The 57,671-nt window shown below is 71.0% G+C and carries 47 protein-coding genes (2 of these 47 running past the window's edge); 27 read left to right on the top strand and 20 right to left on the bottom strand.

Going from position 1 to position 57,671, the window contains the following annotated elements; genetic code table 11:
• Window positions 1-75, bottom strand: the beginning of a protein-coding gene (locus AB0H21_RS10870; protein WP_358514451.1) for an aminoglycoside phosphotransferase family protein. It extends 912 nt beyond the left edge of the window; the window shows 75 of its 987 coding nt (coding positions 1-75); it begins with the start codon at window positions 73-75; its stop codon lies beyond the left edge, outside the window.
• Window positions 76-116: 41 nt separating this feature from the next.
• On the opposite strand from AB0H21_RS10870, the gene AB0H21_RS10875 reads away from it, so the two are divergent.
• Window positions 117-1,019, top strand: coding sequence for a TIGR03619 family F420-dependent LLM class oxidoreductase (locus AB0H21_RS10875; protein ID WP_358514453.1), 903 nt, complete (start codon window positions 117-119; stop codon window positions 1,017-1,019).
• A 58-nt stretch (window positions 1,020-1,077) separates the two neighbouring features.
• Here the strand turns inward: AB0H21_RS10875 and AB0H21_RS10880 are convergent, their stop codons facing one another.
• A complete protein-coding gene (locus AB0H21_RS10880) occupies window positions 1,078-1,863 on the bottom strand; it encodes an aminotransferase class IV family protein (protein WP_358514455.1) in 786 nt (261 codons plus the stop codon).
• A 158-nt stretch (window positions 1,864-2,021) separates the two neighbouring features.
• Between AB0H21_RS10880 and AB0H21_RS10885 the strand changes: the two genes are divergently transcribed.
• Window positions 2,022-2,804: an HAD-IIA family hydrolase gene (locus AB0H21_RS10885; protein WP_358514457.1), complete on the top strand. Its 783-nt coding sequence runs from the start codon at window positions 2,022-2,024 to the stop codon at window positions 2,802-2,804.
• A gap of 39 nt (window positions 2,805-2,843) precedes the next feature.
• Entirely contained in the window at window positions 2,844-3,479 is a 636-nt protein-coding gene (locus tag AB0H21_RS10890; RefSeq protein WP_358514459.1) for a hypothetical protein, read from the top strand.
• Between the two features lie 96 nt (window positions 3,480-3,575).
• Here the strand turns inward: AB0H21_RS10890 and arfB are convergent, their stop codons facing one another.
• Window positions 3,576-4,001, bottom strand: a complete 426-nt coding sequence (gene arfB, locus AB0H21_RS10895; RefSeq protein WP_358514461.1) for an alternative ribosome rescue aminoacyl-tRNA hydrolase ArfB — start codon at window positions 3,999-4,001, stop codon at window positions 3,576-3,578.
• 244 nt (window positions 4,002-4,245) lie between these two features.
• Here arfB and AB0H21_RS10900 point away from each other — a divergent pair, with 244 nt between their 5' ends.
• From AB0H21_RS10900 to AB0H21_RS10915, 4 genes are all read left to right on the top strand, one after another.
• Entirely contained in the window at window positions 4,246-5,097 is an 852-nt protein-coding gene (locus AB0H21_RS10900) for a hypothetical protein (RefSeq protein WP_358514463.1), read from the top strand.
• Between the two features lie 20 nt (window positions 5,098-5,117).
• Window positions 5,118-5,723, top strand: coding sequence for an HAD family phosphatase (locus AB0H21_RS10905; RefSeq protein ID WP_358514465.1), 606 nt, complete (start codon window positions 5,118-5,120; stop codon window positions 5,721-5,723).
• A gap of 329 nt (window positions 5,724-6,052) precedes the next feature.
• Complete coding sequence (locus AB0H21_RS10910; RefSeq protein WP_358514467.1) at window positions 6,053-6,331, top strand: GlsB/YeaQ/YmgE family stress response membrane protein; 279 nt, start codon at window positions 6,053-6,055, stop codon at window positions 6,329-6,331.
• Between the two features lie 169 nt (window positions 6,332-6,500).
• Window positions 6,501-8,090 carry an alkaline phosphatase D family protein gene (locus AB0H21_RS10915; RefSeq protein WP_358514469.1) on the top strand — a complete coding sequence of 530 codons (1,590 nt, stop codon included), beginning with the start codon at window positions 6,501-6,503 and terminating at the stop codon, window positions 8,088-8,090.
• Between the two features lie 69 nt (window positions 8,091-8,159).
• On the opposite strand, the gene AB0H21_RS10920 is transcribed toward AB0H21_RS10915, so the two are convergent.
• Window positions 8,160-9,683 (bottom strand): FG-GAP repeat protein, encoded by a 1,524-nt coding sequence (locus tag AB0H21_RS10920; protein WP_358514471.1) that lies wholly within the window; start codon window positions 9,681-9,683, stop codon window positions 8,160-8,162.
• Between the two features lie 159 nt (window positions 9,684-9,842).
• Window positions 9,843-10,388: an ATP-binding protein gene (locus AB0H21_RS10925; protein ID WP_358514473.1), complete on the bottom strand. Its 546-nt coding sequence runs from the start codon at window positions 10,386-10,388 to the stop codon at window positions 9,843-9,845.
• Between the two features lie 255 nt (window positions 10,389-10,643).
• On the opposite strand from AB0H21_RS10925, the gene AB0H21_RS10930 reads away from it, so the two are divergent.
• From AB0H21_RS10930 to AB0H21_RS10945, 4 genes are all read left to right on the top strand, one after another.
• A complete protein-coding gene (locus tag AB0H21_RS10930) occupies window positions 10,644-12,011 on the top strand; it encodes a helix-turn-helix transcriptional regulator (protein ID WP_358514475.1) in 1,368 nt (455 codons plus the stop codon).
• Window positions 12,008-12,919 (top strand): phosphotransferase, encoded by a 912-nt coding sequence (locus AB0H21_RS10935; RefSeq protein WP_358514477.1) that lies wholly within the window; start codon window positions 12,008-12,010, stop codon window positions 12,917-12,919. Before AB0H21_RS10930 ends, AB0H21_RS10935 begins: the two co-directional genes overlap by 4 nt.
• Window positions 12,920-12,995: 76 nt before the next feature.
• On the top strand, window positions 12,996-14,243 hold the full coding sequence (locus AB0H21_RS10940; RefSeq protein ID WP_358514479.1) for a cytochrome P450: 1,248 nt from the start codon (window positions 12,996-12,998) through the stop codon (window positions 14,241-14,243).
• A gap of 54 nt (window positions 14,244-14,297) precedes the next feature.
• Window positions 14,298-15,434, top strand: coding sequence for an aminotransferase class V-fold PLP-dependent enzyme (locus tag AB0H21_RS10945; protein WP_358514481.1), 1,137 nt, complete (start codon window positions 14,298-14,300; stop codon window positions 15,432-15,434).
• Window positions 15,435-15,532: 98 nt separating this feature from the next.
• On the opposite strand, the gene AB0H21_RS10950 is transcribed toward AB0H21_RS10945, so the two are convergent.
• Window positions 15,533-16,234, bottom strand: coding sequence for an RraA family protein (locus tag AB0H21_RS10950; protein ID WP_358514483.1), 702 nt, complete (start codon window positions 16,232-16,234; stop codon window positions 15,533-15,535).
• Window positions 16,235-16,327: 93 nt separating this feature from the next.
• The gene (locus AB0H21_RS10955) at window positions 16,328-16,969 is read right to left on the bottom strand and encodes a maleylpyruvate isomerase N-terminal domain-containing protein (RefSeq protein WP_358514485.1); all 642 of its coding nucleotides are present in this window, start codon (window positions 16,967-16,969) and stop codon (window positions 16,328-16,330) included.
• Between the two features lie 311 nt (window positions 16,970-17,280).
• Here AB0H21_RS10955 and AB0H21_RS10960 point away from each other — a divergent pair, with 311 nt between their 5' ends.
• Window positions 17,281-17,856 carry a MarR family transcriptional regulator gene (locus tag AB0H21_RS10960; protein ID WP_358514487.1) on the top strand — a complete coding sequence of 192 codons (576 nt, stop codon included), beginning with the start codon at window positions 17,281-17,283 and terminating at the stop codon, window positions 17,854-17,856.
• Between the two features lie 108 nt (window positions 17,857-17,964).
• Here the strand turns inward: AB0H21_RS10960 and AB0H21_RS10965 are convergent, their stop codons facing one another.
• Window positions 17,965-19,320 carry a transaminase gene (locus AB0H21_RS10965; RefSeq protein ID WP_358514489.1) on the bottom strand — a complete coding sequence of 452 codons (1,356 nt, stop codon included), beginning with the start codon at window positions 19,318-19,320 and terminating at the stop codon, window positions 17,965-17,967.
• A gap of 143 nt (window positions 19,321-19,463) precedes the next feature.
• Entirely contained in the window at window positions 19,464-21,005 is a 1,542-nt protein-coding gene (locus AB0H21_RS10970; protein ID WP_358514491.1) for an MFS transporter, read from the bottom strand.
• Between the two features lie 458 nt (window positions 21,006-21,463).
• On the opposite strand from AB0H21_RS10970, the gene lon reads away from it, so the two are divergent.
• Entirely contained in the window at window positions 21,464-23,842 is a 2,379-nt protein-coding gene (lon, locus tag AB0H21_RS10975; protein ID WP_358514493.1) for an endopeptidase La, read from the top strand.
• 142 nt (window positions 23,843-23,984) lie between these two features.
• Here the strand turns inward: lon and AB0H21_RS10980 are convergent, their stop codons facing one another.
• The gene (locus AB0H21_RS10980; RefSeq protein WP_358514495.1) at window positions 23,985-24,944 is read right to left on the bottom strand and encodes a M12 family metallopeptidase; all 960 of its coding nucleotides are present in this window, start codon (window positions 24,942-24,944) and stop codon (window positions 23,985-23,987) included.
• A 434-nt stretch (window positions 24,945-25,378) separates the two neighbouring features.
• On the opposite strand from AB0H21_RS10980, the gene AB0H21_RS10985 reads away from it, so the two are divergent.
• Window positions 25,379-26,677: a trypsin-like peptidase domain-containing protein gene (locus AB0H21_RS10985; protein WP_358514497.1), complete on the top strand. Its 1,299-nt coding sequence runs from the start codon at window positions 25,379-25,381 to the stop codon at window positions 26,675-26,677.
• Between the two features lie 169 nt (window positions 26,678-26,846).
• Here AB0H21_RS10985 and cydC read toward each other — a convergent pair whose 3' ends face one another.
• From cydC to AB0H21_RS11005, 4 genes are read right to left on the bottom strand one after another with little or no spacing between them, the layout of a single operon-like run.
• Window positions 26,847-28,607, bottom strand: a complete 1,761-nt coding sequence (gene cydC / locus AB0H21_RS10990; protein WP_358514499.1) for a thiol reductant ABC exporter subunit CydC — start codon at window positions 28,605-28,607, stop codon at window positions 26,847-26,849.
• A gap of 8 nt (window positions 28,608-28,615) precedes the next feature.
• Window positions 28,616-30,391, bottom strand: coding sequence for a thiol reductant ABC exporter subunit CydD (gene cydD / locus AB0H21_RS10995; RefSeq protein WP_358514501.1), 1,776 nt, complete (start codon window positions 30,389-30,391; stop codon window positions 28,616-28,618).
• Window positions 30,392-30,398: 7 nt separating this feature from the next.
• Window positions 30,399-31,202, bottom strand: a complete 804-nt coding sequence (locus AB0H21_RS11000; RefSeq protein ID WP_358514503.1) for a cytochrome d ubiquinol oxidase subunit II — start codon at window positions 31,200-31,202, stop codon at window positions 30,399-30,401.
• 40 nt (window positions 31,203-31,242) lie between these two features.
• A complete protein-coding gene (locus AB0H21_RS11005; protein WP_358514505.1) occupies window positions 31,243-32,427 on the bottom strand; it encodes a cytochrome ubiquinol oxidase subunit I in 1,185 nt (394 codons plus the stop codon).
• Window positions 32,428-32,513: 86 nt separating this feature from the next.
• Here AB0H21_RS11005 and AB0H21_RS11010 point away from each other — a divergent pair, with 86 nt between their 5' ends.
• Complete coding sequence (locus AB0H21_RS11010; protein ID WP_358514507.1) at window positions 32,514-32,855, top strand: helix-turn-helix transcriptional regulator; 342 nt, start codon at window positions 32,514-32,516, stop codon at window positions 32,853-32,855.
• 15 nt (window positions 32,856-32,870) lie between these two features.
• Here the strand turns inward: AB0H21_RS11010 and AB0H21_RS11015 are convergent, their stop codons facing one another.
• Window positions 32,871-33,572: a permease prefix domain 1-containing protein gene (locus AB0H21_RS11015; protein WP_358514509.1), complete on the bottom strand. Its 702-nt coding sequence runs from the start codon at window positions 33,570-33,572 to the stop codon at window positions 32,871-32,873.
• Window positions 33,573-33,699: 127 nt separating this feature from the next.
• Window positions 33,700-35,202, bottom strand: coding sequence for a pentapeptide repeat-containing protein (locus AB0H21_RS11020; RefSeq protein WP_358514511.1), 1,503 nt, complete (start codon window positions 35,200-35,202; stop codon window positions 33,700-33,702).
• Window positions 35,203-35,418: 216 nt separating this feature from the next.
• Between AB0H21_RS11020 and AB0H21_RS11025 the strand changes: the two genes are divergently transcribed.
• The 5 genes from AB0H21_RS11025 (at window position 35,419) to AB0H21_RS11045 (ending at window position 43,874) form a co-directional block, all read left to right on the top strand.
• Window positions 35,419-37,827, top strand: coding sequence for an ExeM/NucH family extracellular endonuclease (locus AB0H21_RS11025; protein WP_358514513.1), 2,409 nt, complete (start codon window positions 35,419-35,421; stop codon window positions 37,825-37,827).
• Between the two features lie 604 nt (window positions 37,828-38,431).
• The gene (locus AB0H21_RS11030) at window positions 38,432-39,241 is read left to right on the top strand and encodes an SAM-dependent methyltransferase (RefSeq protein ID WP_358514515.1); all 810 of its coding nucleotides are present in this window, start codon (window positions 38,432-38,434) and stop codon (window positions 39,239-39,241) included.
• A 732-nt stretch (window positions 39,242-39,973) separates the two neighbouring features.
• On the top strand, window positions 39,974-40,927 hold the full coding sequence (locus AB0H21_RS11035) for a membrane dipeptidase (protein ID WP_358514517.1): 954 nt from the start codon (window positions 39,974-39,976) through the stop codon (window positions 40,925-40,927).
• Between the two features lie 44 nt (window positions 40,928-40,971).
• Entirely contained in the window at window positions 40,972-42,453 is a 1,482-nt protein-coding gene (locus tag AB0H21_RS11040; protein ID WP_358514519.1) for a peptidase S10, read from the top strand.
• Entirely contained in the window at window positions 42,450-43,874 is a 1,425-nt protein-coding gene (locus AB0H21_RS11045) for an aldehyde dehydrogenase family protein (RefSeq protein WP_358514521.1), read from the top strand. Before AB0H21_RS11040 ends, AB0H21_RS11045 begins: the two co-directional genes overlap by 4 nt.
• On the opposite strand, the gene AB0H21_RS11050 is transcribed toward AB0H21_RS11045, so the two are convergent.
• Window positions 43,833-44,774 carry a LysR family transcriptional regulator gene (locus AB0H21_RS11050; RefSeq protein ID WP_358514523.1) on the bottom strand — a complete coding sequence of 314 codons (942 nt, stop codon included), beginning with the start codon at window positions 44,772-44,774 and terminating at the stop codon, window positions 43,833-43,835. The two genes, AB0H21_RS11045 and AB0H21_RS11050, sit on opposite strands and share 42 nt — an antisense overlap.
• A gap of 53 nt (window positions 44,775-44,827) precedes the next feature.
• Here AB0H21_RS11050 and AB0H21_RS11055 point away from each other — a divergent pair, with 53 nt between their 5' ends.
• The 6 genes from AB0H21_RS11055 (at window position 44,828) to AB0H21_RS11080 (ending at window position 51,202) form a co-directional block, all read left to right on the top strand.
• Window positions 44,828-44,986: a hypothetical protein gene (locus AB0H21_RS11055; protein WP_358514525.1), complete on the top strand. Its 159-nt coding sequence runs from the start codon at window positions 44,828-44,830 to the stop codon at window positions 44,984-44,986.
• Between the two features lie 98 nt (window positions 44,987-45,084).
• Window positions 45,085-46,077 carry a membrane dipeptidase gene (locus AB0H21_RS11060; RefSeq protein ID WP_358514527.1) on the top strand — a complete coding sequence of 331 codons (993 nt, stop codon included), beginning with the start codon at window positions 45,085-45,087 and terminating at the stop codon, window positions 46,075-46,077.
• Window positions 46,074-47,117 carry a serine hydrolase domain-containing protein gene (locus tag AB0H21_RS11065; RefSeq protein WP_358514529.1) on the top strand — a complete coding sequence of 348 codons (1,044 nt, stop codon included), beginning with the start codon at window positions 46,074-46,076 and terminating at the stop codon, window positions 47,115-47,117. Before AB0H21_RS11060 ends, AB0H21_RS11065 begins: the two co-directional genes overlap by 4 nt.
• Window positions 47,114-48,709: an AMP-binding protein gene (locus AB0H21_RS11070; RefSeq protein ID WP_358514531.1), complete on the top strand. Its 1,596-nt coding sequence runs from the start codon at window positions 47,114-47,116 to the stop codon at window positions 48,707-48,709. The genes AB0H21_RS11065 and AB0H21_RS11070 overlap by 4 nt, the downstream gene beginning before the upstream one ends.
• Window positions 48,706-48,954 carry a hypothetical protein gene (locus AB0H21_RS11075; RefSeq protein WP_358514533.1) on the top strand — a complete coding sequence of 83 codons (249 nt, stop codon included), beginning with the start codon at window positions 48,706-48,708 and terminating at the stop codon, window positions 48,952-48,954. The genes AB0H21_RS11070 and AB0H21_RS11075 overlap by 4 nt, the downstream gene beginning before the upstream one ends.
• Entirely contained in the window at window positions 48,947-51,202 is a 2,256-nt protein-coding gene (locus AB0H21_RS11080; RefSeq protein ID WP_358514535.1) for a DPP IV N-terminal domain-containing protein, read from the top strand. Before AB0H21_RS11075 ends, AB0H21_RS11080 begins: the two co-directional genes overlap by 8 nt.
• A gap of 754 nt (window positions 51,203-51,956) precedes the next feature.
• Here the strand turns inward: AB0H21_RS11080 and AB0H21_RS11085 are convergent.
• The 3 genes from AB0H21_RS11085 to AB0H21_RS11095 form a co-directional block, all read right to left on the bottom strand.
• Window positions 51,957-52,436: a prolyl oligopeptidase family serine peptidase gene (locus tag AB0H21_RS11085; protein ID WP_358514537.1), complete on the bottom strand. Its 480-nt coding sequence runs from the start codon at window positions 52,434-52,436 to the stop codon at window positions 51,957-51,959.
• A 21-nt stretch (window positions 52,437-52,457) separates the two neighbouring features.
• The gene (locus tag AB0H21_RS11090) at window positions 52,458-54,719 is read right to left on the bottom strand and encodes a DPP IV N-terminal domain-containing protein (RefSeq protein WP_358514539.1); all 2,262 of its coding nucleotides are present in this window, start codon (window positions 54,717-54,719) and stop codon (window positions 52,458-52,460) included.
• A 372-nt stretch (window positions 54,720-55,091) separates the two neighbouring features.
• Window positions 55,092-56,885: a thiamine pyrophosphate-binding protein gene (locus AB0H21_RS11095; RefSeq protein ID WP_358514540.1), complete on the bottom strand. Its 1,794-nt coding sequence runs from the start codon at window positions 56,883-56,885 to the stop codon at window positions 55,092-55,094.
• A 153-nt stretch (window positions 56,886-57,038) separates the two neighbouring features.
• Between AB0H21_RS11095 and AB0H21_RS11100 the strand changes: the two genes are divergently transcribed.
• Window positions 57,039-57,671, top strand: partial view of a methylmalonyl-CoA mutase family protein gene (locus tag AB0H21_RS11100; protein ID WP_358514542.1) — the 5' end (the start) only. 1,056 nt of this gene lie beyond the right edge of the window; 633 of the gene's 1,689 nt are visible here — the first part of the coding sequence; it begins with the start codon at window positions 57,039-57,041; the stop codon falls past the right edge of the window.

Here is a 57,671-nt window from a genome sequence, read left to right on the forward strand (position 1 = left end):
CGACCCCTCGCCGGCGACGCGCGCGAGGCGCCGCGCCAGAGTGGAGGCCGACGCGTCCTCGTCCCGCACCGTCACCGGTCCAATCTACGGCGACGTCCGGGTCGTAAGGTGATCTCATGGAGATCGGCTTCGGGGTGCCCGTGTCGGGCCCGTGGGCGACGCCCGCGAACATGGCCCGCGTCGCGCACCGGGCGCAGGAGCTGGGCTACGCCTCGCTGTGGACGTTCCAGCGACTGCTCTACCCGGTGGGCCACCCGATCGGCCCGGTCTACCGCGCCGTGCAGGATCCGATCGTCACCCTGTCGTACCTCGCGGGCGTCACCGAGGGCATCCGGCTCGGGCTCGCGATCGTCAACCTGCCGTTCTACTCGCCGGCCCTGCTCGCCAAGCAGCTCGCGACGTTGCAGACCGTCTCGGGAGGGCGCCTGGACGCCGGGCTCGGGCTCGGGTGGCTGCCGGAGGAGTTCGCGGCCTCGGGCGTCCCCATGGAGGGCCGGGGGCGCAGGGCGGTGGAGTACCTGCAGGTGCTGCGGCGGCTCTGGACCGACGAGGTCATCTCGCACAGGGGGGAGTTCTACGAGATCCCGCCGTCCCACCAGGACCCGAAGCCGCGCCCCGGCCCGCCGCCGGTGCTGCTCGGGGGGACGGCCGAGGTGGCGCTGCGCCGCGCGGGGGAGCTGGCAGACGGCTGGATCAGCTCCAGCCGCGCCGACCTGGCCACCATCCACGAGCAGATCTACATTGTAAAGGACGCGGCTCGCAAGGCCGGGCGCGATCCGGAGTCGCTGAGGTTCATCTGCCGGGGCGTCACCAAGGTGCGCGAGGCGGGTCTGCCCGACCGGCCGCGGCTGACCGGCTCGCCGCAGGAGATCCGCGCGGACGTCGAGGCGCTGGCGTCCACGGGCCTCACCGAGCTGTTCCACGACCTCAACTTCGACCCCGAGATCTCCGCCCTCGACACAGACCCCGACGCGTCCATGCGCCACGCCGAGGAGGCCCTGACGGCCCTGGCGCCCTAGCGTCCGGTCCGCTCGGTGCGGCGTGGCCGCCGTCGGCCGTGGACGGGCTTCCCGGCGTTCAGATCAGGTCCCAGGGGTTCCTCTCGTAGGCGTCCTGGAGGGTCTTCATCAGCGGATAGTCGACGGTGAGACGCTGCCGGCCCACTCGCTGGACCGACATGATGCCCCAGGAGTTGGTGAGGAACGCCGACCGCAGCGCGGGCAGGTCCGCCAGGCGCAGGACCTGGCGGCGGGCAGGGACGCCCATCTCGGCCAGCCCCCGCTCGACCAGCGCCATCGTGATCCCGCGCAGCATGGGCGCCTCCGGCCAGACGATCGACTCGCCGTCCGAGAAGCCGATGTTGGTGATCGCGCCCTCGGCGATGGTGCCGTCGGGCGCGACCAGCAGGGCCTCGTCGTATCCGGCGCGCTCGGCCATGCGCAGGTAGTACGTCTGGCCGAAGCCGCCGACGTGCTTGATGTGCGGCACCGGGCGCTGGTAGGGGGCGGGCCAGACGTTGCGCGGCGGGTTCGGCGGGTCCTGCGGCGGCCGGACGGTGACCATGACGCACGGCTCGACCTCGCCCCAGGTTGGCTGGTCGCGGCCGAAGATGTAGACGCGCACGGAGGCGTCGTGGACGTCGCCCCTCAGCGCGTGCCGGACGCGGGCGCGCACGAGCTCGCCGTCGAGCTCGCGGCCGAACAGCTCCTTGGTGGCGGCGTCCAGCCGGTCCAGGTGCAGGCCCAGGCCCCTGACCCTGCGGTCGCGCACCTGCATGGCGCTGAAGTGCCCGTAATTGCGCAGGGCCGGATGCCGAAGATCCTCGACGGTGGCGGGGGCCCCGTTGATCTCGATTCGCTCCACCTTCAGGGACTCTAGCCGCAGGGGCCGGAATCCGGCAGTGCGCCCTGGTCACGACGGTCGCGGCAGGGTGCGGCGTGGGTGACGGACCGGGCCGGGCACCTGTCATTCTGGATTCGCATGGAAAGTGGTGAAAGTTGCCCCCGACACTCAGGAGAACGGTGAACGAGCGCAGGCCGATAGAGAGCTGGTTGTCCGATATGGACGGCGTGCTCGTCCATGAGGGAAACCCGGTACCGGGCGCGGATGAGTTCATCAGGAAGCTGCGCGACTCCGGCAAGCGGTTCCTCGTCCTGACGAACAACTCCATCTACACGCCCCGCGACCTTTCGGTGCGGCTGCGAAGCGCCGGGCTGGAGGTGCCCCCGGAGTCGATCTGGACGTCGGCGCTGGCCACGGCGAAGTTCATCGGCGACCAGCGGCCGGGGGGTTCGGCGTACGTGATCGGCGAGGCGGGGCTGACCACGGCGCTGCACGAGGTCGGGTACGTCCTCACCGACACCACCCCGGACTACGTGGTCCTCGGTGAGACCCGCACCTACAGTTTCACGGCGATCACGCGGGCGATCCGGCTCATCGACGCGGGCGCCCGCTTCATCGCGACCAACCCCGACCCGATCGGGCCGTCCGCCGAGGGATCGCTGCCGGCCTGCGGCGCCGTCGCCGCGATGATCACCAAGGCCACGGGGGTCGAGCCGTATTTCGTGGGCAAGCCGAACCCGATGATGATGCGCAGCGCGCTGAACGCGATCGACGGGCACAGCGAGACGACGGCGATGATCGGCGACCGCATGGACACCGACGTCGTCGCGGGCATGGAGGCCGGCCTGCACACGATCCTGGTGCTGACCGGGGTGACCTCCAAGGAGCAGGTCGACCGCTACCCGTTCCGGCCCTCGCGCGTGGTGGACTCGGTGGCCGACCTCATCGATCTGGTCGAATAACTGACCTGGCCTGACAGGTTCGGAGAGGAACATGGCGATATGACCGACCTATATCTTGAAATCGGCCCCAAGAAGGTCTTCGCCTGCTCCTACGACTGGCCGGGGTGGTGCCGCATCGGCAGGAGCGAGGAAGAGGCGCTGGAGGTCCTGGCGCGGTACGTGCCGCGCTACCGGGTGATCGCCGAGCGGGCCCGCATGCCGTTCGAGCCCGACTCCTTCGTCGTGATCGAACGGACGCCCGGCGACACGACCACCGACTTCGGGGCCCCCGCGGCGATCTCGGGCATCGACCGGCGGCCGGTGGACGCGGCGGTGGCCGAGCGCGACGTGGCGCTGATCCGGGCGTCCTGGGAGCTCTTCGACGAGGTCACCGCGAGCTCGCCCGAGGAACTGCGCAAGGGGCCCCGCGGCGGCGGCAGGGACCGCGACAAGATGGCATCCCACGTGGTCGAGGCCGAGCGGGCGTACGCGCGGAAGATCGGCGTCCGGCACCGCCCGTTCGGCCTCCTCGACCGGGCCGCGCGGGCGGCGATGCGCGACGAGATCGCCGAGGTCCTGAGCAAGCCGTCCGACGGCTCCCCGATCGTCGACGGCGGCTGGCCCGCCCGCTACGCCGCCCGCCGCATCGCCTGGCACGTGATCGACCACCTCTGGGAAATGGAAGACCGTGTCTGACGGCCGCGCTGTGCCTATTGCCGAGCCTCCGGCTCGGCGGTTCGGGGCGCCCCGAACAGTGCCTATGGCCGCGCTTCCGGCACGGCGGGTTCGGGATCAGGGATCTTCGGTGCGGCGGAGGCGTTTCAGGGCGGAGCGGTGGCGTTTGGCGGTCAGGCGGCGTTCCTCGGCGCCCCGGGATGGCTTGGTGGCGCGGCGGGTCTTCGGCGGGGGAGCTATGGCCTGGGCGATCACGTGCGCCAGGCGGGCCCTGGCCGCCTCGCGGTTGCGCAGCTGCGAGCGGTACTCCGAGGCGCTGATCGTGAGCACCCCGCCGACGAGCCGGGGCGCGAGCCGCTCCAGGGCGCGGGCCTTCAGCGGCGGGGGCAGGGCCGTGGTGGCCGCCACGTCGAAGCTCAGCTCGACGCGGCTGTCGGTGGTGTTGACGCCCTGGCCGCCGGGCCCGGACGAACGCGAGAAACGCCAGCCGAGCTCGGCCTCCGGGATGGCGACCGAGCTGCCGACGAGGAGCGGACCAGGCATTGCACCAGCGTAACCGGACACTCCCGCCACTGATCAACCCATTTGTCCGCGAGCTCCGCGAGCTCCGCGACGCCCCGCGACTGCTGCCGGACGCGCCGGAGGCTTCCCTGCAGGCGACTGTGTCCTGCCGAAGTCGCGCACCGGCTTGTGGTGATCACGACGGTCGGGCACAGTGTGCATGTTCCTGAGCAGGCGTCAGCCGTACCCGGCGAGGGCGGGCGACCAACCGTGGGAGGACCGTGCGGTGGCGGCGATCGTGGGGGTTCACGGCATCGGCAAGTACAAGTACTTCCAGGCGGCGGGCACGGCCAAGGGCGCGGCCGACACGATGCGCGCCAAATGGAACCGCTACCTGCACACCGGCCTGACGGGCGGCGCCCCCTACACCGGGCAGTCCTACGTCAGCGAGGTCGCCTACTACGCGCACCTGCTGCGCAAGGAGACCCCGGCCGCCACCAGGAGCGACCTGCGGAAGATGGACGCGGAGTCCCAGCTCGTGCTGGCCGCGTGGATGAAGCAGATGGGTCAGGTCGGTGATTTCGCGGGGGAGAAGCTGACCGGGCTGATCCACCGTCTCGCCGAGTGGCTGCTGGCGCGGCTCGGCCCCCACGCGAAGGACTTCGCCGAGGACTTCTGCCCCGAGGTCGCCGCCTACCTCGCGAGCGCGGACGCCGCCGCCCGGGTGCGGGCGCGGGACGCCGTCGCCGAGACGATCCGCCGGAACCGCCCCAAGGTGGTCATCGCCCACTCGCTGGGCAGCGTCGTGACGTACGAGGCGCTGTGGGCGCACCCGGACCTCTCCGTCGAGCTCCTGATCACGCTCGGCAGCCCGCTCGGCATGCGCGGGGTGATCTTCGAGCGGCTCCAGCCCCTGCCGCAGGGCGGGCGCGGCCGGTGCCCCCGGGGTGTGCGCCGCTGGGTCAACATCGCCGACAAGGACGACATCGCCGCCATCCCTGGCGCGCTCAAGGGCACGTTCGACGGCGTCACCCTGGACGAACGGGTGAACATCGACTGGGCGGACTTCCACACCGTGCGCAACTATCTCGGCTGCGGCGCGGTGAACGAGCACCTGGAGCCGTACCTCAAGGGCTGACGTTCGGTAATATCGCGATCATGAAATGGGTGCTCTTCGACTACGGGGAAGTGCTGAGCCACGCTCAGCCCGAGGACGACCGCGTGCGGCTGGCCGAGGCGGCGGGCGTCGACTCCGACCGTTTCTGGCGGGGGTACTGGGAGCACCGGCTGGAGTTCGACCGGGGCGTGCTCTCGCCCAGCGCGTACTGGTCGGAGGTCCTCGGCCGCCGGATGCGCGACCCCGAGGTCGAGCGCCTGGTGCGGCTCGATGTCGAGAGCTGGAGCCACATCAACGAGGACACCGTGGCGATCATCGAGGAGCTGCGTACGTCGGGCACGCGCGTCGCGCTGCTGTCCAACGCGCCCGTGTGCCTGGCCGACCGCATCGAGCTGATGCCCTGGGCCTCGACCATGAACGCGCGCTTCTACAGCGGCCACCTGGGCCTGGTGAAACCGGACGCCGAGATCTACCTGCGCGTGGCGGCGGAGCTCGGCGCGCGCCCGTCGGACTTCGTCTTCGTCGACGACCGCCTGGTGAACGTCTCCGGCGCCGAGTCGGCGGGCATGTCCGCCATCCACTTCCGCGGCGCGACCCAACTCCGCGACGCCCTCAAACCCACGAACGGCACCCCCAAGACCCCCTGACCCCCTGTTCGGGGCGCGGCGGTGTTCTGGAGGAGGAGGGAGGAAGGGTGAGGGACGAGCCCCTTCCGAGTGACGACGGAAGAACGCCGCCTAAAGGAGCGCCTCGAACCGCCGTGCCGGAGGCGCGGCCATGGGCACTGTTCGGGGCGCGGCGGTGTTCTGGAGGAGGAGGGAGGAAGGGCGTGGAACGAGCCCTTCCGAGTGACGACGGAAGAACGCCGCCCAAAGGGCGCCCCGAACACGCCGTGCCGGAGGCTCGGCCATGGGCTCTGTATCGGCCATCCCCTTCTTGGGCATATGGATGATGACCGGAACTACGGAGGCGGCCCATGACAATCACCGGTATCTTCAGCGCGATCATCATCGGTCTGGTGATCGGTGCGATCGCGCGGCTTCTCATCCCAGGGCGGCAGAACATCCCGATCTGGCTGACGATCGTGATCGGTATCATCGCGGCGCTCATCGGCACCGCCATCGCCGGCGCGATCGGCGTCGTCCCGTCGAGGGGCATCCACTGGCTGGAGTTGCTCCTGCAGATCGTCCTCGCCATCATCGGAGTCCTGCTCGCCAGCAGCGTGTACGGCAAGGGCCGCAGCAAAGTGACGTGACGGGCGCCCGCCCGCGAGGGAAACTTCGCCCGGGATCCGGGAAGTGGTCGCCTCGGCGTCGGCGGGCGTTCAATCACGGTGGGTAACTCGTCCGCCTGTGCGGCAGGTGTTCACGTCAGCGACATCGGACACTTGCCCGCAGGTCGGGCGTAGGGTCTGCACTTAGGGCGTGGAGCAGAACCCGTCACGAAGAGTATTCCTGATCGCCGCGGCGGTGGGGGCCGGTGGCCTTCTGACGCCCGCGTCCGCCGCCGCGTCCGGTACGCGTCAGGCCGCCTCGTGGACCGCCTCCACCCGGCCCGGCCGCCTCGCGCCGGACCCGTTCACGCTCGGCATCGCCTCCGGCGACCCGGCCCCGGACGGCTTCGTGCTGTGGACGCGGCTGGCCCCCGACCCGCTCGCCCCCGACGGCCACGGCGGCATGCCGTCCCGCGACGCGGAGGTCGCCTGGCAGGTCGCCGACGACGAGCGCTTCCGCCGGGTGGTGCGCAGCGGCACGGCGACCGCGCGTCCCGGCTCGGCGCACGCCGTGCACGTCGAGGTCGAGGGTCTGCGGCCCGGCCGCGAGTACTTCTACCGCTTCCGCTCGGGCGGCCACCTCTCGCCCGTGGGCCGGACCCGCACCGCGCCGGACCGGGCCACCATGACCGGGTCGTTCACCTTCGCGGCGGTGTCCTGCGCCCAGTACGAGCACGGCTACTACACGGCCTACCGCCGGATGGCCGAGCAGCACCCCGACCTGGTGGTGCACCTCGGCGACTACATCTACGAGTACTCCGGCGGCGTCTACACGGCCGCGCAGGGCAACGTGCGCCGTCACGTGGGCGGCAAGCTGCAGACGCTGGCCGACTACCGTGTGCGGCACGCCCAGTACAAGACCGACGCCGACCTGCGACTGGCCCACCAGGGCAGCCCGTGGATGGTCATCTTCGACGACCACGAGGTCGAGAACAACTGGGCCGGTGACGTCCCCGGCACGCCGGTGCCCGGCTTCGAGGCGCGCAAGGCGGCGGGGTTCCAGGCGTACTACGAGCACATGCCGCTACGGGCCTCGGCCGTCGCGCGCGGCCGGCACGTGAAGATCAACCGGCGGGTCGCGTGGGGCTCGCTGGCCACCTTCCACCTGCTCGACACCCGTCAGTTCCGCGACGACCAGCCGTGCGGCGACGGCATGCGGTCGGGCTGCGACGAGCGGCTCGGCCAGGAGCGGGTCATGATGGGCGAGGACCAGATGAAGTGGCTCGCCTCCGGGCTCGGCGCCTCCCCGGCGACGTGGAACCTGATCGCCCAGCAGGTCGTCGTCGGGCAGCGCGACTACCACCTCGGCCCGGGCCGTGAGCTCAACGTCGACGCCTGGGACGGCTACCCGGCCGACCGGGACCGCCTGCTGCGCACCCTGGCCACCGCGGCGTCCGGCGACCCGGTCGTGCTGACCGGTGACGCCCACGTGGCGTCCGCCTCCGACCTCACGGCCGACTTCGAGGACCCCGACGCCGAGCGGGTCGGCGTCGAGCTGGTCAGCACCTCGATCTCCAGCGACGGCGACGGCTACCACGACGCGGCCCGCGACGCCGCCCTGCTGGACGAGAACCCGTCCCTGAAGTTCCTCAACGAGCGGCGCGGTTACATCATGTGCACCGCCACCCCCGAGGCGCTCACCGCGGACTTCAGGACCCTGGACTACATCAGCCGCAAGGGCGCCCCGGCCAGGACCGCCGCCACCTTCACGGTCCCCGCCGGGGAGCGCACCCTCACCTGAGGGCGGGGACGACGTCACGGGCCGCTCACCGTTCGCGGTGAGCGGCCCGTTCCCGTCCGGCAGGCCGTTCTAGGAGATGGCGAAGCCGAAGAGGCCCTTCGCGTCGCCGCCGGTCAGCGTGCGGGCGCTCCCGGTGCGCAGGCCCGTGTAGGAGCCGACGCGGACCGAGGAGGGGATCACGGTGACGCGGGCGGAGCCGGGGGAGCCGACGACCAGGCGGGAGCCGGTGATGGCGACCGAGGAGCCGAACAGGTCGCCCGGGTGGTTCGCCCGGCCGTGGACGAAGACGTGGTGGTTCGCGGTGAGGCCGCCCCTGCGGGTGCCGGCCAGGACGAGCACCTCGCCCGCGCCGGGCAGGCCGATGGCCAGCTCGGCGTCGCCGTCGCCGTTGAGGTCGCCCGCGGCCAGCGCGGAGCCGAAGCGGTCGGTGTTCAGGCTCCTGCCCTTGATGCCCTTGGTCTTGCGCGTCCAGAACTCGCTGCCGATCGCGGTGAGCCCCCGCCGGGTGCCGTACAGCACGTGGACGGCCCCGTTGCCGTACATCGGCCCGTCCTGCAGGTCGTCCAGCCCCTCGCCGGGGACGCCGACGGCGAGGTCGTCGCGGCCGTCTCGGTTGAAGTCGCCGGAGGCCAGCGCCGCGCCCAGGTTGTCCCACTTCTCGGCCGCGCCGGGCATGCCGGGGCTGTTCTGGGTGTAGACGCCCGCCTGCCGGGCCCGCAGGTCGGCGATCGTCACCGCGCCCGCGCCGGAGGTGGTGCCGATGTTCGCCCCGGGCGCGCCGATGGCCAGTTCCGCCCGGCCGTTCCCGTCGAAGTCCCCGGCGGCGAGGGCGGCGCCGAACTGGTCGGTCTCGGTGTGCTCCTGGGCGACCCAGGGCGTGGCCTGGGTGATGAGTGTGCCCGTGCCGCGCACCGCGCGTCCGTTCAGGCCGAACACGCCGACGCCGCCGCCCTCGTCGAGGCCGGGGATGCCGACGGCCAGCTCGTCGTCGCCGTCGCCGTCGAGGTCCGCCGCGACCAGGGCCGCGCCGAAGCGGTCGGTGTCGCGGGTGCGGCCGAGGCGGGTCACGTCCAGCGTCCCCGCGGAGACGAGGCCGCGCGCGGTGCCGCGCAGCAGGTGCACGATGCCGTTGCCGTCGGCCCCGTCGGGGACCGGGGTGCCCGCGAACTCCTCCGATGCCCCGATCGCGAGGTCGGCGCAGCCGTCGCCGTCGAAGTCCCCGGTGACGACCGCCGAGCCGAAGGAGTCGCCGCGCTCGGGCGCGTCCCCCAGGCCGCCGGAGCCCTGGGAGAGCACGGCGGTCTTCCTGCCGTTCCGGTAGAGCGTCACCGTGCCGGCCCGGGCCTGACCGCCGACCGTGTCGTACGGCGCGGCCACGACGAGGTCAGGGGCACCGCACGCCGCCCTGGCACGCGCGGACAGGAGCGCGGAGGGCACGGCCGGCACCGCGGGCACCGTCCTCGTGGGCACCGTCCTCGTGGGCACCGTCGTCGTGGGCACGGCGGACGCGGCGGAGGCCGGGGCGGGGGCGTGGAGGCCCGCGGCGGCGAGGGCGGCCGCGGCGAGGAGGCAGGAGGCGCGCGAGGCTCTCATACTCCGGATCGTCTCCCTCGATCCGGACATCCGTCCCACCGCAGTATGAAGTTCCCGCGTCGGGGACCTGAACGCGTCCTACCACCCGGACCTACCCGGCGCGACCCGCTCTACCTGGGCCTATCCCGGCGAATGCCACCCGTCCGGGAGGTGAGGGGCTCACTCGGGCGCGGGCAGGGCGAAGGCGACCGCCTTGCCGGCCCCCGCGCCCGACGACATCGTGGTCGGGTACGCGTAGCAGTGCCCGTCGGACAGCTTGTGCGCCAGCAGCAGCCCGCGCCCGTTCTCGGCGAACGACAGGCCGGTCTCCGGCCCGGCCGGCGCCGTGTGCAGGCGGGCCAGGATGTCCGGGATCTCACCCATCTCGCGCCCGCCGTCGACCACCTCGCACCACACCGGGATGCCGCTCAGGCAGTGGATGCGCAGCTCGTAGGGGCCCTGCGAGTGTTTCTCCGAGTTGGCCGCGAGCTCGGCGACGATGATCTCGGCGTCGCCGATCCCGTCCTCGGCCACGCCGGCGCACGCCAGCGTGTCGCGGACGGCCCGGCGCGCGGCGCGGGAGGCCGTTCCCGGCCGCAGGGCCGTCACGAGGACCCGGAAGGCGTCGCGGCAGGTGTTCCGCAGGCCGTCGCCGGCCCGCCGCTCGTCCTCCAGGACCCCGGTGCGATGGAGAGCCTCCTTGTGAACGGACTGCTCGGCGCGCATGACCTGATCACTCCCTGTGATCTCGATGTGTGAGACGGACGGAGGAAGCGCGCGGTGATCCCCCCGGGGTATGCGTCCCATGGTGGGCGAACCTTGCACGCGGTGGTAAGCCGTCCTACCGATACCCATCCCGTATCTGACCCCGATCGGCCGAACCGATCAGCTCGCACGATCGGTCCTCTCATTCGCCCCTCCCGCACCCTCCGCGACCTGGTTAATTGGGAGGCCAGCTCAATTGACTGTCGAAAGGTCGGCATGAACGTCACTCATGCGAGCGAGCAGGCGATCAGCTTCGCCGTCTGGGAACGGCCACAAATGCGGCAAGCCCTGGCAAGCCGTGACATAGCCACTGTCTACCTCTTATTGCAGCGCGTCGGCGTCTCCCAGCGCCGGATCGCCGCACTGACCGGGCAGTCACAGTCCGAAATCAGCGAGATCCTCAACGGGCGTCAGGTGATGGCCTACGACGTCCTGGTACGCATCGCGGACGGCCTGTCCATCCCGCGCGGCTACATGGGGCTCGCCTACGACGACTCCTCGCTCGGCGTGGTCGCCGTGGCGTCCCCCGGAGAGGAGGACGACGCGGACGAGGACGAGCAGGTACGCCGCCTGCTGGCGCACGCCGCGCAGGTCACCATCGGCGCGGCGGTGGCACGTACGGACGACTGGGCTCTGCCGCTGGCCCGCATCGACACCCCGGTCCCCGTGCGGATCGGCGAGACCGAGGTCGAGCAGGTGGAGTCGGTCACCCAGGCCCTGCGCGTGCTCGACTACCGCTACGGCGGCGGGGTCTGCCGGGACGCGGTGGTCGCGCAGCTCGCCTGGTCGCAGCGCCTGCTCGGCGCCTCCTGCTCGGAGGAGGTCGGGCGGCGGCTGCATCTGGCCCTCGCCGACCAGCACAACCTGGCCGGGTGGACGTCCTTCGACGTCGGCCTGCACGGCCACGCGCGCCGTCACCTGTCCCGGGCGCTGGAACAGGCCAAGCACGCGGGCGACCCCTCGCTCGCGGCGAACATCCTGTACCGCATGGGCCGGGTCCATCTGCACCTGCGCCGCGTCGAGGACGCGCTGCGGTTCTTCCAGCTCGGCCAGATCTGCGCCCAGGACGCCAGTTGCGAGCTCACCGTCGCCATGCTGTGCGCGAACGAGGCGTGGGCGTACGCCCTGCTCGGGGACCGCAAGCTCGCGCTGAAGTCGCTCGACCGCGCCTACGACGAGTTCAACCGCGCCGACCGCCTCAACGCCCCGAGCTGGGTCAGGTTCTTCGGGGAGGCCGATCTGAAGGCCGCCGCCGGCATGATGCACTCGGCGCTGGCCCGCGACCACGCCGGGCACTTGGTCAAGGCCGCCGTGTTGCTGTCCGGCAGCGTGCGCGAGCGCAGCGAGACCTACGCGCGAAGTAAGGTCTTCGAGCTGATAGCGCTGGCCACCGCCCAGTTGCTCCTCGGCGACGTCGAGAACGGCGTGGACAACGGCAACGAGGCCGTCACGCTCGTCACGCAGATCAGGTCGATCAGGACAGTCGACCGCCTGGAGCCCCTGCAGGCCGCGTCACGGGACCTGTCGCGCGACTCCGACGTACGCGACCTGTGCCGGCGCATCGTGGACGTGCGTGCCCTATGAGCGTCGCGACGATCGACCCGTCCGAGGGTCTCACCCACCAGAACCTGCGGTCGCTGCTGGCGGCCGTGTGCGCGGACGCGGGGCTGGACCCCACCGGCGCCGAGCTGATCAAGTTCACCAACAACGCCGTGTTCCGGCTGCGCGAGGACCCGGTGGTCGTCCGCGTGGCCGGGTCCACCGCCGCTCGCGAGCGCGTGGACACCGTCGTGCGGGTCGCCCGGTGGCTCGAGGGCCACGGCTTCCCGGCGGTGCGGCTGCTGCCGGACATCAAGCAGCCCATCCGGCTGTACGGCCAGGTGGTCACCCTGTGGGCGCATGTCCCGGACGCCGGCCCCCGCCCCGACGGCGCCGACCTCGCCGCGCTGCTGCGCCGCCTGCACCGGCTGCCCCGCCCACCCGGCGGGCTGCCGCCCTGGTCGCCGATGGAGGAGGTCCGCCGGCGGCTCGCCGAGCCCGAGGACCTCGACGCCGCCGACCACGCCTTCCTCACGCGCGAGTGCGACGAGATCGAGGAGGCGCTGGCCGGGCTGCGGTTCATGCTGCCGCAGGGGGTCATCCACGGCGACGCCTTCCTCGGCAACCTCATCGCCGGGCGCCGGGGACCGGTGCTGTGCGACTTCGACAGCACCACCGTCGGGCCGCGCGAATGGGACCTGACGCCCGTGGCGGTGGGCCGTCTGCGCCTGGACTACCCCGGCGACGACCACGCCCTGCTGGCCAAGAACTACGGCCTCGACGTCATGGAGTGGGACGGTTTTCCCGTGCTGCGCCGGCTGCGGGAGCTGAAGCTGGTCACCAGCGTGCTGCCCATCCTGCGCAGCAACCCGTCCGTCCGCGCCCAGTGGGAGCACCGCATGCGGACCTACAAGGCCCGTGACCTGACCGCCCGGTGGCAGCCGTACAGCTGACCAGGAAGCCCGATCCGGCCGTGCGTCTCGCGCCGACGCGCGGCCCCCGCCCCTGCGGGCGTGCCAGGATAAGACCGTGACGACGGCGGTGGAGACGGGCATCGACCTCGCGGACCTCGCGTTCTGGCGCAGGCCGCCGCACGAGCGCGAACGCGACTTCGCGCGGCTGCGCGCGCTGGACCACCCGGTGTTCTTCGCCGAGCGCCGGGTGCCGCTGCTGCGTTCGGGCGCGGGCTTCCACGCACTGGTGCGCCACGCCGACGTCGTCGAGGCCAGCCGCAACGCCAAGGTCTTCTCCAGCGAGCCCGCCGTGACCAACCCCGAGCCGCCGGGCTGGGTGAAGCACGTCTTCGGCGACTCGATGGTCAACCTGGACGACCCCCGGCACGCGCGCCTGCGCCGCATCGTCTCGCGCGCGTTCTCGCCCAAGATGCTCGCCCGGCTGGACGCGGGCATCCACAGGGCCGCCGAGAGCATCGTGGACGACGTCGTCGCGCGGGGGCCCCGGGACTTCGTCGCGCAGGTCGCCGCCCGGCTGCCCATCACCGTCATCTGCGACATGATGGGCATCCCCGACGGCATCCGCGCCCGGGTGCACGCGCACGTGGACACTTCCACCGCCTACACCGGGGTGCGCATGAGCCTGCCGCGCACGGTGGCCATGGCGGGCCGCAACATGGCGGCGCTGTTCGCCCTCCAGCGGCTGGTGATCCGGCTGGGCCGCGAGCGCGCCCGCGAGCCCGCCGACGACCTGGTCTCGGCCCTGGTCAACGCCAACGTGGACGGCGAGCGGCTGACGCCGAGGGAGCTCGGCTCGTTCTTCACGCTGCTGCTGGTCGCGGGCAACGAGACCGCGCGCAACACGATGGCGCACGGGCTCAAGCTGCTCACCGACAACCCCGGCGAGCGCGAGCGCCTCGCCGGGGACTTCGAGGGCCACATCGGCGGGGCCATCGAGGAGACGGTCCGGTACGTCTCGCCCATCATGCAGTTCCGCCGCACGGTCACCGAGCCGTACGAGATGCGCGGCGTGCGGTTCGCGCCCGGCGGCAAGGTGGTGCTGTTCTACGGCTCGGCCAACCGCGACGAGGAGGTCTTCCCGGACGCCGGCCGCTTCGACATCACCCGCAAGCCCAACCCGCACGTCGGGTTCGGCGGCCCCGGGCCGCACTTCTGCCTCGGCGCCAACCTGGCGCGCCAGGAGATCAAGATCATGTACCGCGAGCTGTTCACCCGGCTGCCCGGCATCCGGTCCGTCGGCGAGCCCGAGCTGCTGCTGTCCAACTTCGACAACAGCGTCCGCACGCAGGGGTTCACCTTCTAGCGCCACGGGGGTCGCTCGCGCGGCGGGCCGGGCCGGCGGGCTAATGTCCATTTGGTGAACATCGAAGACTTTCGCCTGGACCCGGCCGTCGCGCACCTCAACCACGGCTCGTTCGGCGCGGCGCCGGAGGTCGTCCACCGGCGGCAGGAGGAACTGCGCCGCGAGGTCGAGCACAACCCCGACGTGTTCTTCGCCACCGTCCTGGACCGCATCGCCAAGGCCAGGGACGAGGTCGCCGCGTTCCTCGGCGCCGGCCCCGAGGGCCTGGCCTTCGTGCGGAACGTCACCGAGGGCGTGGCGATCGCGCTGAACAGCGTGCCGCTCGCGCCGGGCGACGAGATCCTCATCGGCGACCACGTCTACCCCGCCGTCGAGATCGCCGCGCGGCACAGGGCCGTGCGCTCCGGCGCGGAGGTGGTCAAGGTGACGCTACCCGGCGAGGCGGACGGGGACTGGACGGCCGAGGAGGCGGCCGCCGCCTTCCTCGGCGCCGTCACCCCCCGGACGAAGGTCGCCGTCTTCGACCACATCACCTCCAACACCGCGCGGCTGCTGCCGGCGCGCCACCTGGTGGAGGCCCTGCGCGCCCTCGGCGTCGTCACCATCGTGGACGCCGCGCACGCGCCCGGCATGCTGGACGTGGACGTCAGCGCGATCGGCGCGGACTTCTGGACCGGCAACCTGCACAAATGGGCGTTCGCCCCCCGATCGTCGGGCGTGCTGGCGGTGGACCCGGCGTGGCGCGCGCGGGTGGAGCCGCTCATCCCCTCGTTCTACCTGGGCGACGGCTTCCCGCGGAGCGTCGAGTTCCAGGGCACCCGCGACTACACGGCCTGGCTCGCCGCCCCGCACGGGATCCGGGTGCTGGAGGAGCTCGGCGCGAACGCCGTGCGCTCCCGCAACGCCGCGCTCGTCGCACGCGGGCAGGAGATCGTCGCGGCAGGCACGGGCCTGCGGCCGTGGCGGGCGGACCCGGAGCTGTCCATGCGCGTCCTGCGCCTGCCCGACGGCGTGGCCGCCACCCAGCCCCGGGCGGAGGCGCTGTCGGCCGAGATCTTCCGGCGGTTCCAGGTCAGGGCTGCGGTGAGGCCGTGGCCCGGCGCGGGCCTGCTGCGCGTGTCCGCGCAGGTCTACAACACCGAGCACGACTACGAGCGCCTCGCCGACGCCCTGCGGCGGATCCTCGCCTGAAGCACCGGTCCTGCCCGTACCGGCCGGTGTGGGTCGTCGGCGCGGTCGGCCGCAAGGACTGAGCCGGGTCTGCCCTGTAGACCGGTACGGGCTGGGGTTCACTCCTCGATGGCCCCGCCCACCGCGCGCAGGTGGTCGCGGAAGGTCAGGGACGGTCGCCGCGACCGCGCGTCGAGGTACGCGGCGAACCCCACCTGCTCGCGCAGGGAGGCGCCCAGGCGGATCCGGTCGGCCTGGCGCCGTTCGGTGTCGCGGATCGTCTCGGCCAGCATGAACAGGTCCCCGGCCGCGGCGGCCGGGATGAACAGCACGCCGTCGTCGTCGGCCAGGACCACGTCCTCGCGGCTCACCGTCCACTCGGCCACCGTGGCGGCCTCCAGCGCGCCGGGCGGGCGGTCGTCCAGCCGCTGCGGGCCGGTCGGGATCGCGCCCAGGCTGAAGACGGGCAGCCCGATCTGCCGGATGTCGGCGGTGTCGCGGTGCAGGCCCCAGATGACGATGCCCGCCAGCCCGGCGGCCTTGGCCTCCAGGACCACCAGGTCGCCGACGCAGGCCTCGTCGGCGCGCCCGCCGTTGTCGACCACCAGCACGTCGCCGGGCGCGGCGTGCTCGAACGCCTCCAGGAAGACGTCGACGCTGCCCGCGTGCACGGAGGGCGACACGCGGCCGACCAGGCGCCCGCCCGGCACCACCGCGGTCAGGGACGCGCAGCGCACCGGCACGCGTGCGCGGATGCACGCGTCGGCGAGATGCGCGGTCGTCAGCGTCGCGAACCGCCGCCGAAGCTCTTCGTGGTCCATGCAGTCTCCCTCCGCGGTCACGCGGCGTCTCAAGGCCCGGCGTCCCGGACGGGGGGTCCGGGCCGTGGCGGGCGCGGTGTTGTAGGCCGTATCTCAGATGGCGTTGATGAGGGCCGGAGCGCGCTCGGCCCGGCTGAGTGCCCGCAGCACGTTCGTCGGCCCGTGGCGGCGTACGGCCAGGCGCGACAGCAGGACGACCACGGCGTCGACGGCGCCCGGCGGCAGCGGCGGCGCCGGGATGCCCACGCTGACCGCCAGGTCGTCGGAGTGCACCGCCAGCTCCATCATCCGCGTGACCAGCAGGTCTTCGAGCGTCAGCGACCACGGCCCCCACAGTGGGATGCGCACCGGCCGGTCCGCCGCCACCGCCGGCAGGCGCGCGGCCAGCTCCTCGATGACCTGGTCCACCCGCGCGGCCATCGCCGCCGGGCCCTCCGCCGCGACCTCCTCGCCGCCGTCGCGGATCCGGACGTTGAACTCGTCGTCCACGGGCGCGCCGTTCCACTGCGCGCGGCCGTAGTGCTCCAGCAGGGAGATGGTCTCCTCCCGTGCCTCCGGCCCGGCGAGGATCGGCGGGAGGGCCAGCACCTGATAGGCGAGATGCCCGGCGAGCCCGCTCACGCGGAACTCCGCCAGTGCGCTCGGCCCGTCCCAGGCGGCGGCGACGGCGGGCTCCCGCAGCAGGCCCGCCGCCGAGCGCGCCGTGGCCAGGTAGTCCTCTCTGACACCGCTCATGCCGCACCCCTCCTCGTCTGCGTCACCCGCGTCCCGGACGGCCCCGGGGTCACCGGGCCCCGCCGTCGACGTCCGTCGGCGTGTACCGCGGCCGCCTCCGGAACCGGGGAGGCTCATGTTACGCCCGATCTTCGCCCGGCCATCCGGCGCGGTCGCCACGCCCCGGGCGCCGGGAGCCGTGCGAACCGGGTGATGCGTGTAGAAAGGGGGCGGGAGTCCACACGGCGGGCGTCTGGGCGGGTTCGTTCAGGGGTCTGGGGGCTCCCACCCGGCAGGGCGCTTCGCGGCGCCCGACACCCGAAGGAGCACGAGTGCCCGCGCACTACTCGTTGACGGAGACCGAGGACGCGGTGAACCGCCGGCTCGGGTCTATGCCGATCAGCCGCGAGGCACTGGTCGCCGTGTCCAACCTGCACCGCGCCGCCGCGGCCGTACGCCAGCACCTGGAGAACTCCGCGCTGCGGGTCGCCGACCTCACCTGGAGCGCGTTCGTCGTGCTGTGGGTGGTGTGGATCTGGGAGGAGATCGAGACCCGGCACGTCGCGGCCGAGGCGGGCATCTCCAAGGGCACGCTGACCGGCATCATCAAGACCCTGGAGTCGCGTGGCCTGGTACGGCGCCGCCAGCATCCCGACGACGGCAGGCTCGCGCTGCTGTGCCTGACCCCCGAGGGGCTGGCGCTGATGGAGCGGCTCTTCCCCGCCTTCAACGAGGAGGAGTCGTTCGTCGTCGAGGCGCTGGACGGCGAGGAGCCGGCGCGCCTGGCCGACACCTTGCGCCGGATCGTCACGCACCTGGAGGAACACGGCGAGGAGCGCCGCGCCCACCTGCGCGCCAAGACCCCGCTGCCCCCGCGCAAGGGCGGCCGCCGCCGCACGACGACCTGAGCCGGTGTGCGCCTTCCTCGCGGTCCGTGGCCGGCGAGTTCCGGGTGGCTCAAATCCGCTTATATCGGTAGTTGGGCCCCGGCCCATGCCGGCCGCACGCGCAGGAGGTCAGCCCGTCAGCTCGGCCACGGCCGTCGCGAACACCTCGTGGTGCCGTGCGATGTCGGCCTCGGTCGTGGCCGGGCACATCAGCGCCATGTTGTGGAAGGGAGTGAGCAGCACGCCGCGGTTGGCCAGGTAGACGTGCAGGTAGTCGTCCAGGTCGGGGTCGCCGGCCGCGTTCGACTCCCCGCCGGTGCGCGGCGCCGGGCTCGTGAAGCGGTACTCCGCGCGGGCCCCGAGCCGGGTGACCGACCACGGCAGCGCGTGCCGGTCGATGACCTCCTGGACGCCGTCGGTGAAGCGGACGGCGAGCGCGCTCATCGCGGCGAACGCGTCGTCGGTGAGGACGTGCTCCAGCGTGGCCCGCATGGCGGCGACCGACAGGGCGTTGCCGGCGAGCGTGCCGCCGACGCCGCCCATGTCGACCAGGTCGAGCCCGCTCATGCCCTCCACGCGCGCCGCGACCTCGGCCGACAGCCCGTACCCGCCGCTCGGGACGCCGCCGCCGATCGCCTTGCCGATCGTCACGATGTCGGGGTCGAGCCCCCAGGCGCCCGTGCAGCCGCCGGGCCCGGCCGAGAACGTGTGCGTCTCGTCGTTGATCAGCAGGGTGCCGTGCCGCCGGGTCAGCTCGCGCACGCCGTCGAGGTAGCCGGGCTCGGGCAGCACGATGCCGATGTTGGTCAGCGCGGGCTCCATCAGGACGGCGGCGACGTCGCCGAACGCCAGCTCGCGCTCCAGGGAGGGAAGGTCGTTGAACTCCACCACCCGGCCGGTCACGGTGGGGTCGACGGGGGCGCCGACGTTGCCCTCACGCGAGACGGGCGCGCCGTCGGGGCCGACCACGAGCAGGACCTCGTCCACGCTGCCGTGGTAGCAGTAGCTGTTGACGAGGATCTTCGGCCGCCCGGTGACCGCCCGGGCCAGGCGGATGGCCCAGCGGTTGGCGTCGGTGGCGGTGAGCGAGAAGCTCCAGTACGGGACGCCGAAGCGCCGGCCGAGCTCGGCGCCGACCCACGCGGCGTCCTCGGTGGGCATCATGACGGTGGCGCCGCCGAGCCGCGAGAAGCGCTCGGCGACCGCGTCCACCGTCGCCTTCGGCGAGTGGCCGGCCATGGCGCCGGTGTCGCCGAGGCACAGGTCGACGTACTCGTGGCCGTCCAGGTCGGTGACCCGCGCGCCGCGCGCCTCGGCCAGATAGAGCGGGAATCCGGCGGCGGTCTTGTTCATCCAGGTCATCGGCACGCCGCCGAACAGGTGGGCGCGTGCGCGCTCGTAGGCGGCCGCCGAGAGGGGGTTGCGCGCGCGGAAGGCGCGCCGCTCGTGGTCGAGGAGTTCCGCCAGGCGGGCACGGTCGATCATGGCTGACACCTCAGAAACCGTCGTGTGGGTCCGCCGTGGTGACGGATTCCGAGGTCAAAGTACCGGATCGCGGCTGATATGACGATAGGTGGCGGCAATCGTCGACCGGCCCGCGATGGGTCGCCCGCCGTCTCGCGGACGGGTCACCCGCCGGTCCGCTGCCGGGAACCGTCCACGGGACGGCCCGACTCCAGGGGCGGGGCGCACAGCTCGCAGGCCGCCTTGCGCTCGGGTTCGCGCTCCGGGGCGCGCAGGACGTTCGACCGGATCGTCACGAACGTCAGCAGCGCGGCCAGAACCATCATTGCCGAGCTGACCAGCATCGCCGTGTGGAATCCCGAGGTGAACGCGGTGGCGGAGGTGTAGGCGGCGCCGGTGAGCCCGACCAGCGGCGGGATCGCGGCGACGGCGAGCAGGCCGCCGGTGCGGGCGACCGCGTTGTTGACCCCGCTGGCCACCCCGGCGTACCGCTCGTCGGCCGTGGCCAGCACCGTCGCGGTGAGTGGGGCGACCGCGGAGGCCAGCCCGAGGCCGAACAGCGCCACGGCGGGCAGCACGTCCCGCACGTACGACGCGCCCGGGCCGACCCTGCTCATCAGCAGCAGCCCCGCCGAGCACAGCAGGATGCCGACGGTCATCGGCAGGCGCGGGCCGATGCGCTTGGCGAGCTCGCCCGCCCTCGGCGACAGCAGCAGCATCAGCACCATCACCGGGAGCATCGAGGTTCCGGCGGCGACGGGGGAGAAGCCGGCGGCGACCTGGAGCTCCACGATGAGCAGGAAGGTGACCACGCCCAGCGCGGCGTACATGATCAGGGTGACGATGTTGATCGCGGTGAACTCGCGGTCGGCGAAGACCCGCACCGGCACCAGGGCCGACACCGTGCCGCCGTGCGAGCGGCGCAGCTCCACCAGCACGAACGCCACGCCGAGCGCGACACCGGCCGCGGCGGCGAGCGGCGGCACCGCCCCGTCGCGCTCGATGAGCCCGTAGGTGAGCCCGGCCAGCGCCAGGGCGGCGAGGGCGGCGCCGAGCACGTCGAAGCGGCCGGTGGCCGTCTCGTCCCGGGTCTCGGGGACGTGGCGCACGGCGACCAGGACGACCAACGCGGCCAGGGGCAGGTTGATCAGGAAGACCCACCGCCAGCCCGCCGTCTCCACGAGCCAGCCGCCGAGCAGCGGGCCGACCGCGCCCGCCACCCCGCCGAGCCCGGACCAGGCGCCCACGGCGCGGGGCCGGTCGTCGCGGGCGAAGGACGACTGGATGATCGCCAAGGAGCCCGGGGTGAGCAGCGCACCGCCGATGCCCTGCAGGGCGCGGGCGAGGACGAGCGTCTCGATGTTGGGCGCGATCCCGCACAGCGCCGAGGCCAGGGCGAACCAGACGACTCCGATGACGAAGATCTTCCGCCGCCCGTACCGGTCGCCGAGGGAGCCGCCGAGGAGGATCAGCCCGGCCAGCGTGAGGGTGTAGGCGTTCACCGTCCACTGGAGCCCGGACATCGACGCGCCCAGATCCCTGCCCAGCGCGGGCAGGGCGACGTTGACGACGGTGCTGTCGAGCATGGCCATGCCGGAGCCGAGGACGGTGGTGAGCAGGACCCACCGGCCGCGGGGGGAGTTCATGCGGATGCCGCCTTTGTCCATGCAGACCATCATGCTGGACAAAAAGGCGATTCTGGTCATCCGGTCGTCCTGACGAGGTGTTCTCCGTCAAGGCGGGCACCCGTCGCCCTGGGCGACGCCCGGCCTCCCGGCGCCCGCCAGGCCCGGTCTCCCAGCCCCGCGAGGCCCGGTCTCCCGGCCCCGCGAGCGGCCGGGATGAACTCCGGGCCTCAGAGCGTTACGAGGGACGCACCACCCGGGATCGCCCCCAGTGGCCCGCCGCGGACGGCACGTCCGGCCGGTCGGGCCGCCGCCGGTCCCGGCCCCGGAGAGAGCCGCCTCACGAGCGGGAACGGTCTCCAGACCCGGCCGGACAGGCCGCCGACCTGGGCGAACCCGAACGAAGGAGCAATCTGCCGAGGCGTGTCCCGACGAGCTGATTACACGATTACGATCGCTCGCAGCGAACACGCGCAGGCTCGGGAACAATCCAGGGCTCTCATTAATTGAGTCGATGTAACTCAACCCTTGGAGTTCGCATGAGTCAGAGCTTGATCCTCCCGGTTCTGCCGCTCGACGACGAGGTCGTCCTCCCCGGCATGGTCGTCCCGCTCGACCTGTCCGACACCGAGGTGCGCGCCGCCATCGACGCCGCCCGGGCGTCCTCCACGTCCCCGAGCAAGCCGCGGGTGCTCCTCGTGCCCCGGATCGACGGCAAGTACGGCGCCGTGGGCGTCACCGCCGTCGTCGAGCAGATCGGAAGGCTTCCCGGCGGCGAGCCCGGCGCCGTCGTCCGCGGTGTGGAGCGCGTGCGCGTCGGCTCCGGCACCACCGGACCGGGCGCCGCCCTCTGGGTGGAGGCGACCCGCGTCGAGACGATCCCCGCCGACGGACGCGCCGAAGAGTCCGCCAAGGAGTACAAGGCGCTGGCCACCACGATCCTGCAGAAGCGCGGGGCGTGGCAGGTCGTCGACGCCGTGAACCAGATCGAGGACGCCTCCGTCCTCGCCGACAGCTCCGGCTACGCGCCCTGGCTGACCACGGCCCAGAAGGTCGAGCTGCTGGAGAACCCCGACCCGACCGAGCGCCTCGCCAAGCTCGTCGGCTGGGCCCGCGAGCACCTGGCCGAGCTGGACGTCGCCGAGACGATCCGCAAGGACGTCCAGGAGGGCATGGAGAAGCAGCAGCGCGAGTTCCTGCTGCGTCAGCAGCTCGCCGCCGTCCGCAAGGAACTGGCCGAGCTCAACGGCGAGGCCGCCTCCGAGGAGGAGGACTACCGCGCCCGCGTCGAGGCCGCCGACCTGCCCGAGAAGGTCCGCGAGGCCGCCCTCAAGGAGGTCGACAAGCTCGAGCGCACCTCCGACCAGTCGCCCGAGAGCGGCTGGATCCGCACCTGGCTGGACACCGTCCTCGACATCCCCTGGAACACCCGCACCGAGGACGCCTACGACATCGCGGCCGCCCGCGCCGTGCTCGATGCCGACCACACCGGGCTCGACGACGTGAAGAACCGCATCATCGAGTACCTCGCCGTGCGCAAGCGCCGCGCGGACCAGGGTCTCGGCATCGTCGGGGGCCGCCGCAGCGGCGCCGTCCTGGCGCTGGCCGGTCCTCCCGGAGTCGGCAAGACCTCGCTCGGCGAGTCCGTGGCCCGCGCCATGGGCAGGAAGTTCGTCCGCGTCGCCCTCGGCGGCGTCCGCGACGAGGCCGAGATCCGCGGCCACCGGCGCACCTACGTCGGCGCGCTGCCCGGCCGCGTCGTGCGGGCCATCCGCGAGGCCGGCAGCATGAACCCGGTCGTCCTGCTGGACGAGGTCGACAAGGTCGGCGCCGACTACCGCGGCGACCCGACGGCCGCGCTGCTGGAGGTCCTCGACCCGGCGCAGAACCACACCTTCCGCGACCACTACCTGGAGGTCGAGCTCGACCTGTCGGACGTGCTCTTCCTCGCGACCGCCAACGTCCTGGAGGCGATCCCCGGCCCGCTGCTCGACCGCATGGAGGTCGTGACGCTCGACGGCTACACCGAGGACGAGAAGGTCGCCATCGCCCGCGACCACCTGCTGCCGCGCCAGCTCGACAAGGCCGGCCTGACCTTCGCCGACGTGACGGTGGAGGAGGACGCCCTGCGCAGGCTCGCCGGCGAGTACACCCGCGAGGCCGGCGTGCGCTCGCTGGAGCGGGCGATCGCCCGGGTGCTGCGCAAGGTCACCGCGAAGGCCGCCCTGGAGGAGGCCGCGCTGCCGGTCAACGTGAGCGCCGCCGACCTGGTCGGCTACCTCGGCAGGCCGCGCCACGTGCCGGAGTCGTCGCTGCCGGAGTCCGCGCAGCGCACCGCCGTCGCGGGCGTCGCGACCGGGCTCGCGGTCACCGGCGCGGGCGGCGACGTCCTGTACGTCGAGGCGTCGCTGGCCGACCCGGAGACCGGTTCCACCGCCGTCACGCTCACCGGCCAGCTCGGCGACGTGATGAAGGAGTCGGCCCAGATCGCGCTGTCCTACCTGCGCTCGCGCGGCGCCGAGCTGGAGCTGCCGGTCGGGTCCCTGAAGGACCGCTCCGTGCACATCCACGTCCCGGCGGGCGCGATCCCCAAGGACGGGCCGTCCGCGGGCGTCACGATGACCACCGCCCTGGCCTCGCTGCTGTCCGGCCGCCCCGTGCGGTCCGACGTCGCGATGACCGGCGAGGTCTCGCTCACCGGCCGGGTGCTCCCCATCGGCGGGGTCAAGCAGAAGCTGCTCGCCGCCCACCGGGCGGGCATCACCACGGTGCTCATCCCGGCGCGCAACGAGCCGGACCTCGACGACGTGCCCGAGGCCGTGCGCGGTGAGCTGACCGTCCACGCGGTCAGCGACGTGCGCGAGGTGCTGGAGATCGCGCTGACCCCGGCCACGGTGGCCGAGCGCGCCGGCGTCTGACCGATCCGCTGACGAGCCGCCGGTTCGGCGGCTCGCGGCGCGGGGCCCAGTACGGCTCACAGTACGGCTCACAGTGGGGCGGACCACCCGTAGGGGGGCCCGCCCCCACGCGTTCTCCCGGCCGGGCTCCGGTGGGCAGGCGTCAAGGGCAGCCGTAAAGGCCGCGGACGGCGGCCAGGTCCACCTTGCTGAAGCCCTTTCTCTGGCCGATCTCGACGGGGAGCGCCGGCACGAGCGTGTCCTGCCCGTTGCTGCTGAAGAATTTCCTCCCGTAGAGCATCACGGAATCGTAGTCGAGCGTTCCGAAGAGCCGGTTGCGTGGAAGGTCGAGTTTCCGGAACTGCGACTCGTATCCGGGAATGACGTTCTCCAGGTGAACGGTCACCGCGCCGTCGCGGTCGGACCGCGAATGCTCGTGGTAGAAGCCGAGCGCGTGCATGAGTTCGTGAATGGCGATGCCCTTGTGCTCACATCCCGGGCCTATCGAGAGTTCCTGTCCCGCGCCCCCGACCCGGCCCACGTAGGAATAGCAGCCGTGGCCCTGGACGATGTTCAGATAGCTCTCCTCCGTCGTGCGCGGGACGAAATGCACGCAGGTCTGGATGTGGAAGTCCTTCATCGCCTCCTCGACCGCGGTGCGGGCCGCGGCCGGGAGCTGCGGGGACAACACGAAGGGCACCGTCCGCTCCGGCCACAGGGCGCCCGCCTGGGTGGTGGCCGTCCCGGCGTCCCCCACCCGGCAGCCGCGCGACCGTGCCGGGGCCTCGCCGAAGGGGGCGGCGACCCTGCCGGGCGGGGGCGGGACGGTGTCCGTGACCTCGTCCATCACCTGGGGGAACACCCCCGGGAGGCGGATCTTTCCGGACGCGGCCTCGCCGGGCGTCCCGATGACGATGTCGCCCTCGGTGACGGCGTACCCGTCGATGTCGACGTACCCGACCGTGTACGGACGGCCGGATATATCGGGAATGGTGATGGAAAGCGGCGGAAGTTCGGTCTGCTGCTGCCACACCCAGTCGAACGGGTCGTCCTCGGCGGACGCGGATGGGACGCCCGCCGTCAGGCCGGACAGTGCGATCGCCAATATCACGACTATTCGCATGAATTTCCCCCCGAAAGGCGCCCGTATGGGTTCACGGGCGATCGCGGGTGAACCTACCCGGCGGCCATCCGGAATTCCCGACGCCCGTTCCGCGATGACCGCCCCGTGACGGGAGCCGGTCGTCCCGTTTCCCTTTCCCTGTACGGCCCGGCCGAATGCGATTTTTCACCATTTCCCCGGCGCGGGGCGGCCCGCGAACGCCCTTCCGGATTTCCCGCGCCCGGCCGGTCCGGAGACCGCGACGGCCGCGCCACGAGGCCCCGCCGCGTCGATACCCCCGCCCTCCGCGCCCCTCGGCGCGGGCCCCGGTGACCTTCAGGCAACTTCCAGTTACGGCTTAGGCAGCTCTTATCGTCCGTTTGTCATCCTTGAATTACCGGTCCGAAGCCGGCCGCCGCCGAATGGCGGCGAGTGCGGATGACTGCGAGGAAGAGATGAGCACCGAAGACCCGCGTGAGCAGACGAGTGAAAACACCACTCCGGTTGAGATGCCCGGTTCGCGAGGGTGGAGCCAGTTCGGCAGCACGCCGCCCGAGGCGGGCGGCTACCAGCGGACCTGGATCCCCGCCGCGATGCCTGCCGCTCCCGTGCGGAGCGACGCCGACTGGTGGACCACCGGGCGCAAGGCCATCGCCGGGCTCGCGCTGGCCGCCGTGGCCGTCGGAGGCGGGGCCGCGGGGGCCTTCGTCGCCACGGCGTCCGCCTCGGGAGGCCAGCCCGTGATCACCAGCCCGATCACCCGGCCGGCGTCCGACTCCACCGTGACCACCGTGGCCGACGTCGCCAAGGCCGTGCAGCCCTCGGTGGTATCGATCATGGTGACCGGCCAGGCCGGGCAGGCCGAGGGCTCGGGCGTGATCCTCTCCGCGGACGGCCTGATCCTCACCAACAACCACGTGGTGGCGGGCGTCGGCCAGGGAAGCCGGGTCCAGGTGAAGTTCAGCGACGGCAAGAGCGCCGCCGCAACGATCGTCGGCACCGACCCGGCGACCGACCTCGCCGTAGTCCGGGCGCAGAACGTCTCCGGGCTGACCAAGGCCACCCTGGGCGACAGCGACAAGCTGCGCGTCGGCGACGCCGTCCTCGCCATCGGCAGCCCCCTCGGCCTGGAGGGGTCGGTGACGGCCGGCATCGTCAGCGCGCTCGACCGCACGCTGCGCGTCGGCGGGCAGTCGCAGCAGCAGCCGCAGCTTCCCCCCGGCTGGGGCCCCGGCGGCGGGATGCAGCAGCAGTCACAGGACACCGGGACGACCATCGGCGGCGCCATCCAGACCGACGCGGCCATCAACCCGGGCAACTCCGGCGGCGCGTTGGTCAACGCCTCGGGCCAGGTCGTCGGCATCAACAGCGCCATCGCGACCAACGGCGGCGACGGCAACATCGGCGTCGGCTTCGCGATCCCGATCAACACCGCCTCCCAGGTCGCCGACCAGATCATCAAGACGGGCAAGGCGACGCACGCCTTCCTCGGCGTCAACCTCGCCGACGCGACCGGCGACGCCCAGGGCGCGGTCATCGGCTCGGTGCAGTCCGGCAGCCCCGCCGAGCAGGCGGGCCTCAAGGCCGGCGACCTGATCACCAAGCTGGACGGCAAGCCGGTCGCCGGGGCCGAGACCGTGGTCGGCGCCGTCCGCGGCTACCGTCCGGGCACCAAGGTGACGCTGACCTACGTGCGCAACGGATCCACCAGCACCGTGACGGTGACGCTCACCGAGAAGACCGTCGCGAGCTGACCACCGGCCCCTCGGAGGGGGTAGGGGCGGGGAACGCGCCGCCGGGACCACCACGGTCCCGGCGGCGCCGCCGTTCCCGGGGCCACGCAGGGGGCTTCGCCGGAGCCGTGCGGCTCCGCCGGGGGCCGCGGGCCGGAAGAGGGCCGGCGCGGCGTCCGGAGGGGGGCGCTCAGCGGCGGCCGGAGGTCAGCGCCTCCGACTCCCACAGGTCGCGGTAGTAGCCGGGGGCGGACACCAGCTCGTCGTGGCGCCCGCGCTGCGCCACCCGTCCCTCCGACAGGACGACGATCTCGTCCACGTCCTCCAGGCCGCGCAGGCGGTGGGTGACCAGCACCGTCGTGCGCCCGTGCGTCACGTCCAGCAGGTCGGCCATCAGTGCGTCCGCCGTCGTCTCGTCCAGGGACTCGGCGGGCTCGTCCAGCAGCAGCACCTCGGGGTCGCGCAGCAGCGCCCGGGCCAGCGCCAGCCGCTGGAGCTGGCCGCCCGAGACCGTGCGGCCGTCCTCGCCGAGCGTCACGTCCCAGCCGGTCCGCTCGACGAAGGCGTCCAGGCGGGCGCGGAGCACGGCCCGCGCGAGCTCGTCCTCGCCCGCCTCCGGGCCGGCCAGGCGCAGGTTGTCGCGCAGCGAGGCGCGGAAGACGTACGGGTCCTGGGTCAGGCCGGTGATCCTCTCCCGGACGTCGTCGGGGGACAGGTCGCGGACGTCCACGCCGTTGAGGGCGATCCGTCCCGAGGAGAAGTCGGCGACGCGCATCAGGGCCGCGAGCAGCGTGCTCTTGCCCGCGCCGCTCGGCCCGACCACGGCCACCCGCTTGCCCGGGGTCAGCGTGAGGGACACGCCGTCGAGCGCCGGAGGCCGGTCCGCGGAGTGCCGGACGATCAGGTCCTCCACCTCGACGGTCAGCGGGCCCTCGGGCGGGGCCGCCGCCGCGGCGGGCTCGGCGACGGCGGGCGGCGTGGCACGGACCTCCCGCAACCGGCGCAGCGCCGCCATGACCCCGGCCAGTCGCTCGCCCGCCGCGGGCAGCGGCAGGACGGGCTCGAACGACACCAGGGCGGTGAGCGCCAGGACGGCCGTCGGCACCTGGCCCAGGCCGGCGCGCGAGGCGGTCAGCACGATCGCCGCGACGGTCAGGCCCTGCACCAGCGTGCCGAGGGCGAGCGCCGCCGCGCCGGCCAGCGACTGGCGGCGTTCGAGCGCCGCGAGCCGCTCGCCGGCCTTCGCCGAGGCGGCCAGGGCGCGCTCGCCCGCACCGTAGGCGGCGAGGTCGGCGGCGCCGTGCACCAGGTCGGCCACCCGGGCGGCGAGCTCGGCCCGCGCCGGGGCCAGCCGCGCCGACCAGTGCCGTGCGGCCACGTTCGTCACGACCGGCAGCGCCACCCCCGCCACGGCCAGCCCAGCGACCAGCACCAGCGCGGCGGCGGGCAGCAGGAAGGCGGCCAGCGTCACGGCGGCGGCCGCGGTGACCGCGCCGGCGATCGCGGGCAGCAGGCAGCGGACGAGCAGGTCCTGGACGGCGTCGGTGTCGTCCACCATGCGGCTCAGCAGGTCGGCGCCCCGGTGCCCGAGCGGCCCCGAGGGGATCAGCGCCTCGTACAGGCGCTCACGGGTGGTGGCCTGGGCGCGCAGCGCGACGTCGTGGCCGGCCAGGCGCTCGCCGTACCGGAACAGGCCGCGGCTGGTCGCGAACGCGCGGACGGCGACGATCGCCACGCTCAGGGCCGCGAGCTCCGGCTGCTGCGCCGCCCGCGTGATCAGCCACGCGGCCGCGCCGATCAGCCCGAGCGCCGCCAGCTCGGCCGCGGCCCCGGCCGCCGCCGCGGCCACCAGCCGCCCGCGTCCGCTGCGCGGGGGAGCCGTGCCGGTGGGGGTGCCGGCCGGAGCGGCACCGGTGGGAGCGGGGCCCGGGGTCGCCGGAGTGGAGTCCATGTGCCTTCTCACTCTCCCGGCCTCGCCAGGCCGGCGGGGACGCGGGTGACGGCGCGGTCGGAGACGATCCTGCCGCCCTCGACGCGGACGACGCGGTCCGCCAGGTCGAGCATCGCCGGGCGGTGCGCGACGATGATCGCGGTCCGGCCCTCGGCGAGCGTCCGCGTGGCCTCGACGATCGCCGCCTCGCTGCGGCCGTCCAGGCGCGCGGTGGGCTCGTCCAGCAGCAGGACCTCGGCCTCGGGACGGCAGAACGCGCGGGCGAGCGCCAGCCGCTGCCGCTGGCCCGCCGACAGGTCCGCCCCGCGTTCGCCGATGACGGTCGCGTACCCGTCGGGGAGGGCGTCCACGAACTCGGCGGCCCGCGCCGCGAGGGCCGCCGCGCACACCTGCTCGGGGGACGCCGCCGAGCCCAGCGCGATGTTGGCGGACACCGTGTCGGCGAACAGATGGGGACGCTGCGGCACGAACGCCAGCCGCGCGCGCCACCGGTCCGGATCGACGCCGGCGAGGTCGGCGGCGCCGACGAGCACCCGTCCCTCGGACGGCGTCACGAACCCGAGCAGCAGGTGGAGCAGCGTGCTCTTGCCCGCGCCGCTCTCCCCGGCCAGCGCGACCCGCTCGCCCGGCGCGATCACCAGCGACACGTCCGTCAGCGCGGCGTCCTCCCGCCCGGGATACCGGACGGTGACCCCTTCCAGCCGGATCTCCGGCACGCCGGGCGGCACGAGGGTGGGAGGCGTCGCCGCCACGCGAGCCCGCACGGCCGGTCCGGGGCGGTCGCCGTCCTCCTTCGCCGCCGGGCTGGACGATGTCACCTTCCCACGACCGTCCTCGTCCTCGTCCTCGTCCCCGGCGCCGGACAGGACGGCGAAGGCGTCGTCGGCGGCGGCGACGCCCTCCATGGCGGCGTGGAACCTGGTGCCCATCGCGCGCAACGGGATGTACGCCTCGGGGGCGAGCAGCAGGACCAGCAGGGCGACGCGCAGGTCCAGCGAGCCGGACAGCAGCCGCAGCCCGACCGGCACGGCCACCAGTGCCAGCGACAGCGAGGCCACCAGCTCCAGGACCAGCGAGGACAGGAAGGCGACGCGCAGCGTCCGCATGGTCGCCGACCGGTGGGCGTCGGCGACCTGCCGGATCACCGTCGCCTGGTAGCGGGCCCGCCCGAAGGCGCGCAGCGTCGGAAGGCCGCGCACCACGTCCAGGAAGTGCCCCCCGAGCTGGGACAGCGCCCGCCACTGCCGGTCGGTGACCTCCTTGGTGCGCCACCCGACCAGCGCGCCGAACACGGGGATCAGCGGCAGCGTCAGCAGGACGATGACCGCGGTGCCGAGGTCGGCCGTGAACAGCCGGACCAGCACGGCGACGGGCACCACGCCCGCGACGGCCACCGCGGGCAGGTAGCCGGTGACGTACGGGTCCAGGGCGTCCAGGCCGCGCCCGGCGAGCGTGACGAGCTCGCCGGAGCGGCGCGCGGTGAGCCGCGCGGGACCGAGCTCGCCGAGCCGCGCCAGCAGGCGGTGGCGCAGCACCGATTTCAGCGCCGTGGCCGTGCGCCCGGCGGCGGCGCCCTGGACCAGGCCGAACAGGGCCCGCGCCGCGACCACCCCCGCCAGCGGGATCAGCGCCGCGGTCGTGAACGCCCCCGACAGCACGCCGGACAGCAGCTCGGCCTGCGCCAGCACCAGCAGCCCGGCGAGCACGGCCGCCGCCACGCACGCGAACAGGTGGACGCGGACGGCCTGCTCGGCCCGCGCCAGGCGCAGAAGGTCTCGGTGCATCGGTTCCCTAGAAGAACGAGGGGATACGGGCGGCGACGCCGGTGGACCCGAGGGGGCCGAACGTCCTCCATACCCATACTTGCGCCCCCACGAGGATGGGAGTGACCGGAAGGGCGATGACACTGAGCACATTCAGCGTCGCCGGTGACGCCACGTGGTCGGTCAGTGACGGGACGAGCGCGGCCAGCGGGACCGCGGCGGGCAGGGCGGCCACGACGGCGGTCAGCAGCAGCCGCCGTCCCGTGCGTGCCGCCTCGGCCCTGCCGGACAGGCGCCAGGCCACGAACGAGCGGCCGTGGAAGGCGAACGCGGCGGCGACCACGGCCCCCGACAGCAGGCCCACCAGGTCGAACGGCTGGGAGGGCAGCTCTCTGACCAGTGAGGCCAGGGCGACGCCCCACGACAGCGCGAGGCCCCAGGAGCCCGCGCAGAGCACCGCGTCCCAGAAGCCCCGCCAGGCGTCGCCGTCGAGCCTGCGGCGGAACCACAGGCCCGCGTCCCGCAGGATCCAGGACACCAGCAGCGCGACCACGACCGGGTACATGCCGCTGAGCACGGTGCCCTCCAGGGCGGGGAAGGCGCCGAACAGCGTCCCGGCCAGCGCCACGAGCCAGACCTCGTTGGCGAGCACGTACGGGGCCATCGCCGCCACCAGGCGGTCACGGTGCCGGGCGCGGCCGCCGGGTTCGCCGGCGTGCTCGCCCGCGCGGGCGAGCCAGGGGAGCGTCATGCCGACGCCGATGTCGAAGCCTTCCAGCGCGAAATAGCCGACCAGCAGCACGGCCAGGACCGCGAGCCAGATGATCTCCATGGGGGGAGCTCCTAGAAATATGGTCAGGGGGAGGCGGCGGTCACAGGGCGAGCGCCGGCGCGGGTGAGGGGTCGGCGGGCTCGGCCGCGCCGAGGGAGACCTGGTCCGGGCCGCGGCGCACGGCCCGCGCGATCAGCAGGTAGTCGACCACGGCGAGCAGCCCGAGCACGCCCACGAAGGCGATGAACGAGAACGTGACCATGCCCGTGGTCAGGCCGGGGGAGATGGCGTCGGCCACGCGCAGGCGGCCGAACACCAGCCACGGCTGGCGGCCGATCTCGCGGGCGAGCCAGCCCATGATCGCGGCGACGAAGGGCAGCGGCGTCATGAGCATGAGCAGCGGGTGCAGCCAGCGGGTGCGGGCGAGCACGTCGCGGATCAGCAGCGGCAGCATGCCGAACATCACGACGAATTGGACGAGCTGGCCGATGGTCATCATGGTGACGAGGGCGGCGTCGGTGACGGGGGTCTCGAACTTGTTCGGCTGGATGTCGTTGACGAAGCCGAATTGGGCGTACCCGAACCCGACCGCGAGCGTGGCGCCGACGAACCCCCACACCACGCCGGTGCGCAGCGAGCGGCGGAAGAACTCCTGGTCGGCGGTGCGCCGGAACAGGTGGTAGGCGCTGGCGCCAATGATCACGAAGCTGCCCGTGAACAGCCCGGCGCCGATGACGTGCGGGAACGCCATGACCAGGCTGGGGTTGGTGAGCAGCGCGCCGAAGTCGGCCAGGGCCAGGTGGTCGCCCCGCTGGACGGTGCCGGCCGGGTGCTGGAGGAAGGAGTTGGCCACCATGATCCAGAAGGCGCTCGCGTAGGCCGTGAGCGTCACCAGCCAGATGCAGGCCAGGTGCAGCTTCTTCGGCAGGCGGTTCCAGCCGAAGATCCACAGCCCGAGGAAGGTGGACTCCAGGAAGAAGGCGACCAGGGTCTCGATCGCCAGCGGGGCGCCGAACACGTCCCCGGCGTAGTGGGAGAGCCGGCTCCAGGTGAGGCCGAACTGGAACTCCATCACCAGCCCGGTGAACACGCCCAGCGCGTAGTTGATCACGTAGATCTGGCCCCAGAACCGCGTCATGCGCTCGAACACCGGCTTGCCGGTGACGACGTGGCGCGTCTGCATGATCGCCACGAGGGGGGCCAGGCCGAGCGTCAGCACGACGAACAGGAAGTGCAGGCTTCCCGTCACCGCGAACTGCGTCCGTGCCAGGTCGAGCACGTTCATGGTCACTCTTCTCTAGTTGTGCCTGTCTACATATAGAGAGCCTACATGTAGACTGCCTACATGAAGCACGTGGATGGGCTTGCCGGATGAACGCCGACGCGCTGCGCGGTCACATGGACGCCTTGCTCCTGTCCGTCCTGGAGCACGAGCCGCTGCACGGGTACGCGATCATCGAGGCGTTGCAGGTCCGCAGCGGGGGCGCGCTCAGCGTGCCCACCGGCACCGTCTATCCCGCGCTGCGCCGGCTGGAGCGCCTGGGCTACCTCACCAGCGAGTGGGCGACCGTCGGCGGCCGCAAACGCCGCACCTACCGCCTCACGCGGGCCGGGCACGCCGCGCTGGCGGGGGAGCGTTCGGCCTGGCGGCGGTTCACCGACGCCGTCGGCGGCGTCCTCGCCCCGCGTTCCCCGGAGAGCCCCGCCCGGTGACGGGCCCGGCCGCGGTCAGCTCACGGCCTCCCGCCCCCTCGGCGGCGTCGCCCGGCGGGAGACGAGCAGGCAGCGCGTCGCGCTGAACAGCAGCGAGCCCGCGACGGCGTAGCTGAAGAGGCAGGCGAAGAGGCCCGCGGGGAAGAGGTCCGCGTCCCGCAGCCCGGTCCCGCGCCCCAGCGTCAGCGCGGCCGACATGCCGATCACCAGCGGGACCTGGATCCACAGCAGGACGCCCAGGGCCCTGGTGACGATCTTGGGGTTGCGGTGCCGCAGCGGGCCGCGCGCCAGCGTCAGCAGCGCCAGCGCGCCGAGGACGCCCATGCCGAACTGGAACCAGTCGAGGAACTGGGCCAGCGGGGAGAACCACACGGGCTTGACCGGCGTCCACGGGTTCTGCGGGTAGATGCGCCAGATCACGCTCCAGATGACCGTGGACAACGGGACGCTCACGAACAGCACCGCGGCCGTCCTGCGGCCCTGGCAGGCGGCCAGCTCATCCTGGTAGCCGGGGGCGATCTCGGTCACCATGCCGAACTCGGCGACCGCCAGGCGCTCCGCCTCGTCCCGGTCCATGCCCTCGGCCAGGTAGGCGTCGGCGGTGTCGGTCAGGCTGTCGCGCGCCTCCGCGATCATGTCCCGCCGGACCCGAAGCGGCCCGCGCAGCGTGCGGGCGAGCGTCGTCACGAAGTCGTCGATGACACTCGCGCTCGCCATGTGCTCCCCAGGGACGGCCGTGATGAAATGCGCCCCTATTGTCGCCTGGAGGGGGTCCGGCCCGGAATCCGGGGAATCCCTGACACGTCCCTGGTGACCTCTCGTGGGACACGGGTTCCGGGGACGGTCAGCCGGCGCCCGTCGTGAGGCGGTGGACGACCGGCACCGGCACCGGCACCGGGACGGTGGAGCGGTGGGCGGCCGGGGTCGGCTGCGGGTGCCCGGCCGGGCGGCGCGCGGTGTGCGCGGCGGCGCTCCAGAACAGCACCACGGCGGTCACCGCGGCCACGAGCGCCATCCACCCGAGCGTGCGCCCGAGCCGCAGCCCGTACCCGCAGGCCAGCCAGTACAGCGACAGCGCCACCTTGACGCGGCCCGGAGGGCTCCCCATCCGGCGCATCTCCATGGCCCCGAACGCGAAGTCGGCCGAGGTCCGCTCGTCGTCCACGGCCGGGCGCAGCCGCTCGTACAGGGTGGCGAGGCGGCCGGGGTCCAGCGGCTGCTCCGCGCGCGGCGACCATCCGCGCCAGGCGTGCTCGTCGGCGAGGACGCGGCGCCGCGTCCACCAGCGGACCGGCGGCCAGCCCGGTTCCAGGCGCACGCCGGCCGGGGTGCGGGCGAACAGGCAGTCCGACAGGCGCAGGCCCTCCGGGTTGCGCAGCCGGCCGAGCGCGCACGCGCGCAGGTCCGCGCCGGTCAGCGTGAGCGCGCCGGCGTCCAGGCGGTCCAGGGAGACCACCCGCATCCGTCCCATGTGCCGGGTCAGGTCCGCGGGGCCCGCCAGCGTCGCGTCCCGCAGGTCGACGTCGGCGTCCGACAGGCGCGCGGTGAACCGGCCCGCGAGACCGGCGGCGCGCAGGTCGACGCGGCAGCCCCCGGTGTCGAGGTGGAGCGCCGCCGAGGCGCGGACCTCCGGCAGCGACAGCCGCCGCCCGACCCGCATGGGCCCGAGGTAGGCGGTGCTGTGGAAGCGCACCCCCTCGAACCCGGCGGTGCCCGCGCAGGCCGCGGCGCGGAACGACAGGGCCCGGCGGAAGCGCGCCCCCCGGAAGATCGCGTCGCCGTCGAACGTGGCCCCGTCGAAGGCGGCGAACCCGTGGAACTCCGCGCCGCGGAACGAGGCGTCCCTGCCGAACCGCGCGTCGCCGAACAGCGCGTCGCTGCCGACGCGGACGTGGTCGAACGCGCCGTGCCCGCGCACGCGCGCGCCGTGCATCGAGAACTCCCGGGAGAACCGCACCTCGCGGAAGGAGACGTTGCGCGTGAAGCGGGTGTCGAAGAAGGAGGCGAGCCGGTCGAAGCGCGCGTGGTCGAACGTCGCGTCACCGGCGAAGACGACCTCGCCGAACCGCGCGGGGCCGGTGAAGAGGGCGCGGTCGAAGCGCGCCCGGCCGAGACGGCGGCCGACGCCGTCGAGGATCCGCGTCAGCAGGTCCTCGTCGAGGGTCGTGCCGCGCACGTCGAGACCCTGGCCGGGGATCAGCCCGCGCAGGACGCCGTCCAGCTCGGCGGGGGCGAGGTGGGCCAGGCACCGCCCGTACGGCTCGCGGGCGATCCCCACGCATTCGGGCGAGGTCTCGCATGTCCGCCAGCCCACGTCTAGCGGGACGATCTTCAACGGGGATGTCATGGCAATGTCATACCCAATGTCGGGCAACGGGTAGCTAAATCGTGATGGAAAGGTGACACAGTGTTGCGGCGATGATCGTTACCCCAGGTCCGCCAAGGTCAGGCCGGACAAGTTTACTGCCGGTCACTCGACATCTAGAGTCAAGATTCACCTTTTTCACCTTCTGTATAGCTCTAGTACAAGATGGCGGGGGTTGGCGCCTTTACGCTCCGGGACATGCGTGCTCTATCCCGGGCGATCGCCGCCCTAGCCGCCGCCGGCGTGGCCATCGCCGGTGTCGCCACCCTCGCCTCCTCCCCGGCCTCCGCGGAGCCGGGCACCGTCGTGATCAGCCAGGTCTACGGAGGGGGCGGCAACTCCGGCGCCCCGCTCACCAACGACTTCGTGGAACTGTTCAACCGCAGCGGCTCCGCCGTCTCCCTCGACGGCTGGTCGCTGCAATATGCCAGCGCCACCGGCACCGGAAACTTCGCGTCCAACAAGCTCAACCTCGCCGGCTCGCTGGCCCCCGGCCAGTACCACCTGGTGCAGCTCGCCGCCGGCACGACGCCGTCCGGCTCCCTGCCCACGCCCGACGCCACGGGCACCCTCAACCTGAGCGGCACGGCCGGCAAGGTCGCGCTGGTCCGCTCGGCCGACGGCCTGGCCTGCAACGGCGGCTCGACGGTCTGCACCGCCGACCAGCTCGCGCTCATCGCCGACCTGGTCGGGTACGGCAACGCCAACTTCTTCGAGGGCACGCCCGCCCCGGCGCTGACCAACGCCACCGCCGCCCTGCGCGGCGACCACGGGTGCGCCGACACCGACGTGAACGCGGACGACTTCACCACCGGCGCCCCCGCGCCCCGCAACTCGGCGACCACGCCGGCCCCCTGCGCCGGGGACCCGACGCCGACGCCGTCCGACACCCCCACCCCGACCCCCACGCCGACCCCGACCGTGACGCCCACGGTCACCCCGACCCCGACCCCGACCCCCACGCCGACGCCCACGGGTGACCCGTGCGAGCTCCCGGCGACCCACGAGATCGCCGAGGTCCAGGGCAGCGGCGACGCCAGCCCGATCACCGGCACCGCCGTGCGCGTCGAGGGCGTCGTCACCGGCGGCTTCCAGGGCACCGGCCAGCTCGGCGGCTTCTACATCCAGGACCCGACCCCCGACGCCGACCCCATGACCTCCGACGCGGTGTTCGTGTACACCACCAAGCCGGCCAAGGTCGGCGACCGCGTCCTGGTCAGCGGCACCGTCGCCGAGTTCAACGGCCTCACCGAGCTCACCTCGGTCTCGGCCGTGGACGTCTGCGGCACCGGCACGATCAAGCCCACGAAGGTGAAGCTCCCGATCGCCGAGGGCGCCTCCTACGAGCCGCTGGAGGGCGTGCTCGTCACGATCCCCGAGAAGCTCACCGTCTCCGAGGTCTACAACCTCGGCCGCTTCGGCGAGGTCACGCTGTCCTCCGAGGGCCGCCTGTTCCAGGCGACCGACCGTCCGGGCGTCGACGCGGCCCTGAACACGCGCCGCTCGATCCTGCTGGACGACGGCTCCAACGTGCAGAACCCGCCGGCGCTGCCGTACCACACCGCGGGCTCCAACACCGTCCGCGTGGGTGACACCACCACGGCGCTCACCGGCATCCTGACCTACGGCTTCAACACCTACCGCATCGAGCCGACCCAGCCGGTCGCCTTCCAGGCGGACAACCCCCGCCCGGCCAAGCCCGAGAAGATCACGGGCAACGTCAAGGTGGCGAGCCTCAACACGCTCAACTGGTTCACCACGCTGAACAAGCGCGGCGCCAACACCACCGAGGAGCGCGACCGCCAGCTCGCCAAGCTGGTCTCCACGCTCAGGGGCCTGAACCCGGACGTCGCCGGCCTCATGGAGGTCGAGAACAACGGCTACACGGCGCTGAACACGCTGATCGACGCCCTCAACGCCGAGGTCGGCGCCGACACCTACAAGGGCATCATCGCGCCCTACACCGGCACCGACGAGATCCAGGTCGCGCTGATCTACAAGCCCGCGGTCGTCAAGCCCGTCGGCCTCCCGGCCTCCTCCAACGACCGGGTGTTCCGCCGCCCGCCGCTGATCCAGCAGTTCAAGCGGGCCAAGGGCAACGACCCCACGACGTTCACGATGATCGTCAACCACTACAAGTCCAAGGGCTGTGACGGCGCCACCGGGGCGGACAAGGACCAGGGCGACGGCCAGAGCTGCTTCAACGCCGAGCGCGTGCGCCAGGCCGAGGCCACGCTGGGCCTGATCGACACCTACAACCTGCCCAACCCGGTCGTGCTCGGCGACCTCAACGCCTACGGCGAGGAGGACCCGATCCACACGCTGGAGGACGGCAAGCTGGTCAGCGTCAGCAAGAAGTTCGTCCCCAAGAAGGACCGCTACAGCTACGTCTTCAGCGGCCTGTCGGGTGAGCTCGACCACGTGCTGGTCAGCAAGCGGCTCGCGAAGATGGTCACCGGCGCCACGATCTGGCACATCAACGCCGACGAGGGCCGGTTCATGGACTACAACACCGAGTTCAACCCGCCCGGCCTCTACTCGCCCGAGGCCTTCCGCTCCTCCGACCACGACCCCCTTCTCTTCGGCCTGGACCTGAAGCAGGACTGACCCTGAACGCATAGAAAGCCCCCGGCACCAGGCTTTCCGATTCGATTAGCGAATCGTAGTTGGGTCGTGGCATACTGTTACCGACACGCCCGACGCCCAGGCGACGTCGGGCACCCTCCCCGGTCAGGCCGTGCACGGCTGTGCACGCCTGACCGGTCAGCGTCCGGAGGGACGTGCTCAACGGGCCGGCGGCTCCGGTTGCCGGCACCAGGACACGAAGACGATCGGTGAATACCGGGCAGCTTGTTGTGCCTTGATTCTGTGTAACGCACAGGATCGCTAAGCCAATCAGAGACGCTTGAACTGGAGACCAGCCGGGGGCTTTCTTCGTTGTGCGCCCAGCATGGGCGATCGCTTGGGGGGAATGTGGGTCTTCTCGCCTGAGCTCGGAGCGCCGTCCGCCGTGCTTCTCGGCGCGGGGGACGGCGTTCTGCTCGACGGCGATGGAATCTTTATGAAGCGCCGGAAGCCACTCGGCGACGGCGACGCGGGCCGTCCCTGATCGACCGCCGGAGACGGTCGAGGGCCCTGGTGGGCTATGTGCACTGTCTGTGCCGAAAATGCCTGATAGGTTAAGATCAAAACGACCTGACGGCGAGCGGGGATGGACATGGAGCAGGCGCCGCTGGGCATCGACCCCACGGTTCCGAGTGTTGCCCGGATCTACGACTACCTTCTCGGCGGCAAGGACAACTTCGCCGCCGATCGCGCGGCCGCGCAGAAGGTCGTCGAGCTGACGCCCAACGCCAAGGAGGGCGTCCAGGCCAACCGCCGATACCTGCGCCGCGCGGTCCGCTTCATGGCCGAGACCGGCGTCCGCCAGTTCCTCGACATCGGCGCCGGCCTGCCCACGCAGGAGAACGTCCACCAGGTGGCACTGGGCGTGGCCCCCGAATCGCGGGTCGTCTACATCGACAACGACCCCATCGTGCTCACCCACGGGCGGGCCCTGCTGGCGGACAACCGGCAGACCATCGTGCTCGACGGCGACCTGCGAGACCCCGAGGCCATCCTCGCCGACCCGCGCGTCACCGCGCACCTCGACTTCGACCGGCCGGTGGGCCTGCTGCTGCTCGCCGTGCTCCACTTCGTCCCCGAGGACGACGTCGCCGAGCGCATCGTCAAGACGCTGCGCGATCGGCTGGCCCCCGGCAGCGCGATGGCGATCAGCCACCTGTCCTTCGGCGACCTCGACGAGGACAAGGTGCGCGAGGGCCGCGAGCTCTACAGCCGCACCTCCGCCGGGTCGGCCACCCCCCGGTCCCGCGCGCAGATCGAGCGTTTCTTCGACGGCTTCGAGATCGTCGAGCCCGGCATCGTCTCCACCGACGACTGGCGTCCCGAGCCGGACGAGCCCAGGCTTCCGCGGCTTCCCGGCGTGGACGGCTTCACCGGCGTCGGCGTCGTCCGCTGATCTCGGGCCTGGTCGATCGCGGAGGTCCTCAAGCGCCCACCCCTGTCCGCACCCCGGATGCGCGTGCTGGAGCGTTCGCCCGATTCCGGGTCCTGATCGCGCGTGTGGCTGAACCGCGCATTCGGCACGGCCTGTCTCCTTTGTCGCATTGTCCGTCGCCAAGGCAGCCACGGCCGTTTCAAGATCACGATCGCGTCGTGAGTGGAGCTTCGGCGTGTCGAAGCCAGGAGTAGGGGCGAAGCTCCGGTAGGACGAGGCCTTCTCACGGATCTTGTCGCCACGCCCCCACGCAAGCCGCCGCCCTCGCCGGCTACGTCCAAGACCACTGGGCCATCGAATCCCTGCACTGAATACGCGACACCTGCTACCGCGAAGACCACAGCAGGGGGCGCACCCGTTCCGGACCCCGCATCCTGGCCGTCGCTGCGCAACCTCGCCATCAGCGCTCTCCGCCTGGCCGGGCGTCCCGACATCACCGAAGCCACCCGCTGGGCCGGCCGTCACATGACCAGATCCTTCACCATCCTCGGACTCAAATCACGATCTTGAAACTGCCATGTCATGCCGAGGCGGCGTCTGCAGGCCGAGCACGGGAGGGGCCAGATGGGATGGCCAAATTATGTCCCAATGTATTGACGAATTTTTGTCTGCATAACTAGCATCGTCAACACCCCGAGAGAAGGTGTGTGCCTAGCGATGATCAACAGCTATGTCGGTCCGGCGGTGGGCAACGTGATCGCGCTGCACGGGAGCCAGGGTCACCAGGCGCAGGCCCTGCGCACACATCACCTGCCGAGGTGGCGGGCGGGCGGGTTGACCGGTGCGGTGATGCAGGTCAGCGACTGGGCCACGCTCGCCATGCTCCTCTCTGAGGTCGCCCAGTCCGAGGGCGAGCTGGTATTCGTCCGCAACCGGGCCGAGTTCGACAACCGGCCCGCGGGGTCGTTCGGGCTCTTCATTTCGGTGGAGGGTTACCTGTCGTTCGCCGGTGACTTCGACGCTCTCTACGCCCTGTCCGAGCTGGGGATCACCGCGTTCACGTTTTCGCACAACGTGCAGAACGTTCTTTGTACCGGCGCCAACGAGCGCTTCGGCGAGGGTGGCCTGACGCACTTGGGTAAGGCCACGCTCGCGGAGCTCGAGCAGCTGCCGGTGATGGTGGACCTGGTCCACATGTCGCGCGCGTCGTTCTGGGACGCCCTCGACCTGTACTCCGGTGAGGTGTTCGTCTCGCACTCGAACGCCGATGCGGTGAATCCGCATCCGCGCAACCTGACCGACGACCAGATCAAGGCGGTTGCCGAGCGCAACGGTGTGGTCGGGCTGAACAGCTACCGGGGTTACGTCCACCAGGATCCCTTCAAGGCGACGCTGTCGGATCTGCTCGACCATGCGATGCACGTGTACGACCTCGTCGGCCCGGAGCACATGGCGCTCGGTCTCGACTTCTGGGAAGGCCCGATGGAGCAACTCGCCGCGGTGATGGACGCGGTCGACCCGGATGGCTCGCACGGGCTGCACGGCACGGGTACTTCGGTCTACTCCCAGGGCCCGGTCGGGCTCGAGGACATCGGTCACCTGGGGAAGCTCGCCGCCGGTCTGGTCGAGCGCGGGCTCAGCCGGCCTGAGGTCGACCTGGTCACCGGGGGGTCATATCTACGCATGCTCGAGCGGGCCCGGCCCTGACCGGCCGCCGCGACCGTCCCTTCTATCCAGCTAGGAGTCAGCTGATGCCGGAGAATGCGATTACCGAGAAGACGGCCGAGAAGGCCGGGGATGCCAAGCCGCTGGAGGACCAGCAGTTCGTCACGCGGCATTCGGTGACGATCGGTGGTGAGCGCATCGACTACACGGCCAAGGCCGGCCGGATGGTGCTCCACGATGGCGAGGAGCAGGCGACGCCGAAGGTCGCGCTGTTCTACACGGCCTACCTGCGCGACGGGGTGGAGTCCCGGCGGGACCGGCCGCTGGTGTTCCTGTGGAACGGCGGCCCGGGCTCGTCGGCGATCTGGCTGCACATGTTCAGCCTGGGCCCGCGCCGGGTCGTGTTCGAGGGCGACCCGCTGTTCGACACCTCGCGTTGGGAGTTGCGGGAGAACGAGCACTCGCTGCTGGACGTCGCCGACCTGGTCTTCGTCGACCCGCCGAGCACGGGGTTCAGCCGGGTGGCACCCGGCGAGGACGTCGAGCAGTTCCACGGGGTGGAGGCCGACGCGGCGGTGGTCGGTGACTTCGTAGTCGAGTTCGTCAACCGCGAGCGTCGCGGGGACAGCCCGATCGTGCTGCTGGGCGAGAGCTACGGGACGCTGCGGACCCCGGCGGTCACCGACTACCTGCAAGGGCTGCCCGGCTTCTACGTCGACGGCGTCGTGCTGGTCTCCTCGCTGATGGACGTCGCCGGGGCGAGCTTCGGGGTCGGCACCGCGCTGGGTGCGATCGGGATGCTGCCGAGCTACGCGGCCACCGCGCTCTACCACGGTGTCGTGGCCGGCGACCTGGAGCCGCTGATCGCCGAGGCCGAGGACTTCGCGGTCAACGACTACTCCGTGGCCCTGTTGAAGGGGTCGCGGCTCACCGACAGCGAGCAGGACCGGATCGCCAAGCGGATGGCCGAGCTGACCGGGCTGTCGCCGGATCTCGTCCGCGGCTCGAATCTACGCGTGACATTGTGGCGCTACGTCAAGGCGCTGCTGCGCGACCGGCGTCGCACGGTCGGTCGTCTCGACACCCGCTGGACCGGCATCGACAGCGACATCGTCGGTGAGGCGTTCGAGAACGATCCCAGCATGACGATGATCTGGGGGCCCGCGACGAGGGCGTTCAACCGTTATGTGCGCGAGGACCTCGGCTTCGAGGCCGACCCGGGCCTGGCCTACCGCATGATGATCCCCTTCCCCAAATGGAAGCCGCGCGAAACGGAGCAGAACGGCATCTGGAGCCCGCAGCTGGAGACCGCCACCCAGCTGCGCACGTCGATGAACCGTGCTCCCCACCTCAAGGTCCTCCTGCAGAGCGGCTACTACGACCTCGGCACGCCCTACTTCCCGGCGGAGATGACCTTCGACCACCTGTACCTCGAGCCCGAGCGGGCCCGCAACGTCACCATGAAGCGCTACGAGTCCGGCCACATGATCTACCTCCACGAGCCGTCGCTCGCTCGCATGAAGGCAGACCTGGTTGTCTACCTGGCGACCCTCCGGAATGCGCAATGACCGAACACGTATGCGCGATCCGCGAGCTGGTCGACGGCCACGCCGCCGTGCCCGCGCAAGAACTCGCGCCTATGTTGACGGATCCGGACACCGGGGAGGTGTTGCACGGACAGCGAGCCAGCGCACCCGATTCGGTGGAGCGAGCGCTCGCGACAGCCGCGTCCGTCCACGAGCAGGAGATATGGACAGGCCTGCCCCTCGGCGAGCGCGCCGCCGCGTTACGCAGGCTGCAGGCCGAACTGACCGCGCGCGTGGAGCAACTGGCCGGCGCGGACAGCCTGGACAGCGGCGTCCCCTATGCGGTGACCAGCGCGTTCATCGGGGCGGTGGCGCAGATCCTGGAGGCTGGGGCGGCGCAGCTCGAGGAAGGCTTCGGACACGCCGAGCAGGAAACGTCCGCAGGACCGTGCGACCAGTGGCGCCTCCCGTGGGGCCCGGCCGTCGTGCTCCTGCCCTGGAACGCACCGACACACATGGCGATGGTCAGAACAGCCGACGCGCTGGTCGCCGGCTGCCCGGTGATCCTCAAGCCGTCGGAGTGGTCACCGCACTCCTCGGGTCCGTTCGCCGAGGCGGTCCAAGCCGCGTTGCCCCCGGGCGTCGTGCAGATCATCCAAGGAGATCGCGCGGTGAGCGAGGCGCTCGTCGAGGATGCGCGGACCGCCGTCGTCTCGTTCACGGGCGGAGTCCCTGGCGGCAAGGGTGTCGCCGAGGCATGCGGCCGTCAGCTCAAGCCCGCCGACCTCGAACTGTCGGGCAACAACCCGGTCGTCGTGCTGCCGGACGCGGAGCCCGCCGAGGTCGCCACGCAGGTCGTCTTGGCGATGCTCACGCTCAACGGCCAGTACTGCGTCGGGCCGCGACGGCTGATCGTTCCCGAAGACAAGGTGGAGGACTACCTCACCGCGTTCGGGACGGTTCTCGAATCCGTCACGATCGGGGCCACCACCGATCCCGCGACCCAGCTCGGGCCGCTGTCCCACGAACCTCACCTGCGCCGGCTTGAGGCCCAGCTCGCCGAATTCGAGTCGCGTGGCTGCGAGGTGCGCCGGTTCGGCAAGCTCCCCGGAGGGGCCGGCCACTTCCTGGCGCCCACCGTGGTGCTCGCCGACAAGGCCGCTGACCTGAGGGAGGAGGTCTTCGGGCCCGTCCTGCAAGTGCGCAGCTACCGGACGCTCGACGAGGCGGTCGCGATCGCCAACGATCACCCCTACGGCCTGAGCGGTTACGTCTTCGGCGCGGACCGTGCCCTGGCCCGGACGGTGGGCCGCCGCCTGCGCGCCGGCCTGGTGCGGCTCAACTCGGCGTACGGACCGCCGGACTCCTCGCCCGTCGCCAGTGTCTGGGGAGTGAGCGGCATCGGCCAGTTCGGATCGGGGCTAGGGGCGCAGTTCTTCAGCGGCGCGCGCTTCGTCGGCTGACCCCGGCAAGCCGGCGGCCGCTTCGCGCAGCTGGTCGAGCACCACGCGGACGGCGGCGCGGGTAGCGGAGGTGGAACGCACCGCCCCGACGACCTGGCGGCGGTAGGCCGAGCGGAGTTCACGCGTGACCACATTGTAGCGACGGTCGACGGCAAGCTCGGGCAGCAGCGCGATGGAGCCGCCGGCCTCGATGTGTTGCAGCGCGATCAGGAAGCTGTTGAAACGGCAGATGATCCGTGGCTCGAAGCCGGCCGCTCGGCAGAGCTGGATCGCAAGGCTCGACATGTAGAGGCCTTCGGGCTCGAACGTCCATGACTCGTCGGCCAGCGTGGAGAGGTTGACGGTCTCGTGCCGAGCGGCGGGATGGCCCGGGGGCAGCACCAGGACGATGGAGTCGGTGAGCAGCGGTACGACGTCGAACTCGGATCGCAGCGGCGCTTCGAACACGTCTTCCGTAGTGATGATCGCATCGACGTGGCCACGTAGCAGCGCATTCGAGCTCTCATTCGGCTCGAGCTCCTCGATGTGAACCTCAACGGCGGGGTGCTTCTTGCGGAGGGCGGCCACCGTGGGCACGACGAGCGAGTGGATGGCGCTCTGGAACGAGGCCACCCGAACCATCCCGGTGGGCTCGTTGTCCACTGCGTGGAGTTCGGCCCTGGCCTCGGTCATCGCGTCCAGGATCGCGCGGCCACGCTTGGCCAGCAGGTGCCCGTTCGGAGTGAGCCGGACGCTTCGTCCCGTCCGCTCGATCAGGCGCGTGCCGACCTCGCTCTCGAGCAGCGACAACTGCTGGGACACGCTCGATGCGCTCTGATGCACGGCCTCGGCGACCCCCCGCACCGTCCCCAGCGTCTCGAGCTCGCACAGCAGGCGCAGCCGCCACGGGTTGATGGGCACGCCATCGACTCTAGCTGTTCGTAATCGCCGTACACCAGATCAAGAGATGTGTGATGGACGTGCTTCACGAGACGTCCTTAGCGTGTACGACATCACGGCCGAGGACGTGGCAGCGAACCCGGCCGGCCAAGCACTACGAGCGGCTGGCGCCGCGGCTGGAGACGTACGAGACGCTCTCCGGGCATCCGGTCGAGGACGTCTACACGGCGTGACCTGGGTCTGCGATGTCCTGCGAAACGTCTGGGGTGTGCACACGCCCTCGACGGTGATCCAGCCGGCGGACTCAACCCAACCTCGTGAGGAGATTCGAATGATCAACAGCTACGTCGGTGGGGTGGTATATGACGTGTTGGCGCATCACGGGGTTCCGGGGAGTCGGGCGAATGTATTGCGAGATACCTACGTTCCGCGGTGGAGGGCCGGCGGCTTGACGGCTGCGGTGGTGCAGGTGTCGGACTGGCGCACGATCAACATGTACTTCGCGGAGTTCTCGCGTGCGGAGGGTGAGATCACCTACTGCGCGACGCGGGCGGACTACGACAACCGTCCTGAGGGCTCGTTCGGGATCTTCCTCTCGCTGGAGGGGCATGTTGACTTCGCCGGTGATCTGGAGGCGCTCTACACGCTTTCCCAGTTGGGTGTCACCACGTTCACGTTCTCGCACAACCGGCAGAACCTGCTGTGTACCGGCAGCAACGAGCCGATGGAGGGTGGGTTCAGCTACTTGGGCAAGGAGACGCTCAGGGAGTTGGAGAACGTGCCGATGATGATCGATCTCGTGCACATGTCTCGGGCCTCGTTCTGGGATGCGCTGCGCTACTACGACGGTGACCTGTTCGTGTCGCATTCGAACGCCGATGCGATCTGCCCGCATCCGCGCAACCTGACCGATGATCAGATCAAGGCGGTGGCCGAGCGCAACGGGGTGATCGGCCTGAACACGTTCCGGGGGTATGTGTCCTCGGATCCGATGAAGGCGACGCTGTCGGATCTGCTCGATCATGCGATGCACATGTGCGAGCTGGTCGGGCCGGAGCACATCAGCATCGGCGCGGACTACTGCGAGTCGCCGGTCGAGATGCTGATCCCGGTGCTGGACTGGGTCGATCCGGAGGGTGCGCACGGCATCAAAGGGCGGGCCCGTGAGCTCTACAGCTTCGGCCCGGACGGCCTCGAGGACCCGAGCCGGCTGAGCGAGCTCGCCACCGGCCTGGCCGAACGCGGGCTGAGCCAGGACGAGGTCGACATGATCTGCGGCGAGTCCTACCTGCGCATGCTCGAGCGCGCAAGGCCGTCGAAATGACCGGCATGGCCACCGAGGTGTTCATGAACGACGCCACCGCCGAACGTGCCATGTCCGAGATCGCGAAGGCGGTCGAAGGCTACTGCGCCGAGCACCACGAGCTGACCGTCATCGCCGGCATCACGCAGGGCGGGACGCGTCATATCAGGTCATTCCGGTCTTCCGATGCCAAACCTGTCACCGGCGAGAAGACCGTCTACGAGATCGGCTCGTTCTCAAATGTCTTCACCACGGCGCTGTTGGCCGTCATGGAGTCGAAGGGGATGATTTCCCTCGACGACACCACATCCACGGCCGGCATCGATCGCATCGGCAAGATCCTCGCCAGGATGGTCGATCAGGATGTGCGCACCAGTTACCTGCAATACCGCAAGGAGGACCTCTACGAACAGCGGCGCGTCGCCGAACTCGCTCGTCCGCGCCGCAGCGGATGGGCATATTCGATCATTCGAATGTCGGTGCTCGGCCATCTCTTGGACGTAGAGGCCGGCCAGTCGTACGAACGCCTCCTTAGGGAGTTCGTCTGCGAGCCCCTGGGCCTCCATGACACCGCGTACAGGCTCACGGACGAGCAGCTGGCCCGGGGGGTACGGGGCGACGACGAAACGGGCCGGCCCTCACCGGTTTGGTACTGGGACGTGATGGTGCCGCAAGGCGGCCTTCGCTCCACGTTGGACGACATGCTCGCCTTCGCGGAAGCCAACCTCAGGAACGACGGGTCACAGCTGTCGACCGACCTGCGGCGCGCCCGTGAAACGCACTTCGAGTGGCCCGAGGGCGACGAGCGTCCAAAGCCGGCTGGCGGGAACCCGCCGTTCAGGCAAGCGCTCGGCTGGCGGAGACACGAAGGGCCGAGAGGCATTATCTCGTCCCATGGCGGTGCGACCCGTTCAAGCCAGTCGTATCTCGGCGTATGCGAACAGACTCAAACGGGCCTCGTGGCGTTCGTGTCGGGTGACAGGAATCTGGACGACATCCACGTCTTCCCGGCGTTCGCCGACGGGTTGATGCACAAGACGATGGAGGTCGTCGCCGCGTGACAACATTTGACCTGCAGGCCCGCACTTTGCCGGCCATCCTGAGGTGGCAGGCCGAACGGCGTCCTGACGACGCGTTCCTGCAGTTCGGGCGGGCGGCCGCCACGACGTTCGGTGCGGTCGAGCTGCGGACGAATCAGCTCGCGCACGGCCTTCGCAGCCTCGGCGTGGGCCACGGACATCGCGTCGCCATGATTCTGCCCAACTGCGTCGAGATCGTGACGACCTGGTTCGCCCTCGCCAAGCTCGGCGCAGTCCAGGTGCCCATCAACGTCGAGTTGCGCGGCATGCTGCTGGCTCACGTTCTTGGCAACTCAGGGGCGGAGGTACTCGTTTGCCATCGCGATTTCCTGGCCGACATCGCCCCTGTGGTGAACCAGCAGGCAGCCCTCCGAACCGTCGTCGTCGTAGCCGGTGGCGTCGAGGACGCGCGCGCCGCGGGCATCACGGCCGATTGCGTCCTGACCTACCCGGAACTGTTCACCGGGCCGTCGACCTCGCTCGACGTCGACGTGAGCTATACCGATCCACTGGCCATCCTGTATACATCCGGCACCACGGGCCCCGCCAAGGGCGTGGTCATGCCGCACCATCAGTACTACGTCTGGGTCGAGCTCTACGCGCGCAGTCTGCAGCTGACGAGCGACGACAGCTATTTCACCCCGTTACCGCTCTTCCACGCCGATGGGCAGTTGTGGGGGGTCTACTTCCCGCTGGTGTTCGGCACGAAGGGCACCTTTGTCGAGCGCTTCAGTGCGAGCCGCTATTGGGAACAAGTGCGGGAGAGCGGCGCGACGGCGACGAACATGCTCGGCTCCATGGGTCACATCCTCTGGAAGCAGGAGCCGTCTGCCCGAGACGCCGACAATCCGTTGCGCGTCGCTCAGGCGCTGCCGATGGTGCCCTTCAAGAAGGACTTCGAGGAGCGCTTCGGCCTGCGCCTCGTCACGGGTTATGGGCAGACCGAGACGAACTGGGTCTCCTACGACGCACCCGACCAGTGGCGTCCGGGCTCGTGCGGCAAGGTCGCGGATGAGCACTTCGAGGTGCGCATCGTGGACGAACTCGACCAGCCATTGCCGCCGCACGCGATCGGCGAGATCGTCGTGCGTCCGAAGCAGCCTTGGTCGATGTCCTCGGGGTACCATGCGATGCCGAACGAAACGCTCGGTGCGTGGCGCAACCTCTGGTTCCACAGCGGGGACGCCGGGTATCTCGACGAGGGCGGCTGGCTCTACTTTTCCGACCGGATCAAGGACGTGATCCGACGGCGGGGTTCGAACATCTCGGCGTTCGAGCTCGAGACCGTCATCGACGCACACCCGCTGGTGCAAGAGTGCGCCGCGGTCGCCGTGCCCTCGGAGCTCAGCGAGGACGACGTACTGGTCTACGTCGTGGTCGCCGACGGTACGTCGCTCGATCCCGCGGAGCTGATGGCCTACTGCCGCAAGCACCTGCCGCGCTTCATGGTGCCGCGCTACCTGGACATCGGCACCGAACGGCTGCCGCGCACCCCGACAGAGAAGATCGCCAAGCCGGAGCTACGCCTTCGGGGCGTCGGCCCGTCGACCTGGGATGCGGAGGTCGCCGGATGAGTACCGTGGCCGGCACCGCAGCCGAATTTCTCGCACGCTCGGGCGTGCGTCGCATCTACGGTCTCACCGGCAGCCACTTCACGCCGGTGTGGGCCGAGGCCACCGTCGAGATGGTGGCGCTGTTCAGAGCCGGCCGTGGAGACGACCTCGCCGGCCTGATGCACAACCACTTCCGGAACACCCGCAGCATCTGGGCCTCGTCCCAGCCCACCTCCGCCAACAAGAAGGAGTTCGCCCATGACTGATCTCGCCACCCGCTACGCCAAGGCCGAGTCGATGCTGCCGCACAAGATGAAGAGGCTCATAACGTCTTTCAATGTTGTGCCGAGCTGGGTCGGCGAGGGTGAGACGTTCTGGTACCGCAAGCACACCAGCGCCGGCTATGAGTTCGTCGTGGTCGACGCCGAGACGGGCACCAAGCGGCCGGCGTTCGACCACGTGCGGCTGGCCGCGGCCCTGTCCGCTGTGCTGGAGACCGAGGTCGACCCGACGGCCATGCCGCTGGATGAGCTTCAGCTGCGCGACGATGCCGTGCGGCTCACCTTCGGCTTGGTGCAGCTGGAGGTGGCCCTCGACAGCTACACCGCGACGGTCATCGGTCAGGTGCGCATGGAGGAGGCGCTGTCACCGGACGGTCGCTGGGCGGTACTGCAGCGCGACCACAACCTCTACCTGCGTGACACGACCACCGACGTTGAGCGGCAGCTCACCACCGACGGCGTGGACGGGCACGCCTACGGCGGGATGAACGACCAGGTCGCGACTTTCGTAATGCGCGAGAACCTCGGAATCAGCGTGCCGCCGTTGGTGGTGTGGTCACCCGACTCGACGCGCTTCGTGACGCACCGCCTCGACCAGCGTGCCGTCGGGCTGATGCATCTGGTGCGCTCCTCGCCGTTCGACGGAGGCCGGCCGCGGCTGCTGTCCTACCGCTACGCGCTGCCCGGTGACGAGCACGTCGCAAGCGCCGAGTTCTTCGTCTTCGACGCCGTCACCGGCGAGTCGGTCCAAGCCAAGTGCGAGCCGATCAACATGCCCTTCGTGCCCGCCATCGCCTACGGCTGGGTGTGGTGGAGCCAGGACCAGACAAAGGTGTACTGGCTGTCCAACGACCGCGGCGACCACAACGTCGCCCTGCACCAGCTCGACGCCGACACCGGCGAGGTCACCGTGCTGGTCGAGGAGAGCAGCACGTCGCACATCCTCTACGGCCCGCAGCAGCAGAACTGCAACGTGCGCACCCTGTCGACCGGTGAGGTGCTGTGGTGGTCCCAGCGCACCGGGTGGGGCCACCTCTACCTGTACCGCACAGACGGTTCGGTCACCACGCTGACCTCGGGCGACTGGATGGTGCGGCACGTCGTGACCATTGACGAGGAAACGCGTCGGGTCGTGTTCACGGCCGGCGGCCACGACCCGGACGCCGACCCGTACCTGCAGCAGCTGTGCTCGGTGTCGCTGGACGGCGGGGAGGTCACCGCGATCACGGCCGACGGCCTCGATCACGCCACCACCCCGTCGCCGTCCGGCAGGTTCTTCGTCGACGTCACCTCCCGCTGGGACACGCCGGTGCACTCGGTGCTGCGCGACCGAACGGGTGCAGTGGTGCTCGAGCTCGAGCGGTCGGACGCCACCGCGCTCTACGCCGCCGGCTGGGCCCCGCCCGAGCGGGTCGTGGTGAAAGCGGCTGACGGCGTGACGGACATTTACTGCGCGGTCTACAAGCCGTTCGACTTCGACCCGGCGAACACGTACCCGGTGCTCGATTGCATCTACCCCGGGCCGCAGATCTCCTGCGCCCCTCTGCGATTCCCGCTCTCGGGCGGCACGTTCACGGGTGCGGCGATGGCGTTCAACTATCCCGAGGCCTACGCGGCGCTCGGGTTCGTGGTGGTGGTGGTGGACGGGCGGGGCGCCGCGCTGCGGTCTCAAGCCTTCCAGGACTATGCCCGCGTGTCCGGCAACGCCGTCTTCGTGGACGACCACGTCGCCGCCATCGAGCAGCTTGCCGAGGGCCGCCCTTGGATGGATCTGGACCGGGTCGGGATCTACGGTTACTCAGCAGGTGGCTACGCCTCCGCCCGGGCGATCCTGCAGGCGCCCGACTTCTACAAGGTCGCGGTGTCCTCCGCCGGCAACCACGACAACCGCATCAACCACTCCTGGTGGGGCGAGAAGTTCTTCGGCCTCACCGCCGACTACGACTTCGGCGCGCAGGCGAACGTCTCGCTCGTCGACAACCTCACGGGCAAGCTGCTGCTGATCCACGGGGAGATGGACGACAACGCGACCCCGCACCACACGATGCGGCTGGTCGACGCCCTTATCGGGGCGAACAAGGACTTCGACCTGCTCATCATCCCGAACGCCGACCACTTCATGATGGTGAACAGGCCCTACTTCCTCCGGCGGCGGTGGGACTACTTCGTCCAACACCTCCTGGGCGAAACCCCTCCGGCCTACCGCATCGACGACTTTGCGATCGAGATGTGACCGATCACAGGAAGGGTTAAGCGCTGTCTAGCCATTCCTCTCGGGTGAACACCCGAGAGGAATGGCTTTCCTACTTGTGGTTTCGGTGTTACTCTCGGTGATGCAGTGACGGGATTGAACGCACCCGGTTCGCTGGGGAACGGCTCTCCGATCCGTTATCGGCACTGCGACACGCGGCATGGCTTGCCATGCCGGGCAGTGAGTCACGCTGCCGTACGCGGCCCGGACCGTCGACGCCATCGACGGCGAGGAGCTGCAAGCTCGGTCGTTCACGACCGAGAAGCTGACACATGACCCACAGCGCCTGACGTTACGAGCTCGTGTCGCTTCCCGATGGCCGCACGTGCGAGATGCGGATGGGTGGGCCGCGCAGCGAGGTGCCAGCCGCTCGGCTGGTCCTTCCGCGCGGCCTCCCGCCGAACCGGATTTGATGGTTTCCCGATCGTCCGGCTCTCCAGTGACCACTGCGTGAGCGAAGGGTCGTTACGGGTCGCCTCCGCCATCTGCCCGAGCAAGTGATGACGCCGGCACGCGGTCGTGCGGTCCGCGCCGATATCGATGCGTGTGATGTCGGTCCGGCAGGCCGACTCGACGAATTCGCAGCGCGGCGCGCCCAGCGACGGAGGTCGTTCGACCATGTGGGTGTGAGGACGTCGACGCCGCGGTGGTGCAGTGTGACAACTCGGGCGAACGCGAGCGTTGTCGCAGCGACCTGACTCCTCAGGCTCGACCTGGGCGTCGTTCGATCCCTGGATCACCAGCAGTGGACGGCAGATCGCGTCGAGCCGCGAGATCGGCGACCGGGTCGGCATGTCCGCCTCCTGCGCCGGATCGGCTGGATCGCCGACGTACAGGAACCAGTTGCGCTGCAGGAACGCAGGAACGAGCGCGCTTGGATCGGCAGCGTGCGCATGAAGTTCGCCAGGCTCGAGATGCCGCAGTAGTCGATCGCGGACGCGAATACCTCCGGCGTGAACGTCGCGCCGACCAGCGCGCTGTACCCGCCGTACGAGCCGCCGAAGATCGCGACCCGGGCCAGGCCGGCGATGCCCTCCTTGACCGCCCAGTCGACGCCGTCGATGCCGTCGACCTGTTCGATCCAGACGTTCAGCCGGCCCTGCTCCGGTGCGAGGTAGGCGATCCGTGTGCCGTCCGGGGAGATCGACGCGCCCGAACGTACCGGATCGGAGAAGAAGTCCTTTACGGCGTGGCGGATCGGATCGCCACAGGTCACTCCTCAGTCGGTCGTTGCTCGTCAGCCGCCCAGCAGCTCGGGGTCGAGCGGGACGTCGGCGATGCGGTAAGCCGGTGGCGTCTCGCCCATCAGGTGCCGCACCAAGTAGTCCCACCGGCGCCGGAGCCAGTACGCGTTGTGCACGAACAGCCTGTGGTCGGCGTTCGGGATGATCAGCAGGTCGAAGTCCTTGTTGGCGCCGATCAACGCGTCGACCAGGCGCATCGTCCCGTGCGGCGTGGCATTGTCGTCCATTTCCCCGTGGACCAGCAGCAGCTTGCCCTCGAGGCCGTCGACGTGCGCGACGTTGGCGTGCGAGGCGAAATCGAACTCGTCGACCAGACCGTAGAACTTCTCGCCCCACCACGAGTGGTTGATGCGGTCGTCGTGGTCGCCGGAGGACGACACCGCGACCTTGAAGAAGTCGGGCGCGGTCAGCAGCGCCCTCGTCGAGGCGTAGCCGCCGCATGAGTGGCCGAAGATGCCGACGCGGTCGAGGTCCATCCAGGGCCGGGTCTGCGCGAGCTGCTTGATCGCCGCGACGTGATCGTCGACGTACTGGCCGTCCCCGACCCGGCGCGCGTGGTCCTGGAATGCCTTGCTGCGCAGGGCCGATCCGCGCCCGTCGACCGCCACGACCACGAACCCGAGCGCGGCGAAGATCGCCCCCGACCGCTCCGCCGTGAGCACGCCGCCGGCCAGTGGAAAGCGCAGCGGGGCGCAGGAGATCTGCGGGCCCGGGTAGATCTCGTCGAGCACCGGATACTTCTTGTCTGGATCGAAATCGTGCGGCTTGTAGACGGCGCAGTAGATGTCGGTGACCCCGTCGGCCGACTTCACCACCACGCGCTCGGGCGGCGTCCATCCAGTCGCGTACAGCGCCGAGGCGTCGGCCCGCTCCAGATCCAGTACGACCTGGCCCGTCTCGTCGCGGAGCACCGACACGGTCGGGACGTCGTACCTAGAGGTGACGTCGACGAAGAACCGGCCCGACGGCGACGGCACCGGGTCGTGGTCCAGGCCGTCGGAGGTGATCGCCGTTATCTCGCCGCCGTCGAGCGAGACCGAGTACAGCTCCTGCAGGTAGACGTCGGTGCGGGGCTCGAGGCCGGACGCTGTGAACACCACTCGACGCGCCTGCTCGTCGACCGAGACGATCCTGCGCACCGGCCAGTCGCCCGAGGTGACGGGGGTGACCGTGCCGTCCTTGCCGTGCAGGTAGAGGTGCCCCCAGCCGCTGCGCTGCGACCACCACAGCACCTCGCCCGTGCTCAGCACCCGGGCGTTGCGCTCCTGGTGCTGCGAGCCGTGCGTGATGTGCGACGGGCTGGACTCCTCGAGCAGCACGGACACGTCGCCGGTGTCGGGGTCGAGCTCGTTCAGCCAGACGTTGTGGTCGCCCCGATCGCTCGAGATGAAGTACACCTTCGTCGAGTCGGCGCTCCACCAGACGAAGTCGTAGACCATGGCCGGAACGAAGGGGCTGAGGATCGGCTCGCACTTGGCCTGGGTGCTCTCGCCGGTCGCGGCGTTGAATACGAAGTACTCCGAGGTGGCCACCTTCTCGTCGCCCACGAGGGCGTAGCGGTAGCTCAGCGCCTTCGGACGGCCGCCGTCGAACGGCGAGGAGCGCACCAGGTGCATCAGCCCCACCTCGCGCTGATCGAGCCGGTGGGTGATGAACCGGCGCGAGTCCGGCGACCAGAGCACCACGGGCGGCATGGTGAAGCCGAGGTTCTCCTGCATCACCAGCATCGAGCAGGCATCGCTGAAGCAGGCGTATGAATACGCCTCGGTGCCATCCGTCGTCAGTTGCCGTTCCTCGTTCGTGGCCGTGTCGCGGAGGTAGAGGTTGTGGTCGCGAACTCCGACAGCCCAGCGACCGTCCGGAGACTCCGCCTCACCGGTAGGCGCCGGTCCGACGACCCGCGCCCGGTACGTGTCGAGCGACACCTCGACCTGCTGCTTGCCGACCACGACCCGCACCGAGTCCCCGACGAACTCGATGGCGAAGAACGGCAGCGCGGCCGGGTCGACGTCGTGGCCGACGACGCCGCCCAGCGCCACCGCGAGCTTCGCGTGGTCGAACGCCGGCTGCCTGGTGCCGGCCGCCGCGTCGACGAGGATGAACTCGGTGCCGCCGTTCGTAGTGTTGCGGTACCAGAAGGTCTCCGTGTCCTGGATCCAGTACGGGGTGACGCGCGGCGCGTCGACCAGTGTCCTGAGGTTGTGCGGAAGCAGCGCCTCGGCCTTGGCGTAGCGGGCAGTCAGATCGGTCGTCATTACCGCTCCTAAAGATGAGGCCGACCGGCGACGCGACACGAGACGAAGCGCGAAGGCGCTGGGACGGCTGGGTGGCGGTGCCGTGCAAACCCTAATAATGCGTACACTGCCCAGTCAATGCTCTTAGGACAGTTAATGGCCTAACGGCAAAAGTCAAAATGGTGCTGTTCTGCGTCCAGATCACGCCGCGCGTACACCCACAAGGTCTGGGGGAGCACCGTGGAGAACACCGCCGTCACCACCATGCGTCGGCCCTGTCGCTCTTGGGTTGCCCATGACCTCGCGGTGTCGAGCGGCCTGCAAAGTAGCTCACTCACCAGCGGCTGCTACCGGCCACCGAGTCTGCTCGATCAGCCGACCCGGTGGCTCCCATCAGCGGAGGGCCTCGCGCTCGGCCTCGTCCCAGCCGCGCAGCACGTGGAGATCGGGCAGGTCGGCCAGCCCAGCCGAGAAGTCGGGGGAGGGCACGGCACCGCTGGTCTGCACGTCGATCAGGGCCGGCGCCTCTGTCAGCGCGAGCCGTATGGCCGGTTCGAGCTCCTCGATGCGGGTGACGCGTTGGGCGTGCAGCCCGAGAGCGCTCGCGATCCGGTCGTAGCGGCAGCCCGGCAGTTCGGTGTTGAAGCGGGGGTTCGCCGCATAGTTCTCGACGTGGTCGAGCCGCTCGATGTTCCACGCCTGGTTGTTGCTGATGACGAAGACGGGTCGGGCGCCACTCCGGCGGGCGGTGTCCAGCTCCATGGCGTTGAAGCCGAACGCTCCGTCTCCGATCACGGCGACGACGCGGCGGTCGGGGTGGATCAGCGACGCGGCCACCGCGAAGGGCACCCCGACGCCGAGCGAGCCGAACGTGCCCGTGTCCAGGCGGGCCGGTGGCTGGAGGCCGATCCGGGCAAAGGACAGGATGTCGCCGCCGTCGGCGATCAGCAGCGCCTGCGGGTCGTCGAGCGTGCGGTTGAGCACCTCGATCAGCGCGTTCGGATGAATGCGCCCGTCCGGGCCGTAGGGCGTGGCTCGGGCCTTCACGACCCAGTCCTGCCGGCGGCGCCGGTCGTCGCCGCACAGCCGCTCGCGCCAGGCGGTGTCGGGGTCGCGAGGCGCGACGTCGAGCTCGGTCAGCGCCGACAGCACGCGGCAGGGGTCCCCCTTGACCTGGACCTCGGGCGCGCGGTTCTCGGCCAGCTCCTCGAAACTGCGGCCGATGCGGACGAAGGCGCGGGCGGATCCGAACACGGCCGGCGAGCCGTAGCCGAGGGCGAAGTCGAGCCGCCGGCCGATCGTGATCACCGTGTCGGCCTGGCTCATGGCCGCCGAACGAACGGCCGGGACGTAGCCGGCGTGCGTGGCGGGCACCAGGCCCCGGCTCTCGGGGGTGTCGAGGTACAGAGCGCCGGTCGCGTCCAGGAAGTCCACGATCGCTTGCGGGTGCGGGGCCGCACCGCGGCCGCTGATAACGACGGGCCGGCGACTTCGCCGGATCGCTGACGCGGCGGCCTGGAGCGCTCCGTCGTCGGGGTCCATCGGGCTCGCCGCCGTCCGGACGCCGTCGATCGCGCCGGGGTCGTACCACCGGGCCACGCCGCGTAGGACGTCCACGGGGAAGTCCAGGTAGGCCGGACCGGACGGCCCGTCCTCGCCGAGCGCGGCCGCGACGGCGGCGTGCAGGAACGGCAGCAGCTGCCGGTCGTGACCGACGGTTCGCGCGAAGCGGGTGACGGGACGGACGAGACCGGCCTGGTCGAGTTCTTCGAGGGCACCGAGGCCGAGCTGGCCCCGAGGGGGTACGGCCGACAGCACGAGCACGGGCGAGCGCGCAGACAAGGCCGCCGCCAGGCCGGTGACGGCGTTCGTCAGCCCGGGACCGGTGGTGACCGTGGCGACCGCGAGTCGCCCGGTCAGGTCGGCCTCGGCCTGGGCCATGTGCACGGCGGCGACCTCGTGACGGACGTCGACGACCTGTAGTCCCGCGTGCGTGGCCTCTTCCCAGATCGGCTTGATGTGGCTTCCGGTGAGCCCGTAGATGCGGCGGACGCCGGCCTGCACCAGGAACGCGGCCACCGCGTGGGCGACGGTGCGCGGCCGGGCCAGGAAGGCTTCGGAGAGGTGCGGCACGGTGTGTCCTCTCATCGAGGGGGCGTGGGCGATCAGCGTCGGGCCGTGGCGCACGCGGCCATCCTCTCTGATCGGGGCCAGGTGGCATCGTGGGTAATAATGCCGGTCTGGTCAGTCAAAGTTAGCCTAGCGAGCTAGGCCATAATGCGCTACCGTACCGGACACGCGGCCGTCCGCAAGCCCGATCCTCAAGGAGGCGTCGACCCGATGGGCTCAGTGACCGACGATCAGAAGCGCTGGGACGAGCGCGTCGAAGCCTGGCGACGAGAGCGGGTCGCCGCCGACTATGAGCGGATCCCGTCCCGCCGCGCCGAGTACACGACGATGTCCGGAGTTCCGGTCAAGGACGTCTACACAAGCGCGGACCTACGCGACCTCGATCCGGCCGAGGACATCGGTCTGCCCGGCGAGTTTCCGTTCACGCGCGGCGTTCACTCGACCATGTACCGCGGACGCCCGTGGACCATCCGGCAGGTGGCCGGCTTCGGCCAGGCAGAGGACACCAACAACCGGTACAAGTACCTGCTGAAGACCGGCCAGACGGGACTGTCCACGGACTTCGATCTCCCGACCTTGCTGGGCTACGACTCCGATCACGAGGTGTACCGACGCGAGGTCGGCCGCATCGGCGTGGCCGTCGACACGGTCGTCGACATGCACGCCCTGTTCGACGGAATTCCGCTCGACCAGATCTCCACGTCCATGACGATCAACCCCTCCGCGGCCGTGCTGCTCGCGATGTACCGCGTGGTGGCTGACGAGCGGGGCTACCCGGGCCATGTGCTCACCGGGACAACGCAGAACGACATCCTCAAGGAATACATCGCCCAGAACGAGTTC

The organism is Sphaerisporangium sp. NPDC051011, from assembly GCF_040653595.1.
Classification (GTDB): Bacteria; Actinomycetota; Actinomycetes; order Streptosporangiales; family Streptosporangiaceae; genus Sphaerisporangium.

Excerpts from the sequence above, each read along its gene's own strand:
- AB0H21_RS10875 (WP_358514453.1), top strand. The coding sequence starts at position 117 with ATGGAGATCGGCTTCGGGGTGCCCGTGTCGGGCCCGTGGGCGACGCCC.
- AB0H21_RS10890 (WP_358514459.1), top strand. The coding sequence starts at position 2,844 with ATGACCGACCTATATCTTGAAATCGGCCCCAAGAAGGTCTTCGCCTGC.
- arfB (WP_358514461.1), bottom strand. The coding sequence starts at position 4,001 with ATGCCTGGTCCGCTCCTCGTCGGCAGCTCGGTCGCCATCCCGGAGGCC.
- AB0H21_RS10905 (WP_358514465.1), top strand. The coding sequence starts at position 5,118 with ATGAAATGGGTGCTCTTCGACTACGGGGAAGTGCTGAGCCACGCTCAG.
- AB0H21_RS10910 (WP_358514467.1), top strand. The coding sequence starts at position 6,053 with ATGACAATCACCGGTATCTTCAGCGCGATCATCATCGGTCTGGTGATC.
- AB0H21_RS10920 (WP_358514471.1), bottom strand. The coding sequence starts at position 9,683 with ATGAGAGCCTCGCGCGCCTCCTGCCTCCTCGCCGCGGCCGCCCTCGCC.
- AB0H21_RS10925 (WP_358514473.1), bottom strand. The coding sequence starts at position 10,388 with ATGCGCGCCGAGCAGTCCGTTCACAAGGAGGCTCTCCATCGCACCGGG.
- AB0H21_RS10930 (WP_358514475.1), top strand. The coding sequence starts at position 10,644 with ATGAACGTCACTCATGCGAGCGAGCAGGCGATCAGCTTCGCCGTCTGG.
- AB0H21_RS10935 (WP_358514477.1), top strand. The coding sequence starts at position 12,008 with ATGAGCGTCGCGACGATCGACCCGTCCGAGGGTCTCACCCACCAGAAC.
- AB0H21_RS10950 (WP_358514483.1), bottom strand. The coding sequence starts at position 16,234 with ATGGACCACGAAGAGCTTCGGCGGCGGTTCGCGACGCTGACGACCGCG.
- AB0H21_RS10955 (WP_358514485.1), bottom strand. The coding sequence starts at position 16,969 with ATGAGCGGTGTCAGAGAGGACTACCTGGCCACGGCGCGCTCGGCGGCG.
- AB0H21_RS10965 (WP_358514489.1), bottom strand. The coding sequence starts at position 19,320 with ATGATCGACCGTGCCCGCCTGGCGGAACTCCTCGACCACGAGCGGCGC.
- AB0H21_RS10970 (WP_358514491.1), bottom strand. The coding sequence starts at position 21,005 with ATGACCAGAATCGCCTTTTTGTCCAGCATGATGGTCTGCATGGACAAA.
- lon (WP_358514493.1), top strand. The coding sequence starts at position 21,464 with ATGAGTCAGAGCTTGATCCTCCCGGTTCTGCCGCTCGACGACGAGGTC.
- AB0H21_RS10980 (WP_358514495.1), bottom strand. The coding sequence starts at position 24,944 with ATGCGAATAGTCGTGATATTGGCGATCGCACTGTCCGGCCTGACGGCG.
- AB0H21_RS10985 (WP_358514497.1), top strand. The coding sequence starts at position 25,379 with ATGAGCACCGAAGACCCGCGTGAGCAGACGAGTGAAAACACCACTCCG.
- cydC (WP_358514499.1), bottom strand. The coding sequence starts at position 28,607 with ATGGACTCCACTCCGGCGACCCCGGGCCCCGCTCCCACCGGTGCCGCT.
- cydD (WP_358514501.1), bottom strand. The coding sequence starts at position 30,391 with ATGCACCGAGACCTTCTGCGCCTGGCGCGGGCCGAGCAGGCCGTCCGC.
- AB0H21_RS11000 (WP_358514503.1), bottom strand. The coding sequence starts at position 31,202 with ATGGAGATCATCTGGCTCGCGGTCCTGGCCGTGCTGCTGGTCGGCTAT.
- AB0H21_RS11005 (WP_358514505.1), bottom strand. The coding sequence starts at position 32,427 with ATGAACGTGCTCGACCTGGCACGGACGCAGTTCGCGGTGACGGGAAGC.
- AB0H21_RS11010 (WP_358514507.1), top strand. The coding sequence starts at position 32,514 with ATGAACGCCGACGCGCTGCGCGGTCACATGGACGCCTTGCTCCTGTCC.
- AB0H21_RS11015 (WP_358514509.1), bottom strand. The coding sequence starts at position 33,572 with ATGGCGAGCGCGAGTGTCATCGACGACTTCGTGACGACGCTCGCCCGC.
- AB0H21_RS11020 (WP_358514511.1), bottom strand. The coding sequence starts at position 35,202 with ATGACATCCCCGTTGAAGATCGTCCCGCTAGACGTGGGCTGGCGGACA.
- AB0H21_RS11025 (WP_358514513.1), top strand. The coding sequence starts at position 35,419 with ATGCGTGCTCTATCCCGGGCGATCGCCGCCCTAGCCGCCGCCGGCGTG.
- AB0H21_RS11030 (WP_358514515.1), top strand. The coding sequence starts at position 38,432 with ATGGACATGGAGCAGGCGCCGCTGGGCATCGACCCCACGGTTCCGAGT.
- AB0H21_RS11040 (WP_358514519.1), top strand. The coding sequence starts at position 40,972 with ATGCCGGAGAATGCGATTACCGAGAAGACGGCCGAGAAGGCCGGGGAT.
- AB0H21_RS11045 (WP_358514521.1), top strand. The coding sequence starts at position 42,450 with ATGACCGAACACGTATGCGCGATCCGCGAGCTGGTCGACGGCCACGCC.
- AB0H21_RS11055 (WP_358514525.1), top strand. The coding sequence starts at position 44,828 with ATGGACGTGCTTCACGAGACGTCCTTAGCGTGTACGACATCACGGCCG.
- AB0H21_RS11060 (WP_358514527.1), top strand. The coding sequence starts at position 45,085 with ATGATCAACAGCTACGTCGGTGGGGTGGTATATGACGTGTTGGCGCAT.
- AB0H21_RS11065 (WP_358514529.1), top strand. The coding sequence starts at position 46,074 with ATGACCGGCATGGCCACCGAGGTGTTCATGAACGACGCCACCGCCGAA.
- AB0H21_RS11075 (WP_358514533.1), top strand. The coding sequence starts at position 48,706 with ATGAGTACCGTGGCCGGCACCGCAGCCGAATTTCTCGCACGCTCGGGC.
- AB0H21_RS11080 (WP_358514535.1), top strand. The coding sequence starts at position 48,947 with ATGACTGATCTCGCCACCCGCTACGCCAAGGCCGAGTCGATGCTGCCG.
- AB0H21_RS11090 (WP_358514539.1), bottom strand. The coding sequence starts at position 54,719 with ATGACGACCGATCTGACTGCCCGCTACGCCAAGGCCGAGGCGCTGCTT.